Source organism: Streptomyces sp. NPDC006332 (assembly GCF_040612855.1).
In the GTDB taxonomy this organism is placed as follows: Bacteria; Actinomycetota; Actinomycetes; order Streptomycetales; family Streptomycetaceae; genus Streptomyces.
Map to the genome: position 1 here is coordinate 1 of NZ_JBEXRA010000013.1, position 57,324 is coordinate 57,324.

Here is a 57,324-nt window from a genome sequence, read left to right on the forward strand (position 1 = left end):
AGTACCCGGGCCCCGGCGTCGGCCAGCATCCCCGACACCCGCGCACCGGGCAGGACCGGATCCAGCGGCACGTAGCCGGCTCCGGCCTTCCACACCGCCAACAGTGCCACCATCAGGTCGACGTCCCGCTCCAGCAGTACACCGACCAGCGACTGGGCACCCACACCCAGGTCCCGCAGATGATGCGCCAGACGATTCGCCCGGCCCTCCAGCTCCGCATACGACAGCGACAGCCCGCCACAGGCCACCGCCACCGCATCCGGCACCCGCGCAGCCTGCTCCTCGAACACCTCCACCACCGGCCGCTCCACCACCGGCCCCGCACCCACCGACCACAGCGTCAGCAGTTCGGCCTCGCGCTCAGGCATGACGGGCAGGTCGGAGAGCCGGGTGTCCGGGGCGTCCGCGGCCGCCCGCAGCAGGTGCTGGAACCGGTCGGCCAGGCGCTCCATCGTGGTGGGCTCGAAAAGCGCGGTGGCGTACTCGAAGGCGCCCTCCATGCCGCCGTCGCCGGTCCGGCGCATCAGCAGGGTGAGGTCGGTGTGGGCCAGGCGCCAGGAGTCCACGACGGTGCCGGTGTCCTCCAGGGTCGTGGCGCGGCCGGTGAACTCCTGGTCATGCAGGTCGAAGGCGACCTGGTACAGCGGCGTCCGGGACAGGTCCCGCTCGGGGGCCAGGGCCTCCACCAGGAGGTCGAACGGCAGATCCTGGTGGGCGAAGGCGTCCCGGCAGGCGTCCCGGACGCGGTCCAGGGCCTCGACGAAGGTGAGGTCCGCGTCCAGCCCGCAGCGCAGCACAACGTTGTTGAGGAAGAAGCCGACGACGTCCTCGAGTTCGGGCCGGTCGCGCCCGGCGACGGGCGTGCCGACCGGCAGGTCCCATTGCGCGGTGTGGCGGGCCACCAGCGTGGCGTAGGCGGTCAGCAGCGTCATGAACGGCGTGGCGCCCCGGCTGCGTCCGAGGTCGGTGAGCGCCGTCACGACGGGTGCCGCAACGGTGAAGGCCGCCACCGAGCCACGGCCGTCGCGGGTGGCGGGACGAGGCCGGTCGGTGGGCAGAGCCACCGCGGTGGAGCCGTCCAGAGCGGCGCGCCAGTGGGTGAGTTCCCGCTCGATCACCTCGTCGGTCAGCCGGGCGCGCTGCCAGTCGGCGTAGTCGGCGTACTGCACACCGAGGGGCGGCAGGAGCGGGTCGCGGCCGGCGACGGCGGCGGTGATCAGTTCGTGGAAGTCCCGCTGGAGGACCTGCGTCGACCAGCCGTCGCTGCAGATGTGGTGCACGGCCAGCACCAGGACCCGCTGCCCGTCGTCGAGGGTGCGCACCAGCGTGGCCCGCACCAGTGGTCCGCGTTCCAGGTCGAAGCCGTGCCCGAGCGCGGTGCCGAGCAGGTCGGCGAGCTCCTCGCGGGTGACGTCCGTCTCGCGCAGCGCGACGGGGGCGGGGCTGTCGATGTGCTGACGGGGCTCGCCGTCCACGGTGACGTACCGGGTGCGCAGCGACTCATGGCGGGCGACCAGGGCGTCCAGTGCGGTGCGTATCGCGTCGACGTCCGCTTCCGGCACGACCGGCAGGAAGACACCGGCCACCCACTCGGCGCTGCCCGGGTTCATCCGGTCCAGGGCCCACAGCCGTCGCTGTCCCGAGGAGACCGGCAGGGTTGTGCCGCGGGGGACGGGCGGGATGCCGTCGGGGTCCGTCGGCTGCGCGGTGGGGGCTGCCGTCTCGGCGGGCTCGGGTGCGATCAACAGGGCCTGGGCCTCAACGGTGGTGGCCGTCAGCAGGCCGCGCAGCGGGATGTCCCGCTTGGCCGCGGCGCGCAACTGGTTGGCGAGCCGGGTGAGCTGAAGTGAGGAGCCGCCGAGCTGGAAGAAGTCGTCGTGGACGCTGATGTCCTCGCGCTTGAGCAGCTGCTCCCACATCTCCGCGACGAGCTTCTCGGCGTCGGTGCGGGGCTCCGTGCGTGCCGCGCCGACGTCCAGGCCCCGGGCGGCGAGCGCGGAGCGGTCGACCTTGCCGTGTGCGGTGAGGGGGAACTCGCCCGCGTCCATGAAGGCGGCGGGGATGTGGCTCTCGGGCAGCCGGTCGCGCAGGAAGTCCCGCAGTTCACCGAGGACTTCGTGGGTGTGCGTCAGCACATGGGCGGCGAGCCGGGTGGCACCGTCGTCGGTCTTGACGGGGACGACGACGGCGCCCTTGACGCCGGGGTGGGCGACCAGCGCGGCCTCGATCTCGGCGGGTTCGAGACGGACGCCGTTCACCTTGGTCTGGTCGTCGAACCGGCCGAGGTACTCCAGATAGCCGTTCCGGTTCCAGCGGACCTTGTCGCCGGTGCGGTAGAGGCGGGCGCCGCCGGTCTTCCCGTACGGGTCGGGCACGAAGCGGTCCGCGGTGAGGTCCGGCCGGCCGAGATAGCCACGGGCCACGCCGACGCCACCGACGTGCAGTTCGCCGGGTGCGCCGACGGCGGCGGGGGCGCCGGCCGCGTCGAGGACCAGCACGCGCATGCCGGGGATGGGCCGGCCGATGGGCACCGGTCCGGTCTTGACGGCCGGGTCGAAGCGGTGTGCGGTGACGTCGATGGCGCACTCGGTGGGGCCGTAGGTGTTCCAGATGGTCAGGCCGGGCCGCCGGGCCAGGACACGCTGGGCCAGTTCGGCGTGCAGGGGTTCACCGGCCGAGAACAGCAGCCGCAGCGCGGTGCACTGCTCCCAGCCGGACTCCTCGGCGAGCGCCTGGAGGACCGAGGGGACGATCTGGAGGACGGTCACGTCGTGCTCGGCCACCGCCCGCAGCAGGGCGGCGGGGTCGCGTTCGGCTCCGGCCGGGGCGAGTACCAGCGTGCCGCCGCTGACGAGCGGGGCGAAGATCTCCCAGCAGGAGGCGTCGAAGGTGACGGCCGTCTTCTGCAGAACCCGGTCCCGGGCCCCGAGCGCATGCGTGTCGACCGCCCAGCGAACCCGGTTGGCGATGCCCTCGTGAGTGATGACCACACCCTTGGGCAGGCCGGTGGATCCGGAGGTGTAAATGGCGTATGCCGCCTGGGCCGGGTCCACCTCGGCGGCCGGGCCGTCGGCCGGGCGCTGGGCGAGGTCCCGGCAGGCGTCGACGGATGAGAGGTCCAGTGCGCGTACGCCCGCGCGCTCGACGGTGGGCGCCATCGCCCCGTCGGTCAGGACGAGACCGGCTCCCAGATCCTGAAGCAGCCATTCCAGCCGGGCGCTCGGCTGGGCCGGGTCCAGCGGCGCGTACGCCGCACCCGCCTTCCACACTCCCAGTACCGCGGTCACCAGGTCCAGACCGCGGCCCAGGCAGATGCCGACCCTGGAGTCCGCGACAACTCCGTGGTCGCGCAGGAGGTGAGCCAGCCGGCTCGACCGCTCAGCCAGTTCCGCGTAGGTGAGGCTCTGTGACCCGTCGGTGACGGCGATCGCGTCCGGCGTCCGAGCCGCCTGCTTCGCGACGAGTTCATGGACGGTGATGGCCTCGTCGAGCGAGCCGTTCCGTGCCGACTCGGACTTCATGGGTACTCCTGGGTGGTCAGCGGTGGATGGGGTGCGGCGCGGTGGCGCCCGACTCGCCAGCGGCAGGCCGACGGCGGTGGGGGTGAGGGTCAGGCGCTCGCCTGCTCCATGCGTCGGCGCAGGCTCAGCGGGCGCATGTCCGTCCAGACCTCGCCGATGCGGGTGAGGCACTCCTCGCGGCTTCCCGTGGTACCCGCCGCTCGCCAGCCGGCCGGGATGTCACGGTCCGCCGGCCAGATCGAGTACTGCTCCTCGTCGTTGAGGACTACGTGGTAGATGCGGTCGTCGGCACGCTCGTCGGCCATGACAGGTCTCCTCGTCGGATGATGAGTGGTGCTGACGGCCAGTCGGCCGCAGCGGGCTCCGCGGCCCGGGATCACGTCCGTCAGGCTGCGGGCATCGTGCTGTTCATCCTGTCGAGCGCTCCCATACTCCGGCTCTACCGGAGCTATCTGGCCATGGTGGCGACAGAGCACGGCCCGGCTGCCCCGTGGTGGGGGCGGCCGGGCCGTGTGGTTTCCGAGGGCCGAGGCTCAGACCCGTTCGATGTCCTTCGTCCGGTCCTCCGTACCGCTGTCCGGCGCCGCCTCCTCGTGGTCGGCGGGCGGCTGAGGGGTCTTCTCGGCGGCCACGGCGGGAATCCAGGCGAGCGCCCGTGGCAGCCTCCAGCTGCGATCCCCGAGCAGGGTCAGCGCCGCCGGCAGCAGCACTCCGCGCACCAGCGTGGCGTCCACCAGGATGGCCACCGCCATGCCGAGGCCGAGCATCTTGTAGTCGAGCATGGACAGCGTGGCGAAGATCGAGAACACGGCGATCATGACCACGGCGGCGCTGGTGACGACGCCGGCGCTGCCGCCGATGCCCCGCGTCACCGCGGTCCTCGTGTCGGCGCCGTCCATGCGCAGTTCCCTGATCCGGCTGAGGATGAAGACGTGGTAGTCCATCGACAGACCGAAGAGGATCACGAACATGAAGAGCGGGAGCCAGCTGATGATCCCGCCGTACGACTCGAAGCCCAGCAGGCCGCTGAGGTGGCCGTCCTGGAAGATCAGCGTGACGACTCCGTACGCGGCTCCGATGGACAGGACGTTCAGCGCGATGGACACCAGCGGGATCGCCAGTGACCGGAATGCGGAGACGAGCAGCAGGAACGCGAAGACCAGCACGAAGGCGAAGACGACCGGCGTACGGCTGTCCAGGGCGGCCGCCATGTCGGCCGGGCCGGCCGTCTGGCCGGTGACCGCGTAGCGCAGTCCGTCCACCTCGCCGAGGCTGCGCGGCAGTGCCTTCTCGCGCAGCAGATCCAGCGCCTTCAGCGACTTGGCGTCGTTCCCGGTACCCGCCAGCGGGACGGTGACGACGACGGTCCCGCCGTCGCCGATCTCCGCGGTCCGGACCGGTTCGGCGAGTGCTCCGCCGCTCTTGGCGACTTGCTCGCGCAGGGCGGTGACCGCCTTGTCGAAGGCGCCGGTGCCGACGGCGTCGCCGGTGACCACGACCTGGGCAGGTGCCGGCTTGCCGGGGAACGCCTCCTGGATGGCGACCAGGTGGGAGATCTCCGGCACGCTGTCCGGGAACCGCTCCTGGAGCCCGGGGTCGGCCAGCCGCATCCCGGCGGCCGGCAGCGCGGCCAGTACGAGCGCGGCGACCGCCGCACCGCCCCACACCAGCGGCCGACGCACGACCTGGGTCACGACGGCCGTCCAGACCCGGGATTCGCGGGCCTCGGCGCGGCGTCGGCCGATCCAGGGCAGGCGCAGGCCGTCCACCTTCGGACCGAGCATGGACAGCACGGCGGGCAGCGCGGTCAGTGAGCCCACGACGGCGAGCAGCACCACGGCGATGGTGCCGACGGCCATGCCGGTGAAGGTGTCGATGCCGGTGAGGAAGAGGCCCGCCATGGAGACGGCGACGGTGAGCCCGGAGATCACGATGGCCCGCCCGGAGGTGGCCGCGGTGACCCGCAGGGCCTGTTCCGTGTCGCGGCCGGCCAGCCGTTCCTCCCGCTCCCTACGCAGATAGAACAGGGTGTAGTCGACGCCTACGGCCATGCCGACGAGGAGCACCACGGAGGAGGCCGTGTCGTTCACCGGGAGCCAGTTGGCCGCGAGGGTCAGCAGCCCCATGGAGGCGAGGACGGCCGTCACGGCGAGCAGCAGCGGGATGCCCGCCGCGATCAGCGCGCCGAACACCACGAGGAGGATGGCCAACGTAAGGGGGATGGAGGTCATTTCGGCGGTGCCGAAGTCCTCGCTGGTGGCCTGCTCGACGGCGAAGTCGACGCTGGCGTCACCGGCCTGGACGATCTTCAGTCCCTTGTGGTCCTCGGCGACCTGCGCGATGCGCCGCTGGGTCTCCTCGACGACGCCCGCCGCGTTGTCCCAGCCGTGACCGGGTCCGGCGAGCGAGAACGTGACGAGCACGGAGCGGCCGTCGGAGGAGACCAGGCCGCCGGGTTCGGCGGGTGTCGGGACCACCACGTCCGACACCTTGCCGGTCAGGCCACGCAGCGCCGTACCGACGTCCTGGACGGCCTGCTGAAGCGCGGTGTCGCTGCGGAAGCCCGGGGAGCCGTCGCGAGCCTGGATGAGGACATTCTCACCGGGCGGCCGGGTGTCGTCGCCCGCCTCTTCGACCATGGCCTGGGCCCGGCCCGACTCTCCCGGGTCGTGGTTCTGCGGGCCCTTGCCGCCCACAGCCGCGCCCACCACGAAGGTGAGCACGACGAAGAGCAGCCAGCCGAACAATGCGGTCTTGCGGCGGCGGGCCGACCACGCGGCCACTCTCTCGACCAGGGGTTCCGGCTGACCTCTTCCCGGCTGGGATGGGGTCGTGGGGGTAGCCGGCGGACCGTTGGAGGGCACGAGCGGCTCTCCCTTCTCGTTCGATTCATTCAAGTACCGCGCGGGCGTGCGCGACACGCCTGAGGGCCCGCCGGGGCGCTGTGCGGGAGCCGGCTGACCAGGACGGGCGGATGGCAGGGGTCAGCCGTCGCTGTCCTTCTGCTGCTTCCACAGATGGGAGATCTCCCCGAAGGACGAGCTGACCCACTGGTCCGAGTAGATGGTGTCCAGGTATCTGTCGCCCCCGTCCGGGAAGATCAGAACGCAGTTGGAGTCGGGATCGATGCGGTCGGCGAACTTCTCCAGTGCCGCCACGGTCGCGCCGGAGGAGCCCCCGGCGAGGACCGCCTCGGAGAGCACCAGCCGACGGCAGGCCACGACACAGTCGATGTCGGACACATGCACCACGTGGTCGGCCGCGTCAGGATCCAGGAGCGCCGGCGGAACCGAGGCTCCGTGCCCGGGGATGAGCCGGGGTGCTCCCTGCTGTCCGAAGATCCTGCTGCCCACCGCGTCGACCGCCACGACGGTGGTGTCCATCCCCTGTTCGCGCAGGTACTCGGAGCATCCGCGCAGGGTGCCGAAGGTGCTGACGGCGGCGAACAGGTAGTCCACCTTCCCGTCCAGCGATTCGACGATCTCCCTCATCGTGTTGCGATGTGCCTGCGGATTGTGCAGGTTGGAGTACTGGTTGGGCCAGTAGGCGCCCGGCACGGTGGCCACCAGTTCGCGCACCCGTGCCAGCCGCGCAGCCAGGTACTCGCCCGACTCGGGGTCCGGTGTCAGGACCACCTCGGGCCTGGCGCCATAGGCGTGCAGCAGCGCCAGGTTCTGCTGTGTGGTCTTGGCATCGACGACACAGATGAAGTCGATTCCGTAGTAGCGGCAGATCTGCGCGATCCCGACGGCCAAGTTTCCGGAGCTCGACTCGACGACGACCGAGCGCCCCGGGACGAGTTCGCCGTCCTGGATTCTGCGCAGCAGCATCCCGAGGGCGGACCGGTCCTTGACGCTTCCTCCCGGGTTGAACCTCTCCATCTTGGCGAAGACCCTGGAACCAAGCCCAGGGAAGAACTTTCCCAGCTCCACCAAGGGTGTTTCCCCAATGGCCGCCAGAATTCCGTTGAGCACGGGACGGCCCATAGTGGCTGCCCTCCGCTGCTTGATCGTTTTGTTCCGGGGCCCGTGGGTTGATGCCGCGGGCCGCCGGCTGACGGCGATCAGCCTGGAGGGCGCACCTATCGCGCACCTATCGCCCATCCATGGCAACGACTTCCCACCGGGCGGCACGGGTGCCTGACCACCACGAACGTCCATGTCCCAGGCCCCCCGTCGGTCCGCGCACACCATGGCCGCCGAGGCCGGGGGTGTGGGTTATCTCGCGTTCGGACGGCGAACGCGGCGGCCCCGGGCGGTCGGCCGAGGCACGCATCACCATGGCACACCGGAACCGGCCGGAGGGGGGTGCCCGGTGCGCCCGCGGCGGCAACAACCTGCCACCGCAGGCTCCTGCCAACGCAGTCGCCTGACAGCACTTCCACGGGTTGAGCAGACTTGTCGACTGGGGCCTTGGGGCCTCTGTGCGCCGTGTCACTCAAGGCAAAGGAAACACTCCGTGAAGACCAAGGCTTCCGCCGCAGCAGCACTGACGCTCATGGCGTTCGTAGCCGGCTGCACGTCGGGCGACGAGACGTCCGAGAGCAGCTCGTACACGGTGAAGGAAGCCGTCTCGGCGCTGAGCGTGAAGAGCAACGGCGGCCTCATCGAACTGGTTGCTAGCGACCGCACGACCGTACAGGTCACCGAGAAGTTCCTCTACTCGGGCTCCAAGCCCAAGACCCGGCACGCGGTGAGCGGCTCCACGCTCTCCCTCGAAACCCCCGGCTGTTCGGGGGACTCCTCGCCCTGTGAGGTCTCGTACCGGATCGAGGTGCCGCGGAAGCTGACCGTCAGCCTCAACTCCGAGGGCGGTGACGCCGAGGTCAAGGGCCTGGCCGGAAAGCTCACCGTCGCCACCGAGGGCGGCAGTGCGACCGCGGAGCAACTTGCCTCCACCACCGTCAGGATCGCCAGCGGTGGCGGTGACGCCGACGCCGTGTTCACGTCCGCGCCGGACAGCGCCGATGTGAGCACCGACGGCGGTGACCTGAGCGTACGGCTGCCCGCCGGGTCGTACGCCGTCGACGCGGACGCCGAGGGCGGGGATGAGAAGGTGACCGTCAAGACGGACGCCGCCTCGTCGCACAAGGTGATCGCCAGGTCCGGCGGCGGCTCGGTCTCCATCGCCTCCTGAGGCGCTGAGCCTTGAAGCTCAGGTACGGGACCACCCGCCCGGCAGGGCCTCCGCGGATCTCGCGGTCCGTGCGCACCCGCTGTCCCTTCTCCTCGGCGGAAGAAGGGACAGCGGTTCAGGCCACTTCGACGCGCTCGCTGACCAGTCGCCGATGTGGCCGGCCGGCCCGGTCGAGCGCCGTGTGCTGTTCCCGGCCCGGCTCGCCCCATGTCGCCCGCTCCAGACCGAAGGCCCGGACCAGCCGGTGCATGCGGTAGCCGCGGTTCTCGCCCTCGACGGGCTCCAGCAGGTGGTCGTCGACGAGGAGGTCCAGCACGTCCTGCGCCGCGTCCAGCGGCAGTTCGAGCAGCAGCGACGCGGTGCGGGCGCTGAAGGCGGGGACGTCGTGCCGTGCCAGCATGCGCAGCGCGCGCTGGGCGGGCTCGGCCAGCAGGCGGTAGCCGGCCTCCAGGGTGTCGCGCACCCGCAGATCGGCGAGGCACAGCTCGTCCAGGCTGCGCCGCGGATCGGTCAACCGGTCGGCCAGGCTGCGCGGCGTCCAGTGCGGCCTGGCGGCCAGTCGTGATCCGGCTATCCGCACCGCCAACGGAAGCCCCCCGCACGCCGCCGCGAGTTCCTCGGCCGACTCCGGTTCGGCGGCGAACCGCTCCTCGCCGACCGTGCTGCACAACAGAGCGGTCGCCTCGGCCCGGGTGAAGGTACCGAGGACGAGGGGACGTACGCCTTCCAGGGCGCTCAGCCGGGACCGGCCGGTGACCAGCACGCCGCAGCCGGGCGCGGCGGGCACCAGGGGCCGGACCTGCCAGGGGCCCGCGGCGTCGTCCAGCATGATCAGACAGCGCCGGTCGGCCAGCGTGCTGCGGTAGAGCCGGGTGAGCTCGGCCAGGCCGGGCGGGATGTCCCGGCTGTCGACGCCCAGCGCCCTCAGCAGGCCGGCGAGCGCGTCGGCGGGGTCCAGCGGGGACGACGAGCTACCGCGCAGGTCCACCCAGAGCTGGCCGTCGGCGTAGTCGTCGACGAGTTGGTGCGCGACATGCAGCACGAGCGAGGTCTTGCCCACGCCGGGCATGCCGGTGACCACGCCGACGGCCGGTGTCCCGGCGCGGGGCGGGGTGGCCAGCTGGGTCCGCAGCCGGATGGCCTCCTGCTCACGGCCGGTGAAATCCCAGAGTGCGGGCGGTAGTTCGGCGGGCGCCTGTCTGTGCTCCTCGGCCCGGGGGGCTATCTCACGCGGGGTGGCCAGTACGGGTGCGGCGACCAGAATGGACTGGTACAGCCCCTGGAGCGACGGGGTGGGGTCGATGCCCAGTTCGTCGGCCAGGGTCCGGCGACAGTCCTGGTACACGGTGAGTGCGTCGGCCTGCCTGCCGCACCGGTACAGGGCGGTCATGAGCTGGCCGCACAGCTGCTCGCGGAGCGGGTGGGCGGCGGCCAGGCCGATCAGTTCGGAGACGAGTTCGGCGTGGCGCCCGAGGGCGAAGTCGGCGTCGATGCGTCGCTCCAGGACGGTCAGCCGCATCTCCTCCAGCCGGCCGCGCTCGGCCTCGGCCAGGAACTCGGTCACGCCGCCGAGCACGGGCCCGCGCCAGACCGCCAGCGCCCGGCGCAGCAGGTCGGCGGCGCGGTCCGCCTCGCCCGCGGCCAGCGCGTCACGGCCGAGCGCGGCGAAGTGCTCGAACTCGGCCACGTCGGTGTCCCACGTGCCCTCCTGCCCGGTACCGTCCGGCAGTCGCAGGAGGTAACCGGGGCGCTGCCGGACCACCTCGGCGTGATCGCCGAGCAGTTGGCGCAGCCGCGACATGTAGGTCTGGATCTGGGCGGCCGACGTCGTTGGGGGCTCCTCGCCCCACAGAAGGGCGGAGAGCCGGGAGTCCGGTACTACTCTGCCTCGCGCGAGGACCAACGCGGCGAAGGCGGTTCTCAGCTTGGACCCGCTGAGGGCGATCTTGTGGTGGGGCGTCGTCCACGCTTCGACCGAGCCCAGAACCAGGAATCTCATGTTCTCCCTCTGAATGCATGCGCAAGAGGGGTGCGTCCCCACTGAGGACGCCCGCATGCTGTGGCTGTGGTGCGTACTGGCGAGTGAGCGGGAACCGTGCTTGTGGGGGAGGCTGTCGTTCCGCACGCTCTTGGGCCGGCGCGGCAGGTGGTGGGGGCACCTGCGGCGCGACCGGGGGCATGGCTTGTGGCCGTGCGTCACCGGTGGGAAGGGTCGATCGGGTGGGCCGGATCAGCCGCGCCCGTATCGGTCCAGTTCGTGGAAAAAGTTGTCGACGACGGCCAGTTCGCCACGTCGCTGCATCTCCTCGTAGACGAAGCCGCCGACCGCGAGGTCGAGGACACCGAGGCCGAACGGGGAGAACACCAGGGGCCGGCCGGTGGGCAGGCCGGCCTTGCCGGCCAACACCTCGGGGAGGGTGGCGTGCAGGAACTCCCGGTGCCCGACGCGCTGTTCGGCCAGGTGCGGTGAGGTGTCCGCCTTCAGACAGTGTTCGACGTCGTCGACGACGTTCGTGGCAGAGAGGATGATCTCCGGCGACAGGTCGCGCAGCGACACGTTCAGCACCAGCGGGTTGTGGGCGAACCACGACGGGTCCGTGATGTGCGGTGCCGCCGCGACGGTGGCGCATACCACCAGGTCGCAGGAACGGATCAGGTCCTCGGCGCTGTCGTGCACAGTGACCCGGCTGTCGTCGCCGGTGTTCTCGAGGTAGGAGCGGAAGCCCTCGGCGGACTCCGCGGACAGGTCGTACAGCCCGGTCTCCTCGAAGGACCAGTCAGTGCCCGTGAGGTAGGTGTGGATGTACCGCGCGATCAGTCCGGTGCCGATGAAGCCGACCCGCGTGGGGCGCCGGCTGTCACGGGTGAGGACGTCGGCCGCCAGGGCCGCGGAGGCGGCGGTGCGGGTGGCGCTGACGATGGAGCTTTCCAGACAGGCGAAGGGGTAGCCGGTGTCGTGGTCGTTGAGGACGAGCACTGCGGAGGCCCGGGGAAGCCCGCCCGCGACGTTCTCGGGAAAGCTGGAGATCCACTTCAGGCCGTCCAGCCGCTGCCGGCCGCCGAGGGAGGCGGGCAGAGCGATGATCCGGGCCGTGGGGCGGTCCTGAAAGCGCAGGAAGTAGGACGGAGGATTGACGGTCTGTCCGGCTCCGTGCAGCCGGTAGGTCTCCTCGACCAGTTCGACGATCCTCTTCTCCTGGCCGTGCAGTGCGTCCCGCACCTGCGCGCCGGAGATGACGGCGAACGATGGTGTTGTCACGCCTTTGGACATCCAGGACTCCCCCCACCACCTCGCCGGAGGCGAGGTACAAACAGGTCATGTCGGGGGGACGATCCCGATACAAGTCAGGTTCGTCAGTGCTCGTTCAGAAATGATCAGGCTCGCTCGCGAACCATCAGGATTCCCCCGTCGGTCTGAATCCTGCCGCTCTGACGCGGAACTGTCAGCTCGTCAGACTGTCAACCTCCTGCAATGACAGGACGATGCCAAAGTGATCTCAGGACAGTCTCAGAGCATGTGAGGCGTTGCGGGTACCGGCCACAGGGCGCTGTGCAGCCGGTTCTGTGCGGTCGTGACGGTGACCCCGCGATAGTCCCCCACAGTCTCGGCGAGCCAGAAGTCGGGGCCCAGCCGCGTGGCCAGAATCGTGCGTGGGGCGCCCCCCTGCGTCTCGCCGACGAACTCCGCGCAGACGCTGAACTCCCCGGCGGGCAGCCGGCCCCAGGCCAGTGACCATGGCCGCTCACCGCGCCGGCCGTGCAGCGCCCCGGCCAGCACTCGGCCGGAACCGGCCAGGGCCGGGGTCAGCGCCACCGGTGCGTCATCGGACAGCAGCGCGAGTCCGGGGCGGCCGTCGAACGCCGGGTTCGGAACCAGCCGGACCACGATGCCGCTGTTCGCCAGCACCAGGTCACCACCGGCGCCCGGCGGTCGGACTCCGCCCTGGCGCGGTGCCTGCTCGGCCGCCGGTTCGGGGGCCACCGCCAGGGCGGCCGTCGGCGTCTCGGTCATTACGGCGTTCCTGAACACGGAGTTGTCCTTCCAGCCGGGGCTGCGGGTGGGGGCTCTGCGGATGAGTTCCTAGAGACGTATGACCGGGTGGCGTCGAGTCACTCGACGTCCTTGAGGACTCGCTCGACGCCCTTGACCCGGTCGCTCATGTCGTTGAGCTGGAGGCGCACCTCGACCAGTTCCCGCTCCATGTCCTGCTGGGCCATCACCGCCTTCTCCGCGATGCTCTTGTAGTCGCTCTCCCTGGACATCACGGTCTTGGCACGCCACACCGCGATCGTCGGCCAGATCACGAGCACCGCGCACACGAGGATGAATCCCATGGACCCGAAGGACCAGATCATGCCGTCGTCGTAAGCGGCCAGCTGCACAGAGCTCATTTACGGTCTCCTTGACTTTGGTCAGCGGTGAGTGAGAGCGCGGCCACTGCGAGGGCCTCGGGCGTGAGGTGCAGCGAGAACGGCTCGATGTCGTAGTACTTCATGGCCTTGCCGTCCTCGGAGAGCACGAGTCTCGAGGTGACCAGCCCTGCCGCTTCCAGCTTGCGCAGGTGGACCTGAAGCAGCGCACGGCTGATCCCCATTTCGCGCGCCAGCCGGCTCACGTAGTCCTCGCCGCCCGCCAAGGCGGCCAGGATGCGCATCCGGTGCGGGTTGGCGAGCGTGGCCAGGATCTGCACCAGCCGGTCACCCGTCACTTCGGAAAGCTCCATGCTCCTCCTCCATCTGCAAACAAATACTTGCAGGTGCTAGAGCAAGGTGTCAACTGCCTCGTGGAGTGAGCACATGCAATGACTGCGTCCAGGGAACGGCGAAGGGCGCCCCGCCGACCGGCGAGACGCCCTTCTGGTGGTGGTGCGGATCAGCTGCAGCGCCAAACGGCAGGGAACCGCGGGAAGGTGCTGCCTGCGCGGGCCTTCGCCCCTGCCAGCGTCCCGTCGTCGGCGAGCGCGTAGAGCGAGCCGTCGCTCGGGGCGGCCCCCACGCTGGTGGTCAGCTGCCATAGGCTGGCGACCAGCCTCTGGTCGGTGCCGAGGATCAGGCCCTGGCTGTTGATGGCGGAGGCGCTCTGACCCTTCGGCAGGGCCGTCGCCTTGCCATCCTTGTTCCACAGGACGGCGGACGGGTCGAAGTCGGAGGTCAAGGCCTTGCCGATCACGTAGCCGTTCGAGATCCCCGTGACCTGGGCGTGCGCCGCGCCGGCCGGGATCGGCAGCCGCTTGGCGACGCCGTCCTTCCACAGGTAGGGCAGCCAGGTGCCCTTGGGGTTGTCGACGACTGTGATCGCCACCGTGCCGTCGCTGTCGACGCCCTCGACCTGGCTGCCGCGGGGGAGGCCGGGCAGCTTGACCACGGTGCCCGGCTGGTCGGCCGGCCACTTGTAGACCTCGGTGTAGTTCGGGTCGGCGCCGTAGCCGTGGCCGTAGATGTCCCCGTTCTCCGCGATCGCGCTGGTGTGCACGTCGTGGGTGTTGGGGAGCACCGGAAGCTTCTCCAGCTTGCCGTTGCGGGAGACGACCGGGAACCAGGACCAGGTCGGGAAGCCCTCCGTCGAACCGGTGATCTGGGCGCCCTGCCCCACGACGGTGCCCTTGGTGTTCACGTCGCTGACCATGAGGTCGAAATCGGCGCCGGCTGCGGGCCCCAGGTCGGTGACCTTACCGCCCGACCAGAGGACGGCATGCTGCAGCGAGTCCTCCTCGGGGAACTCGACCTCCCCCGCGTATACCCCGGGTCCGGCCGTCGCCGTCACGGACCCGGCCTTGATGCCCTCCGGTACCGGCAGGTGGGTCGCCTTGTACGCGCAGGCCTGGGCGGCGGCCTGAGGTGCGGCCTGGGCGGACGGTGCGATGCCAGTCACTGCGGAGGCGACAAGGAACGTCGCGGCCATTAACGTGACGTTGCGTCTTTTCGGGTTCATGTCATCCCATCGAAGCAGTGAATGCCGGCCCGCCCAGTATTCGGGCCGCCTCTATGTTCCTCCTATGTCACACACAGTGAGGACATGGCATGCTCCCTCCCCGCACGAGGCAACCGGCGTGCCGACCAGGTTCGACGGCTCGATGCCTTCGGCTGGGTGGCGGGGGCGCCTTGGCAGCCGCCTGGGCCGCTTGCGGTTCCCGATCAGCGACGGGTCCGACGGCCCGCAGCCGCCACGTACGGAAGCGCGGTCTACCTCTTGCTGTCACCCTGACACTGGTCTTCGGATTACTGGCGGGCGCCGCGTTGGTTGCCGCCGTGGTCGCCGGTGTGGGCATCGACCTTCTCGGCCAGCTCCTGGCCGTGGGTGCAGCGGCGGCAGTGGGCCTCGTCATCGTCCGTCCGGTCGCGCTGCGGCATATGGCACAGCAGTCGGTCACACGTGAGGGCAGCGATGCGCTGATCGGCAAGCGGGGCCGAGGTCGTGCAGGGGAGATCAAGCGGCGCACCTCGCACGCCTCCTACGAGGCGCTGACCGACGGGGCCGCCTGATCGCCGGTAACCATCGGGCCGAGGTCGAGAACAGGACCGCGATCACTGGGTTCGCGGGCGGCGCCTCACCGCTTGGAGGCGCAGTCGTAGAGGGTGAAGCTGCCGTCGGTCCGCAGGCCGTAGGCGGTGGGCGGGATGCGGGTGCAGTGGGATTTCACCCAGGTGGTGGCGGGAGTGGTGGGACGCTCGGTGGTGAGCAGCGCATAGCGCAGCTGGTGGGTGGTGACGAGGCTGCCGAGCTGCTGTGCGGTCGGGAAGGGGGTGCTGCCGGTGAAGCCGCCCATGACGAGGATGGGCTCGGACTTCGCGCGCAGCAGGGGTTCGGCGCTGTAGGCGGCCTGGGCGGCGAGCAGGTACTTCTCGCCGCGGCGGTGTGTGGTGAGGTAGTCGAGCAGGGCGGCGTCGCGGGCGCTGGGCCGGTCGAGCCCTCTCCTGCGCGGAGCGCGATGGGGATGCTCGCTGTACGACTTGCCGACCGGACCGGCCATCGGTGAGGCGGTGGCGCCCGCGTAGAGCGGGTCGAGGCCGGAGACCGCCCAGCCGGCCGGCACGACCAGGGTGGCCGCGATCCCGGCGGCGAGGGCGGCGTTGACCATCCGCGGGGAAGTGCGCGGCCCGCGGCTCCACAGGCCCACCACGCCGCACAGCGCGAGCATCACGGCGACCGGCAGCAGCCAGGAGACGAAGAGGGTCGGCCAGTCGAGCACCAGCGCCCACGCCACCGTCAACGCGATCGCCGCCGGCAGCACCATGTGCCGCCGGCCGACCGCCGCTGCCGCCGGCTCGGCCTCCTGCTCCGGCTCGTCCCTCGTATCCGGTTCCGGGTCGTATCTCGGGTCCCACCCGAGCTGGTACCAGGTCTCCTGCTCGTACCCCGGTTCCGGCTCCCGCTCCGGCTCGTCCCCGGGCGCCGGCTTCGCCCGGTACTTCGCCTCGTACTCCGAGTGGAAGAGCGCGAGGCCGCCGCCGGCCAGCGCGGCGAGCGCCGGGGCGATGACGGCCGTGTAGTAGGCGTGGTTGCCGTTGGAGACGCTGAACACCAGGGTGTGCACGGCCAGCCAGCCACCCCAGATCAGGAATCCCGCGCGCGTCAGGTCGGTTCGCTCTCGCCCGGCGCGCCGGGCGACGCCCAGGATCGTGGCCAGCACGGCGAGCGGCAGGAACCAGGCGACCTGCGGGCCGATCGTGTCGTTGATCAGCATGTCCCAGCCGGTGTTGCCGGTGGTGCGGCTGGCGGCGGTGCCCGCGACGGCGCCGAACGCGGTGGAATCACTGCTGAAGCGGCTGAGACCGTTGTAGCCGAAGACCAGGGCGAACGGATTGTTCTCGGACGTTCCGTCGAGGTACGGCCGGTTGGCGGCCGGTGTCGCCCAGGCGATCAGTATCCAGAAGCAGGAGACCGCCAGCGCGACCGCCCCGCCCAGCAGGAGGCGCAGGGCCCGCTTCAACGGCGCGCCGGGTGCGACGAGTTGGTACACGGCGGCGAAGACCGGCAGTACCAGCCACGCCTGCAGCATCTTCGCCTGGAAGGCGAGCCCGACCCAGACCCCGCAGGTGATCAGCGGCAGCAGCCGCTCGGTGCGTACCGCCTTCTGCAGCGCCCCGGCGGCCGCCACCAGGAGCAGAGTGAGCGTGGTGTCCGGGATGGTGGCCCGGTTGAGCGCCACGGTGACCGGGGTGAGGGTGAGTGCCAGCGCGGCGATCAGCGCGGCGAACGGACCGGCCCAGGCCCGTACGATCCGGTGCAACAGCCATACGGTGAGCACACCTTCGACGACCTGCGGAAGCGCGGCCGCCCAGGTGTGCGGGCCGAACAGCCAGACGGAGACCGCGTCGGGCCAGAAGGCGCCGGGCAGCTTGTCGATGCTGATCGAACCGGCGGTGTCGAGCCCGCCGAAGAAGAACGCCCGCCAGCTGCCCGCCATCGACCGTATCGCCGCACCGTAGAAGGGGTGGAGCGCGGCGTGCCCGATGCCCCAGGAGTACAGCGCCGCGGCGACGGCCAGCACCGCGGCGAGCGCCGGGCGCTCCCAGCGTGGGGCGTCTTCCGGCAGGCTGAAGCGGCGGTTCGCCGCCTTGCGGCCTCGGCGCGCGCCGGTGGGCTGGACGGCGGGGATGGCGGTCATGGCGGTGGTCCTCGGCTCAGCAGGTCAGGTCAGGCGGCGATGCGTCGGCGGTGGAGTCACATCGTGGAGTCACGTCACAGTCGGCGGGCCGCCCGGAAGCCGCGGGCGTAGAAGTCGGTGCCGTCCAGCAGCGCGTGGCCCGACAGGTCACCCAGGGTCGGGCCGTTGGCGGCGGAGCGGCTGGAGTAGAAGCGGTGCCGGCCCTTGTCGTCGAGGCCCATGTATATGCCGACGTGGTCGATGAAGTCCGGCCGGTCCTTGATGATGGCGAAGAAGACCAGATCGCCGGGTTGCAGGACGTCCAGGTCGGTGGCCTGCCGCGTGCCGGTGTGCGGGATCACCGTGCGGCCGGGGCCGTGGGCGGCGATGGCGTAGGCGCGGCGCGGCAGACCGGTGCCCTTGGTGTTGGTGTTGTGCAGGGGGATGCCCAGGCGGTAGCCCCACACCAGACGCTGGAAGCCGGAGCAGTCGACACAGCCGTAGCGGTCGTTCTCCGGCTGCACGCGCGTGCCGTCCGGGAAGTCCCAGTCGACGCCCAGATAGTCGTAGAAGTCGGACTTCTCGTCGTAGTAGGCGAAGTCCAACGGGTTCTTGACCGCGGCGTTGCGCGGGCCGAAGTGCGCGGTGCCCGCGTAGCGCACGCCGTCGGCGTTCTTCTTGTCGGGCGCCCCGGCGCTGCTGTACTGGAACGCCACCGCGAAGACGTCCGGGCTTTTGTCGCCGAGTGTCTTGGGGAACCAGCTCTTGAACCACGCGGACTTCTCCATGCCCCGCTGCCACGCGTGCGGCAGCACGCGCACCCAGGCGTCCGTGGTCACCTTGGACTCGGTGGTCCGCGGCTCGCTGAAGGTGCGGGCGGGCCCGGTCAGCACGGCCGTACGGGCGCCGTCGGTGAACGTGGCGAGCGTGCCGCCGTCGGCGGCACGGACCACGGTGCGGCCGGGGGCGGACAGCCGCTCGTACGTGTGGGGACCGGCGGACCGGGAGCCCGGGCCGGAGGCCGTACCGTCGGCGGTCGTCCCGGCATCGTCGTCGCTGCCCCGCCCGAAGCGGTCCCAGGCGAACCCGCCCGCCGCCCCGGCGGCCGCCACGCCCGCGATCGTACGGAACACGGCGCGGCGGGTCGGGCTGTTGCCTCTGCCGACTGGTGTGGAGTGCATGGCCGATCCTCCTGGAAATGTCAGGTGAGAGGGTGCTGGACAGGTCAGCCGGTGGGCAGGGCGCCCATCAACAGGCCGGAGACCAGCACGACGTACGTGGCCAGCGTCACCGCCGTGGTCGAGATGACCGTGGCCGCCATGGGCTGGCGGACCATCTGGTAGGAGACCAGGCCGGGGACGATGAAGCCGAGGGTCTGTGACGTGTACAGCAGCGGGAACTCGTGACTCAGGGCGAGCATCACTGTGGTCTGCACAAGCACCGCGCACAGCACCACGGCGGCGAACAGCCGCTTGCCGTAGAGAATCACCGTGCGCTGCAACAGCTTCGTCATGAAGTACGTGAGCGCCGCCACACAGACCATCAGCCCGGCCAGCCACACGTCGGTGACGAGTGTGAGGGCGATCCACCCCGGGGTGATCATTCCCCCCGGCGAGAGGTTGGTGGTCAGGTAGCAGACGAGCGAGAAGACCAGCCCGAGGGCGATCCCGAGTGCGGCGGTCTGGGCGTTGAGGTCGGGGGGGATCACGGGTTCCTCATGGACTGGGGCGGATCGTAGGCGTGGTACTGGTCGTGGGGGTGGTACGAGTCGCCTGCGGCGCTCGGTTCGTCGGGCCGCTCCTGGCGGGCGGCGAACCGGCGGGCGAGGTCGCGTTGTCCCGGGATGCGGAGGGCGTACGTCGGTGTCTCCAGCGGTGCCACCCAGCTGTACGGCTCCGGCTCGGGCGGGCGGGCCACCGAGACCCGCGGTCGGGGTATGGCTATCTGGATCGTCTCCTGGTCCAGCCCGTCGCCGGTAAGGGCGTCGAGCAGGTCCTCGGAGTCGTCCAGCGGCAGCTCGGCGAGGCATTCCAGGAACAGCTCGCCCTGGCCGTGGATGTTGCCGATCGCCACCAGCGAGGAATCCGGGCCGAGTTCGGCGAGGATCGCCGCGGTCAGTTCCCCGGGGTCCCGGCGGTCGCCGCCGAGATCCACCACCCGCCCGGTGAAGCCGGCCGGAATCGCGTCGCGGGCGCTCTTGGTCGGGTGGCCGATCAGGAACACCGTCTCTGCGGCGAGGTCGGGGACGATCGTGCCCATCTGGCCGTTGCGCTCCACCCGGTCCGGGCGGCAGTTGATGACGACGCCGATCGGCCCTCTGATGGCGCCCAGATCCTCCAGTTGCTTGACGTTCATCAGCGTCGACTCGGGATCGTTGGCCGCGAAGACGTTGGCGAACCGCAGCCGCTTGCCCTCGGGGGTGACATAGCGCTCCACGGACAGCACGCCCGGGTCGGGCGGCGCGTCCCACATGCCCTGCATCGCGGTGTGCCGTTCCACGCCGAGCAGTTCGGCGACGGCGAGCGCGATCGCCACGTTCTCCTTGAAGGTGAACCAACTGAAGCCGCGCAGTTCGGCGTCGGTCACCGACTCCGGATCGACCGCGATCAGCCGGCAGTTCCGCTTGTCGGCCTCCTCCTGGAGGATGTGCAGCCGGTCCTTCTCCGCCGTCACGCACACCCCGCCCACCGGCATCGAGCGGGAGAGCGAGCGGGCGACGTCGTCCAGCGTCGGCCCCATCTCCTCCAGATGGTCCTCGCGGACATTGCACAGCACGCCGATCGTGGAGCGGATCAGCTTCTCCTGATTGATCTCCTGCAGCGCGGGCATCACCGCCATGCACTCGATCACCAGCGCGTCCGGCCGGTAGGTCGCCGCCCGCCGTACGATGCCGATCTGCTCGACGATGTTGGCGATGTTGAGCTTGCGGTACACCGGCTCCTCGGTGGCATCCGGATGGATGAACCGGGCCGCGGTGCCGGTGGTCTTGGCCACCGTGACCAGGCCGCCGCCGCGCAGCGCGCCCGCGCACAGCCGGGTGATCGAACTCTTGCCGCGGATGCCGTTGACCAGCACCCGCGTAGGTATCTGCTCCAGCGAGGCGAAGTGCCGCCGCTGCTCCAGGATTCCGGCGATCCACAGCGCGGCGCAGCACAACAGGACGATGACATAGAGGAAGAGCACGCCGATTCCGTCCTTCTACCGCTGGTGGGTGTTCTCACGCGGGGGCCGAAAGGGCCCGGCGGCGCGGCCGGATCTGGCCGCCCGGTCGCGTTCCGCCAGGACCTGGCGCACCAGCTCCAGGCTGCGGGTGACCGAGCCGATCTCGTCGTGGTTGACCGGATGCAGCACGGTGCGGCGGTCCCCGCCGGCGAGCCGCTCGACGAGCACGGCGACCGCACGCAGCGGCCGGATCACCACGACGTACAGCCAGCCGAGGCAGAGCGCGCTCACGGCGAGGCCCAGGATGCCGGCGAGCATGGTGCGCTGCTGGGCCTGCACCGCGGGGATCTGGAGCGCCGCCGCGGGCTCCGCGGTCACCACGTGCCAGCCGAGCCGGGCGGTCGGGCCGCTCTGCGCGAGCGGCGCGGCGGCGTCGACCGATGGACCGGAGGACGTGTTGTGCACCGCGGAGGTCGCGGTGCCCGTGGTCCCCGGGGCGCCCTGGGTGGCGCGGGCGAGACGGGTCAGGCCGGGGTCGGGCAGCGACTGGAAGGCGCGGTAGCCCACGCTCGCCGCCAGCACCTTCTCGTCGGCGTCCGTCACCCAGACGTTGCCCAGCTTCGGCCTGGGCAGAAGGGAGTTGAGCGCCTTCACGTCGATCTCGCCGAACAGGACCACCCCGGCCGCCGGGGCCTGGCCCTTGCCGGGCCGGACCTGTGCGTACGCGGCGATCGCCGGTATCCGGCCCGAGGTGTTGACGGTGGTGATCCCACCGCCGCCGGGCACGTGGACGAGGGTGCGCAGTGGTGTGTCGCCCACCCGCAGCGTGGTGCCGCCCGAGCGGTTCAGGAGATATAACGAGCGGTACTGCTTGTGGTCGGCGAGGGACTGCCGCAGGACCTCGGTCTGGGCGGCCCGGCTCCTGCCCGGCAGACTCGCGGCCGCTTCGCTCAGGTCGGTGTACGACTGGTCGAGGGACTGCCGGATCCGCTGCGTCGCGATCTCGGTGCGCGCCTGCTGGTCGGCGAGGACCGGAGCCGGAACCGCGGTCGCGGCGTCCGCCCGGTTCAGCAGGAAGATCATCGGCAGCGCCCAGCAGGCCACCGCCACCACGCCGACCACGGCCAGAGCCCGGTAGCCCGGCGCGCGCCGGGCCGGGAACTGCTGCGGGCCGCTCTCACCGAGCAGTTGCCCGCGCAGTGACTCCAGTGCCCGCCCGATCCGGGCCAGTTCACCGAAGCCATGCACCGGAACCGGCCGGGACAGCTCCGCCCGCTCGGTCGGCCCAGCCCCGGTCACGCCCCGGGCCAGGCGGCCGGCGGACAGATACAGCCGCAGCAGTGGCTGCTGCACCAAGAAGTAGAGCGCCAGCCCGAGCCACAGCGCGACCATGGCCAGCGTCCCGGCTGTCTTGAGTGCGAAGCGCGAGTAGTCGGCGGCGGTGGTCGTGGCGGGCGCCGCGCGGGAGGTGAGCACCACCAGGCCGAGGTCGTCGGTCGCGCCCGAACCTGTCGCCGAGGCGACCTGGGCCCAGCCGGCCACGGTGCGCCGGCTGCCCGTGGTGGTGCCCAGCAGGGTTCCCGAGGCACCGGTCCCAGCCCTCGACCCGTTCGCCGCGCGGGCCGCCGCCGCGGACAGACCGCTGTGGGCGGCGGTCTCGGACGCCGTGCCACGCACTGCGGTGGCGAGCGCCTTGCCGCTCGCGTCCAGCACCTGGGCGGTGCGTCCCTCGCCGTACGCCGTGAGGGCGGGGAGCGCCTCGGAGACCACCAGCAGCAACTGCCGGTCGGCCCGGCTCGGGGCCTGGTCCTGGTCGGGATCGTCCTGCGCGGGCAGGGTGACCTTGGCGAAGTACAGCAGTTGCCGGGTGCCGCCCGAGGTCACCAGCCGGGGCGGGATCGTATCGGGCCCGGACGCCGTCCTGGCGATGTCCACCCCGGTCAGCGGCACCGTCCGGCCGCCGGCCGCCAGCAGTTTGCCGGTGCGCCGGTCGAGCAGCGCACCGCCGAGGGCCGCCTTCCTGGCAGCGGTCAGCGCTTTGAGCGTGGTCGTGGGGGTCGATGTGCTCGTCGCCGGGTACGCGTCGGCCGTACGGCGTACCGCGCTCGCCTCGGCGTCGATCGAGGAGCGGATCGACAGCGCGGTGTCCGCGGCGATCTGCTGCTCCCCGTTCAGCACGGCCTGGGGGACACCCGAGGTGGGGATGCCGTCGAGACCGATCACGGTCAGGGCGGCGACCATCAGCAGGAGTACGACGAGTGACGCTATCGGCGGGCGAACCCCGCCGAGCATCGGCATATCGGCGCGGCGGCGGATGCGGTGGCGGCGCGGCGCCCGTGGTGCGGAGGACAGGAGAGCTGATCCTTCCTCAACTGGCGCCGAGCGCCCATATGTTCGACAAGGCAAACATTCTAGCGCCTCCCCTCACATGATCATCACATGTTCCCCCCTCATGTGCGGAACGCGACACCGGGACTCTGCCCGGCGGCGACACATACGGGCCACCACACGCCAAAGGGCCGGATCCACGAACGGGTCCGGCCCTTCGGATGTCCGGTCAGCGGACGAAAGAGATCTCCGGATACTTGGTGCTGGGCCCGTCGAGCAGGGTGGTCTGCTTGTTACGCAGCTTCTTGTCGAAGAAGGCGGCGAGGTAGACGCGTTGGATCTGCGCCGCCCGGTTCGGGGCGATCGTGCCGTACTGCTGCTGGATCGTGGCCTGGGAGGTCCCGGTCAGGCGCGCCCACTGGGGCACCAGGTACTCGTAGTCGCTGAACGACAGGTGCGCCGCGCCCTTGAGCTTGATGTCGACCCGGTATCCCTTCAGATGCGACCACATGGTCCGCCACGAACTGTCGTTGTTGCGGTTGTGGTTCTCGGAGCTGAAGAGCATGAAGGGCCGGTCCAGGTCCTTGCTCGGAGCCGTCCCGAAGAACTGGCCGTCCAGGTTGGCACCGGCGTCGATCCGCTTGTCGAGCTGCATCGAGTTGGCGACCGCCGCGCCGCCCAGCGACCAGCCGAACATCCCGATACGGGAGGTGTCCACCGACTTCGACAGCCCGGAGGGCAGCTTCGCCTTGCCGGCGTCCGGGTTGCCACCGCTGCTGATCTTGCCGAGCGCGTCGATGACGAACTTCATGTCGGCCGCGCGCACCTTGAGGGTGTCCGAGGAGTGGGTGCCCGCCGGCATTCTGTTGACCTCCAGCCGGCTGCCGGGGAACTGCACCTCGCTGGCGTCGTGGGTGTGGTCGACGGTGACGACGAGATAGCCGCGGCTGGCGAGATCCTGGGCGAGCGCGGTCCCCACCGCGCGGTCCGAGTGCAGCCCGCTCGAGTACAGCAGGACGGGCAGCTTGCCGAGCGAGGTCTTCACCGGGGCGAGGACATGCCCCGCGGTCTTCGGCAGGGTCACCTGCTGCGTCGACATCCCGTGCCCGGTGATGAAGTGGGCGCCGGAGACCGACGGCAGCCACGGCGCCTGATAGTGCCCGGACGTGGCGGTGGCCGGATAGAAGAGCGACACCATCAACTCGCGCTTGGTGCCGGGCACGTAAGGATCCGTACGGGACTTGTCGACGAGGTGCAGGCCGACCATGCCCACACTGTGCTGCCCGGTCGGCTCGGGGATGGTGAGCTGCAGGGCTGACGCGGCCGTGCGGGCGGACGCGAGCCCCTGAGGTTGTGCGGGCTTGACCTGCTGCGGCAGCTGGTCGTTCTCGGGCGCCCAGGGCGTCTTCGGGTCGGGCTTGCCGACCGCGGCCTTGGTGGCCGCAGGCCCGTCGGGCGACTTCCCGGCGGCCATCGCCGGGGTCATCCCCACACCCAGCGCGAGGGCCAGCACACCCGCCGAGCCGACCGCTCTGGCGATCCCTCTTCGACGGTGGTGCGGGCGGCGGTACTTCATGAAACCCCCAAAGTTGGTCAGCGATCGTAGAACGCGCGATCGACTGCGGCATACCGTACCGCCGTAGGGGCGGGGGGACTCGCGAGTCCCGGATGTCGCACTGGTGATCTCACGTAACGGATGTCGAGCAATGCCACGGCCCGATGACGCGCCGGCGCGCGCCTCACGGCACAGATCACACCAGCTGGATCGGCTGGGCCGTCCAGGTGCCCGCTGACAGCAAAAGGGCCCGGGTCTGTGACCCGGGCCCTTTTCATGGAGCGGCGACGAGAACGGGGCTGGCCGGTTATACCGCATACCTCAAATTGGTACATGGACTACCATTGGTACATGTCCATGAAGCGCACGAACGTCTACGCCGACCCCGAGGACCTGGCGATCATCAAGGAGGCCGCCAAGCGTCGAGGTATAAGCGAGGCCGAGATCATCCGCCAGGGCATCCACCTCGCAGCCATGGCGAACCGGGTCTGGGACGAGCCGCTGTTCTCACGCACCTTCGAGGGGCCGGGGCGCACGCTGCCCAAGTCGGAGGTCCGCGACACGGTCGCCGATGCCGTCCGGCGTGAGACCGGCTCGGGCTCCGGATCCTCCGCGTGATCATTGTCATCGCCGATACGTCCGGCCTTCTGGCAGCCCTGGACTCGGCTCATCCGGAACACCGGGCGGCGAACGAGGCGATCATGGCGGCGGGCCTGCTGGTCATGTCCCCGCTCCTGCTGGCCGAACTGGATCACGTGGCAACGCGTGAGCTCGGCAGGGAGGCTGCCCTCAGCGCGGTCGACGACCTGCGGCGCTGGATGAGCAAGGGGCGTGTCGTCCTGCCGGAGATCACGGAGGACCACCTGGGCGCCGCCCAGTCAGTCCGTGTCCGCTACCGCGCGCTGGACCTCGACCTCGCCGACGCGGTGAACGTGGCACTTGCCGCCGACTACGACACGGACGCGATTCTCACCCTGGACCGACGAGACTTCCGGGCCGTACGCCCGCTGGGCCGTTACAAGGCGTTCCGGGTACTCCCTGACGACCTCCCTCTCTGACACAGGACCCGAAGCGGTCAAGTTCCCGCTTCCCCAAGGGGTGAGGGATCCGTTTCCAGTGCCCGACCCTACTTATCCGAGTTCATGTCTGACCTCTTTGAAACGGCCTGGAACTGGGCCTTGCCCTGAGCCGGGTCACATCACGGCGTCGGTCTGCAGTGGGCCGGCGGTGACACGGAGCGTCCGGACGCGCACCGGCTCTTCCTGGTCGAGGTAGAAGATGTGCATGAAGGGAGCGCGCACCACCCGCTCCGGTTCGCTCTTCTTGGCCATGACCGCCTCACCGCGCAGCAGACGGACGCCGTCGCCCGCGGTCCAGAACTCCATGACCTCGTGGCTGATGACCAGCGGCGCGTCGATCTTGACGAAGAACTCCTTGATGGCCTCGACGCCGTGGATGTGCGCGGCGCCGAAGTACATGTCGGTGTTGTCGGTCAGTGGCGCGAAGCCCTGGCCGAACTCCAGGGTGTCGATGGCGTCCATGAACTTCAGGACCCAGCCGGGGACGGCTGTCGCCTGTGCGGTGTGAGCCATGGTGTGAACTTCCTGATCGGACTGCGGCGCACGACCCTTGCCAACGGCGCCTTCCCCACCCCTGCCGATCTAACGCCGCCGTCCGGCGGGGACCTCAAAGGCCATCGCTGCGACGAGGCAAGACAACAAGACGGCCACCACTACAAGTAGCCGGACGCCGCGGATCCCCCCGCCCCAGCCACAGAGGGTTTTCCTACCTCCGCCCGCATGCACGCAGGAAGAGGACCGCGCGGGCACCCGCCCACGTCCGGAAGGCCGACCACGCGCACCACTACGAGAAGCGCACCGGCGCGGCAGTGAACGACGTCCACTGTGCCGCGGCGGACCGGTCTCGCGTCGCCGCGGTGTCCCGCAGCAAGCTTCTTGCCCCGGTTCAGTCGGCCGTGGCCGGGCCGAACCAGGTGGTGAGGGCGGCCCGGAGTGCGGCGGGGGCGGGGGTGGTGCCGGCGTGTGCGGTCCAGGCGACGTGGCCGTCGGGGCGGATGAGGAGCGCGGCGGGGGCGGGAGTCTCATCGGCCGGCCAGACGGGCCAGTGGTCGGCCGTGGACCGGGCCTCGACGAGGTCGACGCGATCGGCCCAGCTCCCGGCCGTGGCCGCCAGCGCGGTGTCACCGCGGAGGTCGAGCAGTACGGGGCGCGCGGTGCGCAGCAGTTCGAAGACGCGACGCGGGCCGTCACCGGTCTTCAGATCGACGTCGGGGACCCGGCGGCCGGTCAGGGGGTGGTCGTCGCTCATGGGGTAGCGGAGGTCCAACGCGGTGATCATGCCACCCAGGTGCCGGTTGACGTCGTCGTTCTCGATGAGCGAACTCAGTACGTCGCGCAGCGCGTCGGTCTGCGGGCCCGGACGCGTCAGCGCCGTCTGTGCCCGGGTGTTGTGCAGCACCCGTTCCGCGACGGGATACCGCTCGCAGTGGTAGCTGTCCAGCAGGATCTCCGGCGCCCGGCCGTGCACCACCGAGGCGAGTTTCCAGCCGAGGTTGACCGCGTCCTGGACCCCCAGATTCAGTCCCTGGCCACCTGCCGGGAAGTGGATGTGAGCCGCGTCGCCCGCCAGCAGCACCCGGCCTTCCCGGTACCGCTCGGCCTGCCGGGCCGCGTCGCCGAACCGGGAGACCCAACGGGGACTGTGCATACCGAAGTCGGTGCCCGCGATCCTCAGCAGTGACTCCCGCAGCTCCTCGAACGTCACCGGTTCCCGCCGGCCGGCGACACGGTCGTGCTCCGTGGTGATGACCCGGTACCTGCCCGGCTCAAAGGCGAACACCGAGAAGTCACCGCCTGCTCGCCGCTGCATGAAGAGCGATTCGGCGGGCGGATCGGCGAGTTCGACGTCGCCGAGCAGCGCGGTCACGGTCGCCGGGGTGCCCGGGAAGCCGATGCCGGCGAGCTTGCGCACCGCGCTGCGCCCGCCGTCGCAGCCCACGAGGTAGCGGGCGCGCAGTGTCGAACGTGAGCCCTCCGGTCCGCCTACGTCGACCTCGACATCGGAGTCGTGCTGTCGGATCCCGGTCACCTCGGACGACCAGCGCACCCGTACACCGAGCTCGGTGGCCCACTCCTCCAGCAGCCGCTCGATGTGGGACTGCAGGAGCACCAGCGACCGGGGATGCCTGGTCTCGAACTGGTCGAAGTCCAGCCGCAGCCCCGAGAAGTGCCCTATCGGGCGCGGTGTGCCGGCCGCCAGGAAGCGGTCCAGTACGCCCCGCTGGTCCAGCACTTCCATGGTCCGGGCGTGCATCCCGCCGGCCCGCGACTCACCGGTCCGCGCGGCGAGCCGGTCGGCCACCACCACGTCGATCCCCGCCAGCCGTAATTCGCAGGCGAGCATCAGGCCCGTCGGCCCGGCGCCCGCGATCACCACATCCGTGTCCGTCCGTGTGTCGGTCATCTGCATTTCCCCCTGCTCCGGTTCGGCTTCCAGCCCGCCGCATCTAACGGCGTTAGAGACTCTAACACCGTTAGAGAGTGCCTCTAACGGTGTTAGGGTGTCAAGGGCTCAGGAGGAGGGAGCGGGATGAAGATCAACTCCGAGGTGATCGCCAGGACGGCGTTGCGACTACTCGACGACGTCGGCCTCGACGGGCTCACCATGCGCCTCATCGCCCAGGACCTCGGCGTACGAGCCCCCACCCTCTACTGGCACATCAAGAACAAGCAGGAGCTGCTCGACGCCATGGCCACCCTGGTGTACGTCGAGGCGGCCGAGAGGCTGGAGCCACCCCCCGACGGCTCCTCCTGGGAGGACTGGCTCGCCGACTGGGCCCGCCACCTGCGTCAGGCGATGCTGAGCCACCGGGACGGAGCACGCGTCCTCGCCGGCACCTACGTGAACCACGAGACCGTGCACCGGGCGGTGGAGCTGAACCTGCGAACCCTGCGGGACGCCGGCTTCACCCTCAGCGAGGCGGCACGCGGTTTCCCGGCGGTCCTGCACTACACCATCGGCCACACCATCGAGGAGCAGGCCCACACCAGCGCGGCGTACGGCGACGACAACCCCTACGCCCCCGAGCGGCTCGCCGCGATGATCGATGCCGAACGCTTCCCCCTCACCGCCCAGGCGTCGAGCGACCTGCTCGGCATGGACAGCGACGCCGGCTTCGAATACGGGCTTCGCGTCGTCGTTCTCGGTCTGCGCGCCGCCAGGGAGGAGCGGGAGCGCGGCTGACCCGGGAGCGCGCCCGCCGGGCCCGGCGTCTCAGGGCCAGTCACGGCGTCTGAAGACGATGTACAGGCCGACGGGGGCCAGGGCCTCTCGGCCGAAAGCAACTCCCACCATCACCGGCGGACTCCGCCCCCGCCGACGGAACTCTCCCTGCCGGCCTCCCTCGGCGCGTACTGCCGGCCTCCCTCGGCGCGTACGGTCCGATACGGCCGGAAGAGCCGGCCGACGTTCGCCGCAGGGACGTCGACCTCGACAACCTGCGCGTCTGCGGCGGCCGAGCCTTGGAAGCGAGCGTTCGCCGGGAGGCCGCCGTAGCGGGAGCACATGGAGGAGGGATCAGCGGCGGCCGAACCACTCGGGGCGGAGGTGGCTCGGAACGGCTCCGGCGATGCATCCGACACCTGGCCCGCGGGGGTAGCCGGAGCCCGGCAGCTCCACATCGATCAGTGGTTGTCCCCTGATCCCGGCAGGTCCGCGAGGCCGGCCGTTGGGGCGTGATCGAGGCCATGTGCCGGGTGTGCTGTCCAGGGCAGCCCGGTCAGGAATGGCCGCGACAGGGTGTGCCCGAAGGACACGTTCCAGGCTCGCCGCGGCCCGGGAGCAGCCGGGCCGCGGCGAGTAAGTGACCCGCGGGAGGGGGCTCAGCTCCCGGTGAGGGAGATGGCCAGGTCCGTGATGTTCAGAGGGAACTTGGCCTTGGCGGCATCGGCCACGAGCGTGGCCTCGCCGGTGAAGAGGTTGATGCTGTAGAGGGAGGGCCTGTTGGCGCCCGAGGCGGTGAGAGTGGCGAAGGCGGCGTTGCTGACCGTCTTGCCGCCCGACAGGGTGCTGAAGATGTCCATGCCGGCGTTGATCTGCGCGTCGATGCCGAGGCTGCCGGTCGGTGCCAGCGTGCCGTTGTTGGCCGGGGACTGGATGACGACCTGGTCGCTGGTCGTGTTGATGTCGAACAGCGTGGTCGCGGTGGCCCCGTTGAGGTCGTTGTTCGTGTAGGCGGCGGCGGAGACGCCCTTGGTCGTGCCCTCGATCGGCGGGGTGGTGAGGTTCAGGTCCTGGATGGTGGTGTGGTCGTTGAGGTTGTGCCGCAGGTTCTGGCCGTTGTCGCTGATCACGCGCAGCCGGTCGGCGGCCGGGTTGAAGTCGACGCCGAAGTTCGCGCCGTTCAGCGTGTACTGGAGCTGGGACACCTTGGTGATCTCGACATCCGTGGTGGCCGGCGGGGTCTTGATCGTGTAGATGCCGCCCTTGTCGCCGACGCCGTACATCAGGCCGTTCTGCACCCGGAAGTCGATGCCGATCAGAGCCGAGTCGCCGTTGAGCCCGATGATGTCCCTGACCCAGTCGAGCACGTTCGGCCGGTCGGTGGTGAACGTGGCCATCTGGGTGCCGTCACCCGTGATCCCGAACGCGCGCAGGCTGGGAGTGGCGGCGGGAGCGGCCGAGCTGCTGCCCGGCGCGCTCAGCATGAGCGCTGTCGACGTGGCCATGACCGCTACCGCCGCCGCGATTCTCTTTCTCGTTCCTGCTTTCATCGGTGTTTCCCTCCCGTTTGGACAAGCATCATTGAATGGCGCGCAGATGAGAGATTCCCGTACCGATTCCCGCGCTGATCCGGAGCGGTGGCCGGAATGATTGCTGTGGTGTTCCCCCACGGGCTGGTACGCGGTTCCCATTAAGGTCAGTTCACGCTGTCTCCACAAGTGGAACAGGCGATGGGAATGTCCTGATCCAGCGATTTTGCGCACTGTGACAAAGTGCCCCAGACGCGGTCGTCCCCGATGTGCGCAGAGTGATAAATGCCGTCCGGATCTCCCCTGTCGGCTGCTTCGACCGGAATGGCATGCTCGCGCCCATGGGGAGCTTCTTCGCCGAGTTGGCCCGGCAGGCGTCGGCCAACGCGCGCCGGGAGGTCGAGGCGTACGCGCGCGAGATTCCGGAGTTCGGGTTCCTGGACACGAACTCGCGGGCGCGGGCCGAGACGATGGAGTACGCGTTGTGGCTGCGGCGCCGTACGGTCGAACTGTCCCCGGAAAACGGCGAATTGAGCGACGACGACCTCGGCTACATCGCGGCGATCGGCGAGTTGCGGGCCGCAGCGGGGATGCCGCTCGATGCGCGGCAGCGGGTCCTGCGACTGCACACCTCACTCATGCTGCGCGAGATCAACGAAGCGACCGAAGCTCAGCGCGGCGTCGGTGTCGACGAACTCATGCGGATGATGAGCTGGTTCGCCCCGCAGGGAGAACGCGGTATCCGTGCCTACAGTCAGGGATTCGTGACGGCGCTGCGCCACCGTCTGCCGTACGTCGAGCAGGCCGCCCTGCTGGCCAGGTCATTGCTGAACGGAGACCCCATATCGGCGGAACTCGCTTCGGCACTGGGCATGGAACTGCCCGAGCGCTGCGCAGTGACGGTGATCCGGGTGCCGGACCGTCCCGCCGGCGATCGCGACCTGGAAAGCGAGATCGAGACGCTGGTGAAAACCCACCACGCGCCGATCACGTGGTGGCCGGGTAGTGGAAGCAGGGACGGTGAGCTGATTGCCCTGATCCCCTTGCATCCCGCCACACCCCCGGCGCCTCCGGGGACCAGTACAGCCGAGACCGTACAGTCGCACTCCGTACCCGACCTTGCCCCCGACGTCTTGACCGACCTCGTATCCGATCTCGTACGGGACTTCGCCCAGGCTCTCGGTCGCCCCTGCTCCGCCGGCACCGCCACCTCACCGCTGTCCGAGGTTGCCGACGCCCTCGACCTGGCCCGGCGGATCAGCAGGGTGGCGCCGCTGCGACGGGCGTCCGCTCGGCTGCGGCCGCACACCGTGTCGGACGTGTTCGTCGAACTCGCCGTTGCAGACGCGCCGTTCGTCGACGAATGGCTCCACGCCGTGAGCCGGAGCCTGCGTCCCGGTCCGGACCTCCTTGTCACGCTTGACGCGTACTATCGCCACGACATGCACCGCGGCGGCACGGCGGCAGCCCTCAACGTCCACCCTCGCACCCTGGACTATCGCCTCCGCCGGGTGCGGGAGCTCACCGGCATCGATCCCGGCTCGACGCGCGGCGTGCGCATCTTCAGCTCGGTCGTCACGCGGTGCCTGTCGGAAGCGTGGCACTGAACCGGGCGATCATCCGGAGGACGCGCCTGATGGAGGCGGGCTGCTGCGACGGACACGCGCGGCCGCCGAGAAGCGTTCTGACACGAATCTGGCACGCGGCGACTGACCACAACGGAGAACAAAACGGCCCAGGTCTCTGACCTGGGCCTAAGCACTGGAGCGGGTGACGAGAATCGAACTCGCACTCTCAGCTTGGGAAGCTGATGTTCTACCACTAAACTACACCCGCGAAAGACGCCGGTCAGGACCGGTGTCAGCACGCGCTGTCACTTTACCTCATGTCCGGCCCCCGGTGCTGAAGCAGTGGGGGCCGACTGCGTTTCCGGGTGTGGGACGGGGCTGCGGGGTGCGGAAGTTGGGGCGTACGGTGGAGGTGTGGGAGGGGGTCCGGGCGAGGCCGTGGTGCCGCCTGTAGAGTCGCCCCCTTGATCCCGTAACGTCGCATTTGTTGTCAGGCGAGCAGTAGCCCGACGACGCTCTTGGGGAAGGGACTCTAGGACTTGATGGAGCGCACCGTCGTCCGATGTGCCGATGGGCACGTCTTCAGTACCGCTCAGTTCCCGATGCAGCAGGCCGAGCGGCTCGGCCCCGGTCGGCTCCTCCGGTGTCCACGGTGTGCCCGGCTCCGCAGTGTGGTGCCGGTGGCCTTGGAGAACCAGCGGCAGCGGTCGGAGGCGGCATCCGGAAGCAGTGGCCGCAGGCGCTGAACACAAGCGTCGGCAAGAAACAGTAGAGACACGTACAGGCAGTAGCGCAGGCGCGCGGCGTCCGATTGTGGTCGGTCCGCGCGCCTTGCGTATCCTCGGGGCGTGCTTCTCTCAGACAAGGACATCCGGGCCGAGATCGACGCCGGACGGGTACGGATCGATCCCTACGACGAATCCATGGTGCAGCCGTCCAGCATCGACGTACGGCTTGATCGGTATTTCCGGGTGTTCGAGAACCACCGGTACCCCCACATCGATCCCTCCGTCGAGCAGGTGGACCTGACCCGGCTCGTGGAGCCGGAGGGGGACGAACCGTTCATCCTCCACCCCGGTGAGTTCGTTCTCGCCTCGACGTACGAGGTCGTCTCACTCCCCGACGATCTCGCCTCGCGGCTCGAGGGGAAGAGTTCCCTCGGGCGGCTCGGGCTGGTCACCCACTCCACCGCCGGGTTCATCGACCCCGGTTTCTCCGGGCACGTCACCCTCGAGCTGTCCAACCTCGCCACGCTCCCCATCAAGCTCTGGCCCGGGATGAAGATCGGCCAGCTGTGCATGTTCCGGCTCACCTCGCCCGCCGAGTCCCCCTACGGGAGTGAGCGGTACGGATCGCGGTACCAGGGACAGCGGGGGCCCACCGCCTCCCGGTCCTTCCTCAACTTCCATCGGACCCAGGTGTGACGAGCGGGGGCGGCATGAGCGACGTACGGGAGAACCTCACCTACGAGCGTTTCGGTGTCGCCGTGCGCGAGCTCGCGCAGACCATCGCGGACGACGGGTACGAGCCCGACGTCGTGCTCAGCATCGCCCGCGGGGGCGTCTTCGTCGCCGGCGGGCTCGCCTACGCGCTCGACTGCAAGAACATCTCCCTCGTGAACGTCGAGTTCTACACCGGCGTGGGCACGACCCTCGAGATGCCCGTCATGCTTGCTCCGGTGCCCGACGTCATCGACTTCTCCGACAAGAAGGTCCTGATCACGGACGACGTCGCCGACACCGGCCGGACGCTCAAGCTGGTGCGCGACTTCTGCCTCGAGACCGTCGCCGAGGTCCGCAGCGCGGTGATCTACGAGAAGTCGCAGTCGCTCGTGAAGTGCGAGTACGTGTGGAGGCGGACCGAGAAGTGGATCAACTTCCCGTGGTCCGTCCAGCCACCGGTCGCCCGTCGCAAGGGCCAGGTTCTCGACGCCTGAGGCGCCTGAGGCGCCTGAGGTACGAGAGCCTGAGGTACGACAGCCTGAGGGACGAGAGAAGGGCTCCCGGTGTACGCACCGGGAGCCCTTTCCGTACTGCCGAGACCGACTAGAACGTCCCCAGCTTCACGATCGACAGCAGGGCGATCAGCTGGATCGCCGACGCGCCCAGGGCCTTCGGCCACGGCAGGTCGTGGGATCGGCGGACCATCAGGGTCAGCAGGGCGCCGGCCGCGATCCAGGTGGCCCAGCCCAGGATCTGCACGAAGGACGCGTCGCCGCCGAGGAACATCGCGAAGACCAGGCGGGGGGCGTCCGTCAGGGACATGATCAGCATCGACAGGCCGACCGTCGGCTGCCAGGCGCCGTCGCCGCCGAGCTGGCGGGCCAGGGTGTGGGTGACCACGCCCAGGATGAAGGCCGCGAGGACCATCGCCACGGCGGTGACCAGGACGATGGGAACGGCGTTCGAGAGTGTGGCGTTTATCGCGTCCTCGCGGGCGCCGTCGAAGCCGAAGACCGCGAGCAGGCCGTAGAGGAAGGTCACGATGAGGGCGGGGCCCCACATCGTGTAGTCGCGCATCTGGAGGAAGGTCTGGTCGGGGGCCAGGAAGATGCCCCTCAGCAGGTCCTTCCAGTGCAGACGCGGCCCGATCGGTCCGGCCGGAGCCGAACCCGCGCGGTAGGTGTCGCCCTGGTTGTAGGGGTCGTCGCCGACCGAGAACGCCTGGGTGCTCCCAGGGTTGTTCGCGGCGTACGGGTCCGGGCCGGGCTGCGGCGGGTAGGTGCCGCCGTCGCCGAAGTACTCCGGTTCGTCATAGCCACCGGCCTGGGTGCCGCCACCCCCGTACGGCGGCTGCCCGGGGTGGGGCTGCGGCGCCGGTGGGTAGCCGTACGACGGACGCCCCTGGGGCGAGCCGTACGTCTGACCCCGGGGCGCCTGCTGCCCCTGCCCGCGGGGCGATTGCTGTTGCCCGTACGGAGGTTGTTGCGGTCGCGCTTGAGGAGCGCCGTTGTCCCGGCCGCGTCCGATCCTGAATCCAGCCACGTCTTCGAACGTACCTGGTCCCGGAGAGTCACGTGCCGGGCCCGGCGTTCCGGGCCCGGCTTTGCGGCCGAGCTGTGACATCCGTTGCTTTGATCATCAAGCGATCTCAGCAATCCCGGCGTTTCCACCGAAATGGTCCGTAACGGGTCACCGGAGCGCGGGTTGCGCGCCGGTGTTCTGTTGGCGGTCTCCCGTTTCCTTCCCGGCCCGGGGGCTGGGGATCGCGCCACCTGCCCGCCCCGTCCCGGCCTTGCGGCGCGGGCGGGTGGCGCGGGTCTTCCGGTCGGCTCCACGGGGCTTCGACTTCGCCTTGGCGAGGTCCAGGTCTCCGGCCACTCCGGTACCTGTGGTGCGGGCCGCGAGGGCGGCCAGGTTGTGTCCGGCGTTGGCGTCCCGGTCAAGGACCAGGCCGCAGTTGTCGCACTCGAAGACGCGCACGCTGAGGGGCAGCTTGGCTTTCACCACACCGCAGCGGGAGCAGGTCTTCGAGGAGGGGTACCAGCGGTCAGCGACGATGAGTCGTGTGCCGCGCCGGCGGGTCTTGTAGGTGAGCTGGCGTCGGATCTCGCCGAACGCAGCATCCGCGACACGGCGGGACAGGCGCCGGTTGCGGCCCATTGCGGCGACGTTGAGGTCTTCGACGACGATCGTGCCGTATTCAGAGACGAGACGGGTCGTCAACTTGTGGAGGGTGTCCTCGCGGAGGTTTGCGACCCGGTGGTGGATCTTGTTCCGCGCCTGGTTCGCCTTCTCCCAGCGCTTCGACGCCTGCTGCCCGATACGCCGGTCGGGGCCGCGGCGGCGGGAGACGGCACGGCTGGCGCGGCGCAGTTGCTTCTGCCCGCGGTCAAGGTGGCGCGGGTTCGGCTCCTCGCCGAGGACACCGTCGCTGTCCGCGAGGACCGCCAGGGTCTTGATGCCAAGGTCGATGCCGACCGCCGTGCCCGGACGGGCAACCTTCACCAGCTCGTGCCTCGCCTCGACCTGCAGCGACACGAACCACCGCCCCCGGTCCCAACGCGCGGTCGCGGACAGGATCCGCATGTTTCCCGCGACGATGAGGGCCCGCAGGTCACAGCGGTGCTCGTGAAGGCGGACCGTGCCGATCCTCGGCAGGGTGACGTGGTGTCCGTCAGGCTCGACCCGGATCGTCCCGGTGGTGAACCGGCAGGTCAGGCGCGCTTTCCGCTTCGGCTTGAAGCGTGGGATGCCTATCTTGCGCCCCTTGCGCTTGCCGCTCTTCGACTTCGCATAGTTGTCGAACGCGGCCGACGCGTTGGCCAGGCCGGTGTTGTATGCCTCCTTGGAGTTCTCGTCCCACCATCCGGCGAAGCGCGGGTTAGTGCGCTTGTCCTCGTTGAACGCCTTCCGCAGCGAGGGCAGCGACCACGGCCGCCACTCGGTGAGCTGGTCCTCGGGGATGCCGTACGACTGCTCGGCCTTCCGCTGCCACCACGCGGCGGTGATGTACGCGACCGCCCAGTTGTACGCTGCCCGCGCGGCACCTGCATGCGAGTGCAGGTGCCGGTAGGTCGTGGCGTTCGGGTCCAGCGCGATCTTGTGCGCGAGGACGGTGAAGCCCGGCTGCGGCTTGAACTTCTTCATCCGGCCACCTCCGGGCCGGTGGCGACGGCGACGGCCCGGGCGGCGCGGTTCCTCGCGGAGCGGCCACCGTACAGCCGTGCGCACATCGAGGTCAGGACCTCGGTGATATCCCGTACCAGGTCGTCAGCGGTCTCCGCCGGGTCAAGGATGACCAGGCGCCGCCCCGAGGCAGAGAGGGCGGCTCCCAGATGCTCGACACCGAACCGGGCAAGGCGGTCGCGGTGCTCGACCACGATCATCCCCACATCCGGATCGGCGAGCAGCCGGTGAAGCTTGCGGCGACGCCCGTTCAAGCCGGAGCCGACCTCCGTCACCACGTCAGCAACCGCGAGACCCTGGGACGTTGCGCCCTGAACGGTCCGGGCGACCTGGCGCTCCAGGTCCGCTTTCTGGTCACCGGAGGAGACACGACAGTACGCCACGACCCGCCCCGCAGTATGCGGGGCGGGCTCGGTCACGAGCCATGTACCCGACGGCGTCTGGACGACCGGGACCGGCATACGGCCCTCTTTCGCCCAGGTCCACGCGGTCTGGTAATGCACGCCGTTGCGCGCTGCCCACTCGGAAAGCTTCACGCGATCAAGATATTCACCGAGTATGGCTGATATCCACTGAAAGAAATGGGAACTGTTATTCCCCCTAAGGGGAGACCTACAGGTTGCTCGGGGATCGCTCAGGGTTTACTGGCCGATCACCCAGCCGAAGTCCGCGCCGCCCTTGAGGGACACGCCACGGGCGGTGAAGGATGTGGCGCCGGTGGTGGTGAGGCCGGAGGCGGAGGCGCGCAGGACGGTGAGCGCGCCGTAGCCGTTCTCGTAGCCGGAGCCGGTGACCAGGTCGGCCTTGCCGTTCTTGTCGAGGTCGACCAGGCGGACCGACATGCCGAAGGCGTCGTCGTTCTCGTTGGCGCCGGGGACGCCCGCGGTGTTCTGCGTGTACGACTTCGCGCCGGAGCCCTTCAGCCCGGTGGCCGAGCCGAACAGGATGGTCACCGAACCCGAGTCCCTGGCCGTGCCGTTGTCCTCGCCCCAGGCGCCGACCGCGACATCGGCGAACTTGTCGCCGTTGACGTCGCCGACGCTCACCGCCGAGCCGAACCGGTCCTCCGATTCGCCCGCGCCGGGCACACCTGCCGTGTCCTGGTGGATGACGGTCGGCTTCTGCGCCGGGTCGGGGCCGTTCGGGCCGCCGTACCAGACGGTGATCTGGCCGCCCTTGTGGCCGCCCGGCTTGTCGGCGCGCGGGTCCTCGTAGTCGCCGAGGACGAGGTCGCCGTAGCCGTCGCCGTTGATGTCGCCGACCGAGCCGAGCAAGCCGTCGGCCTTCGGCAGGGGGGTCTCGCGGTAGTCCGACTCGGGGTGGGACTCCCAGCCCGCGGGGTCGTAACCGAGGTAGCCGATGACGCCGCCGTGGTCGCTGCTGACGGTGTACGGGTACACGCGCTCGGCCGCCTTGTCCCCGTTGATGTCGCCGGCGATCACGTCGTACGTCGAGCCGACCTCGTAGACGGAGGTCTGGCTCACGGGCGCGCCCGTACGGGCGAAGGGGCCCTTGTACAGGCCGGTGTAGCTCTGGCCGGTGACGGTGACGTCCGTCTTGCCGTCGCCGTCGAAGTCACCGGTCGCGATGCCGGAGCCGTAGCCGCCCCACTCGTTGAGCTGGGACGTCGGCGCGGGCAGCGAGGAGCCGCCGGTGAGGCCGGACTTGCCGCCCCAGATGACGGTGACCGAGCCGACGCCGTCGCGGTCGCCGATGCTCTCGTACTGGGAGCCGACGACCAGGTCGGCGTAGCCGTCGGCGTTCAGGTCGCCGGCGGCGAGGCTGCTGCCGAAGCGGTCGCCGGACTCGGCGGTGCCGGGGACGCCGGTGGAGTTCTGCGTGATCACCGTTTTCTTGGTGGCGGAGACGCCGGACGACGAGCCGTACAGCACGACGACGGCGCCCGCGCCCTGCACCGAACCGACGTCGGCGCTCATGGCGCCGATGGCGACGTCCCGGTAGCCGTCGCCGTTGAAGTCCCCGGCGAGACCGGAGGGCGCGGCGGCGGCCGGGGTGGCGGGCAGGCCGGTGAGCAGGCCGGTGGCGAGGGTGGCGGCGAGGACGAGTGTGCGCTTGCGCAAGGCGGGGTCTCCGGGAGAGGGGGAGGCCGGGCCCGTGACTGCGGGCCCGGCCTGTGCTGAACGGGTGCGGATCAGGCCGGTGAGGTCAGTCGGCGAAGTTCGCGGCGAAGTACGGCGTGCCCGTCGTCGAGACGCCCGAGGCGCTCGGGGAGACCGTGCGGGAGCCGGTGGTGGTGATCTTCGTGCCGTTGGACGGCAGGTAGGTCAGCGCACCGTTGCCCGCGTTCTCGGTGGAGCCCACGAGCAGGTCGGCCTTGCCGTCGCCGTTGACGTCGTCGAGCTTGACGTCCATGCCGAACATGTCGTCCTTCTCGTCGCCGCCGGGCACGCCCGCGGTGCTCTGGGCGAAGGACTGGGCGCCGGAGCTGGTGTTCAGGCCGCTCGCCGTGCCGTAGAGGACCGTGACCGCGCCGGTGTTCGCGTAGCTGCCGATGTTCTCGCCGGCCACGCCGACGACGAGGTCGAGGTACCTGTCGCCGTTGACGTCGCCCAGGTCGAGCTCGTAGCCGAAGTAGTCGTTGGTCTCCGAGGCGCCGGGGACGTTGCCGGTGTCCTGGGTGATGCCGGTGACTTTGTCGGGGCCGCTTGCCGAGCCGTACGTCACCCACACCTTGCCGCCCTTGGCGGCGTCCGGGGCCGTCGTGCCGTCGTTCATGACGGCGTTCCAGTAGGCGCCGCTGACGATGTCGCCGTAACCGTCGGCGTCGATGTCGCCGATCGCGGTGATGGTGCCGGGCTTGAGGGTCTTGGCCGATGCCATGCTCAGGCCGCTCGCGGTGCCGGGGACGAAGTAGTTGCGGTTCCAGCCGTGCTCGCTTGCCGTCTCGTAGCCGTCGACCACCAGGTCGGTGCGGCCGTCGCCGTTGACGTCCCCGGCGGTGAGGTTGAGCGGTCCCTGGCCGTCGGTGCCCATGATGGGGGGCTTGATCGTGTAACGGCCGCGGGCGGCGCCGGAGGAGCTGAAGCCGCCCTTGAAGACGTGGATGACGGCCCCGGTGCTGCCGACGGCCAGGTCGGCCTTGCCGTCCCCGTCGAAGTCGCCGGCGGCGAGGGTGCGGCCCCAGAAGTCGTGTGAGCCGGGGGCCGGGTCGGCGACCGTGACGCCCTTGCCGGTGATGCCGGACGCCGAGCCCCACAGGATGGCGACGGCGCCGCCGTCGACGTCGCTGCCGACGTCCTCGCCCGCGGAGCCGACCGCGAGGTCGTCGTAGCCGTCGCCGTTGAAGTCGGCGTACGCCGTGTCGTTGGCGAAGTGGTCGCCGGTCTCGGCGGTGCCCGGGGTGCCGGAGGTGTTCTGGCTGATGGTGCTGCGCTTGGCGGAGGACACGCCGGTGCTGGTGCCGTAAAGGGCGACGAGCTGACCGGCTTCCTTCTTGCCGTTGACGTAGGAGAGGGAGGCCGAGAAGGCGACGTCGCCCCTGCCGTCGCCGTTGAAGTCGGCCTGCGGGACGGTCGTGGAGTCCGCGGCCGTCGCCGTCGCGGCCGAGAAGGTGAGCAGACCGCCCGTCAACGCGGCGGCGGTGGCCGTCGCGAAGGTCAGTCTGAAGCGCTTGTGCATGCGGGGTCTCCTGCGGCATGCGGGGGATGCCTGGCGGGGCATCCGCAGTCAATGATGAGCGTCCGCCGTCCGTGTTCGGTTCCAGAGGTCCGGGCCGGGTGCACGGGGCGGTCGGCGATCAGGAGACCTTCGCTGGTACGTAAGGGTTGTACGTGAGTTCGGTAACTCTTTTGAAAGGTCGCTCGGGGGTCGCGCTGGTCGGGCAGGGGCTGCCTGTGAAGCCGGACGGGAACCGAGACGGGGGGAAGTCATGCGCTGGGTGCTGGTGTGGGCCGTGCGGCTGTGCGGGCTGGTGGGGTGGGTGGCGACGGCGGTCGCCTGTACGTGGCTGCTCGGCGCGGCGCCCATGCCCAAGCCGTGGGAGGGGCCCTTGGTGTGGGGGGCCGTCGCGGCGGGGTGTGCGGTGGCGCGGGCGCTGTTGCTGTGGGCGGGGCGGGTGCTGGCCGCGGTGGCGCGTCGGCGTCGGAGCCGGGGCGGCGACTCACCGGGTGTCTCCCTGAGCAAGGAGGGGCGCGGGGGCGGCGGGGGCCGCTGGGACGACTGGGACCTCGACTGGGAGGACGCGCACGAACTCTCCTTCCCGGGCTACGAGACCTGGGCCAAGCTCCGCACGGGTGCCGTCTGGCTGCTGGTCGCGTTCGCCTCGGGCGCGTTCTTCACCGCCCTCCTGACCTCACCGGACTGGGACGACCGGGTCGAGGACCTGCGGGACGCCGGCGCCGAGGTCAGTGTCGCGACGGTCGTACGGGCGCCGGGGGCGGTACGGGCGGACGTGGACGACGAGGACGCCGTGCAGGGGTACTCGTCGCGGCTGGTCGTGTCCGTGCCCGGGGGGCCCGCGCGCCTCGCCGTGAAGGGCGCGTACACGCAGGAGAAGCCTCGTGAGGGGGCCGAGGTCGACGTCCTGTGGGCCCGGTCCGCGCAGCGGCTCGGCGGATACGTCAACGAGACCCAGGACCTGCCGGCGATCGCCGAGCGCCGCTGGAAGGCGTTCCCGGACGGTGATCTGGGCGGCGCGGCGCTGGTCGCGTTCATCGTCCTGATGCTCTTCGGCGCGGTCCTGGCGCCCGTCTTCAGCCTGGTGCCGGACGCCGACGACCTCCAGGAGCTGGCCTGGTCCCCGTGGGTGCAGACGGTACGAGCCGCGGTGACCGCCGCCGTGTTCCTGGGCTGGCGCCCGCTACTGCTGGGGGTGGAGCCCCACCTCGTGGAAGTGCTCTTCGCCGGGGGCGGCTTCCTCCTCGTCTTCCTGGCGTACTGCCTCGGGTCCGTCCGCAGCCTGGGATGACGGTCCCCGGACACGACGGCACCCCCGTGCCCAGGACGGGACACAACGGCGCCCCCATGCCCAGAACGGGACATGGGGGCGCCGAACTGCCGTAGATCTACGTCTACTTCACCGGCTGCGGCTCCGGCTCGTTCTCCGACTCCGACGTGCCCGCCGGGGGCTCGTCCGAGTCGGCGACCGGGGTCTTGACGGACTGCAGCAGGAGCTGGGCCACGTCGACGACCTGGACGGACTCCTTGGCCTTGCCCTCGTTCTTCTTGCCGTTCACCGAGTCCGTGAGCATGACGAGGCAGAACGGGCAGGCGGTGGAGACGATGTCGGGGTTCAACGACAGGGCCTCATCGACACGCTCGTTGTTGATGCGCTTGCCGATCCGCTCCTCCATCCACATCCGCGCGCCACCGGCGCCACAGCAGAAGCCGCGCTCCTTGTGGCGGTGCATCTCCTCGTTGCGCAGGCCCGGGACGCCCGCGATGATCTCGCGCGGCGGCGTGTAGATCTTGTTGTGGCGGCCCAGGTAGCAGGGGTCGTGGTACGTGATGATGCCCTCGACCGGGGTGACCGGGACCAGCTTGCCCTCGTCCACCAGGTGCTGGAGCAGCTGGGTGTGGTGGATGACCTCGTAGTCGCCGCCGAGCTGCGGGTACTCGTTGCCGAGGGTGTTGAGGCAGTGCGGGCAGGTCGCGACGATCTTCTTCGCGGACTTGGGCTTCGCCGACTCGGGCAGGACCTTGCCCTCGTCGTCCGTCTCCTCGCCGAACGCCATGTTCAGCGCGGCGACGTTCTCCATGCCGAGCTCCTGGAAGAGGGGCTCGTTGCCCAGCCGCCGCGCCGAGTCACCCGTGCACTTCTCGTCGCCGCCCATGATCGCGAACTTGACGCCCGCCATGTGGAGCAGCTCGGCGAAGGCCTTGGTGGTCTTCTTGGCGCGGTCCTCCAGGGCGCCGGCGCAGCCGACCCAGTACAGGTACTCGACCTCGGACAGGTCCTCGATGTCCTTGCCGACGACCGGCACCTCGAAGTCGACTTCCTTGAGCCACTCCAGGCGCTGCTTCTTGGCCAGGCCCCAGGGGTTGCCCTTCTTCTCCAGGTTCTTGAGCATGGTGCCCGCCTCGGACGGGAACGCGCTCTCGATCATCACCTGGTAGCGGCGCATGTCGACGATGTGGTCGACGTGCTCGATGTCGACGGGGCACTGCTCGACGCAGGCGCCGCAGGTGGTGCAGGACCACAGGACGTCCGGGTCGATGACGCCGTTCTCCTCGACGGTGCCGATCAGCGGGCGCTCGGCCTCGGCCAGCGCTGCCGCGGGCACCGAGGCAAGCTGCTCCTCGGAGGCCTTCTCCTCGCCCTCCATGGTCTTGCCGCCACCCGCGAGCAGGTAGGGCGCCTTGGCGTGCGCGTGGTCCCGCAGGGACATGATCAGCAGCTTGGGGGAGAGCGGCTTGCCGGTGTTCCAGGCGGGGCACTGCGACTGGCAACGCCCGCACTCGGTGCAGGTGGAGAAGTCGAGAAGGCCCTTCCAGGAGAACTGCTCGACCTGGGAGACGCCGAAGACGTCGTCGTCGCCCGGGTCGGTGAAGTCGATCGGCTCGCCGCCGGAGGTCATCGGCTGGAGCCCGCCGAGCGCGGTCCCGCCCTTCGCCTCACGCTTGAACCAGATGTTCGGGAAGGCCAGGAAGCGGTGCCAGGCCACACCCATGTTGGTGTTCAGGCTGACCGTGATCATCCAGATCATGGTGGTGCCGAGCTTGATCATGGCGGTGAGGTAGACGAGGTTCTGCAGCGTCGCGACGCTCAGTCCCTTGAAGGCCAGGATCAGCGGGTACGAGGCGAAGTACGCGGCCTCGAAGTGGTCCACGTGGTGCAGCGCGCCCTCGAGACCGCGCAGCACGTAGATGGCCAGACCGATGGTGAGGATGACGTACTCGACGAAGTACGCCTGGCCCATCTTGGAGCCCGCGAAGCGCGACTTGCGGCCGGGGCGCGAGGGCAGGTTCAGCAGCCGGATGACCATCAGCGTGAGGATGCCGATGGTCGTCATCGCGGCGATGAACTCGATGTAGAGCTCGTACGGCAGGAAGCCGCCGATCACCGGCAGCGTCCAGTCGGCCTGGAAGAGCTGGCCGTAGGCGGTGATGATGGTCGGCGGCAGCGTCAGGAAGCCGATGGCCACGAACCAGTGGGCGAAGCCCACGATGCCCCAGCGGTTCATCCGCGTGTGGCCGAGGAACTCCCGCACCAGCGTCACACTGCGCGAGTAGGGGTCGTCGGTGCGGCTGCCGGCGGGCACCGGCTGGCCCAGTTTGAAGTACCGGACGAACTGGCCGATGGCGCGTGCGAGCAGCGCAACGCCGACCACGGTCAGCACCAGCGACACGATGATCGCGGCGAGTTGCATTTCGGGGCTCCTCGGGCCTGCGAGGGGATCTTGCGAGGGATTCTTCGAGGGGATCCTTGAGGGGGTCCTCGAGGGGGGCCCTCGTCATTACTAAGCGGTAACTTACCCAGTCGGTTTGAGACTACCCCCATCTTCCGTCGCACTGTAGTCAGCCATGCGGTGATCTGCGTCGCTGAGGGTCGCCTTAAAGATCCCTCCCGATCCGATCGTGTTATTCATGCCAAATTGGTATATTCACCCCTAACTTAGTTCCGTGCTCTACGGGATCGCCGCCACCACCACCGCCCTGCTCCTCGCCGTCGTGCTCACCGCTCTGCTCCGGGCCCCGGCCCGGCGGCTCGGGATCGTCGACCGGCGGCGCCAGCGGGCCGTTCCGCTCTGCGGCGGGTTCGCCGTCGCGCTCGCCACCTGTCTGGTCGCGGCCGCCGGTGAGTGGACCGGCGTCGCGCCGCTCGACGGCCAGGTCCGCGAACTGCTCGTGGCCGGGGCCGCCGTCGCCCTGCTCGGGCTGGTCGCCGACGTGCGGCGGATCAAGGCCCGGCTCCTGGTGGGCGGTACGGCGGTGGCGGCGGCCTGGGTGGTGCCGTACGGCGAACTCGGGCTCGTCGGCGGGGCGTTGGCGGCCGGCTGGATCGTGTTCGTGGCCGTCGGCTTCAAGGCGCTCGATCACGCGGACGCGCTGGCCGGGACGGTGGCCGTGGTGACCGCCTTCGGAGTGGGGGCGCTGGCGGCCGCCGAGATGATGGACGGGCCGGCCACCCTGCTGAGCGTGCTGGCCGCCGCGCTGACCGGGTTCCTCATGCACAACCGACCTCCCGCGCGCGCCGGACTCGGATCCTGCGGGGCGCTGTTCGCGGGGTTCGTGCTCGCGTCGGCCGCCGTGGTCACCCGCGCCGGGTACGAACCGGCGTCCAGCGCGGGGGTGTTGTTCGCGCTGACGGCGGTCGCGGCCGCCGATGTGACCCTCGTGCTGCTCTCCCGCCGACTGGCCGGGCGGCCCCTGCTGCGCAGCGGCCCGGACCATCTCGCGCACCGGCTCCGGCGGCTCGGGCTCACCTCCGGCGGGGCGACGGTGGTGCTCGGTGTGGGGGCGACCTGCGGGGTACTCGTCGCGGTCTTCGCGCATCTGGGGTGGATTGCCGGGACGGGGGTGTGCTGGGTGGCCGTGGGGGCTTTGGCGGTCGTGCTGGGACTCCTTCGAGTGCGTACGTACGGACCGCGCCGTCCGGTGAATACGCAGGTCAGAGCCCAGTTGCGTGTAAGGAACGGATAAGAGTTGAGCCCGTCCGACTCAGGTCTGTTGACCGTGGGCCGGGCGTCGTGCACACTTGAGCCCGTTCCACTCAAGTCAGCTGGAGGAAGATCACCATGGCACGTGCGGTCGGCATCGACCTGGGCACGACTAACTCCGTCGTCAGCGTTCTGGAGGGCGGCGAGCCCACCGTCATCACCAACGCCGAGGGTGCCAGGACCACGCCGTCCGTCGTCGCCTTCGCCAAGAACGGTGAGGTGCTCGTCGGCGAGGTCGCCAAGCGCCAGGCGGTCACGAACGTGGACCGGACCATCCGCTCCGTGAAGCGCCACATGGGCACGGACTGGAACATCGAGCTCGACGGGAAGCCCTTCAACCCGCAGCAGATCTCCGCGTTCATCCTGCAGAAGCTCAAGCGCGACGCCGAGTCGTACCTGGGCGAGAAGGTCACGGACGCGGTCATCACCGTCCCGGCGTACTTCAACGACTCCGAGCGTCAGGCGACGAAGGAAGCCGGCGAGATCGCCGGTCTCAACGTCCTGCGCATCGTCAACGAGCCCACCGCGGCCGCGCTGGCGTACGGCCTGGACAAGGAAGAGCAGACGATCCTCGTCTTCGACCTCGGCGGTGGCACCTTCGACGTGTCGCTGCTCGACATCGACGAGGGCCTGGTCGAGGTGAAGGCCACCAACGGTGACAACCACCTCGGCGGCGACGACTGGGACCAGCGGGTCGTCGACTACCTGGTCCAGCAGTTCAAGTCCGGCCACGGCGTGGACCTGGCCAAGGACAAGATGGCCCTCCAGCGTCTGCGTGAGGCGGCGGAGAAGGCCAAGATCGAGCTGTCCTCGTCCACCGAGACCTCGATCAACCTGCCCTACATCACGGCGTCCGCCGAGGGCCCGCTGCACCTGGACGAGAAGCTCACCCGGGCCCAGTTCCAGCAGCTGACGGCCGACCTGCTGGAGCGCTGCAAGACGCCGTTCCACAACGTCATCAAGGACGCCGGCATCTCCATCAACGAGATCGACCACGTCGTCCTCGTCGGTGGCTCCACCCGGATGCCCGCCGTCGCCGAGCTCGTCAAGGAGCTGACCGGCGGCAAGGAGGCCAACAAGGGCGTCAACCCGGACGAGGTCGTCGCCATCGGCGCCGCCCTCCAGGCCGGTGTCCTCAAGGGTGAGGTCAAGGACGTCCTGCTCCTCGACGTGACCCCGCTGTCCCTGGGTATCGAGACCAAGGGCGGCATCATGACCAAGCTCATCGACCGGAACACCACGATTCCGACCGAGCGCTCCGAGATCTTCACCACGGCCGAGGACAACCAGCCGTCCGTGCAGATCCAGGTGTACCAGGGCGAGCGTGAGATCGCGGCGTACAACAAGAAGCTCGGGATGTTCGAGCTGACCGGTCTGCCGCCGGCCCCGCGTGGCGTCCCGCAGATCCAGGTGGCGTTCGACATCGACGCCAACGGCATCATGCACGTGACCGCGAAGGACCTCGGCACGGGCAAGGAGCAGAAGATGACCGTCACCGGCGGCTCCTCGCTGCCGAAGGACGAGGTCGACCGGATGCGCCAGGAGGCCGAGCAGTACGCGGAGGAGGACCACCGCCGCCGCGAGGCCGCCGAGACCCGCAACCAGGGCGAGCAGCTCGTCTACCAGACCGAGAAGTTCCTCAAGGACAACGAGGAGAAGGTCCCGGGCGAGATCAAGGACGAGGTCGAGGCCGCGGTCGGCGAGCTGAAGGACGCGCTCAAGAACGAGTCCGCCGAAGGCGACAACACCGCCGAGATCCGTACCGCCACCGAGAAGGTCGCGGCCGTCTCGCAGAAGCTCGGCCAGGCCATGTACGCCGACGCCCAGGCCGGTCAGGCCGCGGGTGGCGCCTCCGAGGGTGCCGCCGACGGTGACGCGAAGGCCGACGACGACGTCGTGGACGCCGAGATCGTGGACGACGAGCGCAAGGACGGTGCCGCGTGACGGAGGAGACCCCGGGCTTCGACGAGAAGCCTGACGTCCCTTCCGGCGCCACCCCCGACGACGCCGAGCCGCAGGCCGCCGCCCCCTCCGAGGGGGAGGCGGCGGCCCCGGCCGGGGACGCATCAGCACAGATCGCAGGTCTGACGGCTCAGCTGGACCAGGTACGCACGGCGCTCGACGAGCGCACCGGCGACCTCCAGCGGCTGCAGGCCGAGTTCCAGAACTACCGCCGCCGGGTCGAGCGGGACCGGATCACGGTCAAGGAGATCGCCATCGCGAACCTCCTGACCGAGCTCCTGCCCGTCCTCGACGACATCGGCCGCGCGCGGGACCACGGCGAACTCCTCGGCGGGTTCAAGTCCGTCGCCGAGTCGCTGGAGTCGGTCGCGGCGAAGATGGGCCTGCAGCAGTTCGGCAAGGAGGGCGAGCCCTTCGACCCGACGATCCACGAGGCCCTGATGCACAGCTACGCGCCGGACGTCACCGAGACGACGTGCGTGGCGATTCTCCAGCCCGGGTACCGATTCGGCGAACGCACCATCCGCCCCGCGCGGGTGGCCGTGGCCGAACCCCAGCCCGGGGCGCAGACCGTCAAGTCGGACGAGTCCGCGGAGACGGCCGACGACAAGGAGACCGGTGGCCCGGACGAGGGCTGAGCTGGAACCGAGTAGGACAAGAAGGAAGGAGGGACGTCGAGGATGAGCACCAAGGACTTCATCGAGAAGGACTACTACAAGGTTCTCGGCGTCCCCAAGGACGCCACCGAAGCCGAGATCAAGAAGGCGTACCGGAAGCTCGCCCGCGAGTTCCACCCGGACGCCAACAAGGGAAACGTCAAGGCGGAGGAGCGCTTCAAGGAGGTCTCCGAGGCTAACGACATCCTCGGCGACCCGAAGAAGCGCAAGGAGTACGACGAGGCTCGCGCCCTGTTCGGAAGCGGTGGCTTCCGTCCCGGGCCGGCCGGTGGCGGCTCCTTCAACTTCGACCTGGGTGACCTCTTCGGAGGCGGAGCCCAGGGCGGGGGGAACGCCGGCGGTTTCGGCGGCGGGATCGGTGACGTCTTCGGGGGCCTGTTCAACCGGGGCGGCGCGGGCACGGGGACGCGTACGCAGCCCCGGCGCGGCCAGGACATCGACACCGAGGTCAGCCTCAGCTTCACCGAGGCGATCGAGGGCGCGACGGTCCCGCTGCGGATGTCCTCGCAGCAGCCCTGCAAGGCGTGTTCCGGCACCGGCGACAAGAACGGCAACCCACGGGTGTGCCCGACCTGCGTCGGGACCGGGCAGGTCGCCAGGGGTTCGGGCGGCGGTTTCTCGCTGACGGACCCCTGCCCGGACTGCAAGGGCCGCGGCCTGATCTCCGAGGACCCCTGCGAGATCTGCCACGGCAGCGGACGGGCCAAGTCCTCGCGGACCATGCAGGTCCGCATCCCCGCAGGGGTCTCCGACGGCCAGCGCATCCGCCTGCGCGCCAAGGGAGCACCCGGCGAACGGGGCGGCCCGAACGGCGACCTGTACGTCACGGTGCATGTCGACGCCCACCCGGTCTTCGGCCGCAAGGGCGACAACCTCACGGTGACCGTCCCGGTCACGTTCGCGGAGGCGGCCCTCGGCGGCGAGGTCAGGGTGCCCACCCTGGGCGGCCCGCCGGTGACGCTGAAGCTGCCGCCGGGCACGCCCAACGGCCGCACCATGCGCGCCCGCGGCAAGGGCGCGGTCCGTAAGGACGGCACCCGCGGCGATCTGCTGGTCACCGTCGAGGTGAGTGTTCCGAAGGACGTGACGGGGAAGGCTCGTGACGCGCTGGAGGCGTATCGCGAGGCGACCGCGGGTGAGGACCCGCGGGCGGAGCTGTTCCAGGCCGCGAAGGGAGCATGATTGGGATGGACGGTCGTCGACGCAATCCGTATGAACTGACCGAGGAAACTCCGGTCTACGTCATCTCGGTGGCGGCCCAGCTCTCCGGCCTGCACCCGCAGACCCTGCGCCAGTACGACCGTCTCGGCCTGGTCTCCCCGGACCGCACCCCCGGCCGGGGCCGGCGCTACTCGGCCCGCGACATCGAACTGCTGCGTACCGTCCAGCAGTTGTCGCAGGACGAGGGCATCAACCTGGCCGGCATCAAGCGGATCATCGAACTGGAGAACCAGGTCGTCGCCCTCCAGTCCCGCGTCGCGGAACTGCAGGCGGCCCTGGAGGGCGCGGCGGCCGCGATGCAGCAGCGCGAGGCGGCGGTACACGCGTCGTACCGCCGCGACCTGGTCCCGTACCAGGAGGTACAGCAGACCAGCGCGCTGGTGGTGTGGCGACCGAAGCGCCAGGGAGCGTCGGACTGACGCCCCGCCAACTGACCTGAGGGGCCCGGAGGTTCATCTGAACCTCCGGGCCCCTCAGGCGTCGGTCTTGAGGGTTCGGATGAGGGCGGCGAGGCCTTCGGGGGCGGCGGCGAGGGTGACGTGGGGGCGTCGCTCTCGCGGAGGCGGATGGTTCCGTCGGGAGCGGGGGCGACGTAGAGGCACTCGCCCTCGGGTCCGCCGCTGTACGACGACTTCTGCCAGGGGAGTTCGTTCATCGGGGCCTCCTGGATGGTGCGGGACATGACGTTGGCGACGTAGGCCGATTCCAGTGAAACCGAGGTGTCTCGACGGGCGTTGGTCGGGTAGCGTGCGGGCCATGTCGAGTCCTGAGTCGGACAAGGTGGGGGCTTTCGGTCACGCCGTCAGCCCCTGAACCCCTGAGCTCGTAGCCTGTCGTCGCGCCGCATTCTGTGGTGGGACGAGTGTTCCCTTGGGGCTGGCCGCGGTGACGAGAAGACCTTCTCGTGTTTCTCCTCACCTCGGAGCCTTCGATGCCACTCCCGCTGTACCTGCTTGCCATGGCCGTCTTCGCCATGGGCACCTCCGAGTTCATGCTCGCCGGCCTGTTGCCGCACATCGCCTCTGATGTCGACGTCACAGTCGGGACAGCAGGCATGCTCACCTCGGGCTTCGCGATCGGCATGATCGTCGGTGCCCCTCTGGTGGCCGCGCTTGCCCGCAACTGGCCCAGGCGCTCCAGCCTCCTCGGGTTCATCCTTGCTTTCGCAGCCGCTCACGCCGTGGGCGCCATCACCACGAGCTTCCCCGTCCTGTTCGCCACCCGGGTTGTCGCCGCGCTCGCGAACGCGGGGTTCCTCGCCGTCGCCCTGACGGCCGCCGCAACGCTGGTTCCGTCCGACAAGAAGGGACGCGCGCTGGCCGTACTGCTGTCAGGGACGACGGTGGCCACGATCGCCGGTGTCCCTGGTGGCTCGGTACTCGGCACGTTGCTCGGCTGGCGGGCCACATTCTGGGCTGTCGCCGCTCTCTGCCTGCCTGCGGCTCTCGGCATCCTGAACGGCATCCCGGCGGGACGCGTGACGGAAGAGGCGGCCGGCGGGCCGACGTTGCGAGCGGAGCTCGCCCAGCTCACGAAGGCGCGGTTGGTCCTGGTGATGCTGCTCGGTGCGCTGGTGAACGCGGCGACATTCGCAAGCTTCACCTTCCTCGCCCCCGTCGTCACCGACACAGCCGGGCTGGACGATCTGTGGATCTCTGTCGTCCTGGTGCTCTTCGGTGCCGGTTCCTTCGTCGGCGTCACCGTCGCCGGTCGGCTGTCCGACCAGCGTCCCGGTCTGGTCATCGCAGTCGGTGGTCCGCTGCTGTTCATCGGCTGGCCGGCACTGGCGGTACTGGCCGACAAGCCGGTCGCCCTGTGCACCCTCGTGTTCGTGCAGGGTGCGCTGTCGTTCGCACTGGGCAGCACGCTGATCACACGGGTCCTCTACGAGGCGGCGAAAGCCCCCACCATGGCCGGTTCGTATGCGACGGCGGCCCTCAACATCGGCGCCGCCGTGGGCCCCCTTGTCGCCGCGACAACCCTGAATACCGAGGCCGGGGACCTCGGACCGCTGTGGGCGAGCGGGCTCCTGGTCGCTGCCGCGCTGCTCATCGCGTTCCCTCTCCGCACGATGGTCGCGGCCGACCGAAGCACCGAGCCGCTGCGAGCCGGCGAGTCCTAGTGCAGGCCGGTCCTGAGGGTTTGGATGAGAGCGGCGAGGCCTTCGGGGGCGGCGGTGAGGATGACGTGGGGGGTGTCGCTCTCGCGGAGGCGGATGGTTCCGTCGGGGGCGGGCGCGAGGTAGAGGCAGTTTTGTTCGGGTCCTCCGCTGAACGAGGACTTTAGCCAATCCAGTTCGGGCATCCGAGCCTCCTAGAGCGTGTAGAGCAAGTGCTTGATGAGGGCCAACGAGTCTTTCACCGAGTGTGCTCCATAGGCCATCGATACGTCGACTGGGTTGAGGGCGTTCTCGGCGAGCCGCTCAAACAACCTGCTGTATTCATTGAGGTGTTCGGGTTCGCGCAGGTAGTCGGTGCCCGTCGCGTGGTCGAGGACGACGGTGCCGAGCCGTGGCGTACTGGGAATGACATGGACGAAGTTGCCGCTGAGGGCCGCGTACGCCTGCGCGCTGAACGGATAGATCTGGATGGTCACGTGGGGGAGGCGGGCCAACTCGATGAGCCGCACCAGCTGCTCGCGTACGACGTGAACGCTGCCGAACCTCATGTGCAGCGCCGCTTCGTGGATAACGGCGTGGACGGAGGGAGGGTTCTTGTCGGTGAGGATGTGCTGCCGTTCCATGCGGAACTTCACGGCCTCCCCGATGTTCTCGAAGCCCAGCTTGGGGCTGCTGAAGATGGCCTGGGCGTAGTCGGCGGTTTGGAAGAGCCCCGGGATGAACAGCGACTCGTGCATCCGCAGTGAGGCGGCCTGGGCCTCCAGTTCGGCCAGATTGAGCGCGCCGGACCCCAGGTGCTTTTTGTGCGCGCTCCACCATCCCTTGCCCGTTGCCTCAGACATGGACACCAGTGCGTCAACGTAGGGCTCGTCTGCGCAACCGTATGTATGGCACAGCTCCAAGAGCCGCTCGGTCAGGACCGATGTGCGGCCCAACTCGATGTGACTGAGCTGCGCCCGGCTCATGTTGATGCGCTGGGCAGCTTCAGCGGCGTTCAATCCCGCTTGTTCGCGCAGTTGTTTGAGTTCGAACCCCAGGCGGCGCTGGCGTTCACTGATGGTGGTGCGTAGTCCCACGGTCACTCCTTGGCGGCTCCCCCGAAGTCTGCCCTGTGCGGGGTGTGTGGTCCATCGGATCAGACGAACAGGTTGAGATGTATATCCCTGTCCCTCTACTGTGTGTGTGGAAGCAATCACGCAGCGAAACCATTCAACCTCCCCTGCCCGTAAGCCGACAGAGCACCCGCACAAGGGCGATGCCATCGCCGGGCAACGGGAACCCCCCACTCACCAGGAGCCCACCCTCATGGACCCGTCCCGCCGCGCAGCGCACCGCCCCGCCCAACTGACCCACGAATACAGCCTCTTCGCCCCCGGCGACGCCACCGCTCCCCGTGTCTGCCGGGACTTCGTACGCGCCGTCCTCTTCACTCACGACCGGGAGCACCTCGTCATGCCCGCTGCCCTGTGCACCTCGGAGCTCGTCACCAACGTGCACCTGCACACCAAGGGCGCGGCGATGCTCCGCCTCCGGATCACTCCGGTCGGCCTCCGGGTCAGCGTCTTCGACGAGAGTCCCGACCCGCCCGTCGTCACGTATCCCGCGGCCGGGGCCGTCGCCTGCTGGGGCAGGGGGCTCGCGCTGGTCGAGGAGATGGCGGACGGGTGGGGCGTCGCCGACGAGAGGGCGGGGCGGTATGCGAAGGGCGTGTGGTTCGAGTTGGGCGGGAGGGGCGGAGCGTGCCGGCTTCCCTCGAACGGGTGAACCAGAGGTATCTCACCTGGTCAGCCGTAATGCCGTACCTACCGTGATCGCGTTGCTTGTGCCCTGCGTACACCCAGCCCACACTTGAGGAGGTGATGCCGCCATGACCGCTCTTGCGCACGAGAGGCCCGAGACCATGCCTGAAACCAGGACCGAGCCTGTGTTCGAGGAAGGGCCTGACCTGGACGAGGTCGTATGGCAGGCATGGAAGGCCATGGAACTCCCCGAGGGCTACCGAGCCGAGATCATCGAGGGAGTCATCGAGGTGTCGCCCACCGGCCGCTACTCACACAGTCAGATCATCTTCCTGTTGAGGGAGGCACTGGGGGACTTCCTGAGGGGCGGGGACTTCGCTGCCCGTCACGATACGAACATCATCCACGACGGCTCCGCGTTGATCCCTGATCTGTTCGTCGTCGTGAGGGACCCGGAGCGTTACGTAACCGATGATGGTCTCGGTCTCACCGCCGCCGCAGTTCGGGTCATCTTCGAAGTCGTTTCCCCCGGAAAGCGCAACCAGGACCGCGACCGTGTCCGCAAGCGCCGCGAATACGCCCGCGCCGGTATCCCCATCTATGTCCTCATCGATGACTACGACGGCCAGGGTGCCGTCACCGTATTCACCGGTCCCCGTCCCGACAAGGCCGACTGGGAGGACATCCACCGTGTCCCCTACGGCACTGACGTCACCATCCCCGAAGGCCCCGCCAAGGGCTTCGTGATCGACGAGGCGATCACGGGTCCGAAGCGGGGCTGAGGGGAAAGTCAGGCCGTCGGCGCGGTGACCGCCCAGTCACCCGCGGGCGCGGACTCGGTGCCGTCGGCGGCGATCGCGGTCACCCAGTAGTACGACGTCGTGCCGTGGCGGGCGCCCGTGTCGACGTACTCGGAGGCACCGGCACCAAGGTCGGCGATCCTCGCGTACGAGGAGGTCGCGGGGTTCCACCGGTAGACGCGGTATCCGCCCGCTGCCTGCGGAGCGTCGGACCCGAGCCCGGACCACGTGAGGTGGTTGCCCTCGTCGCCCTCGGCGCCGGTCGCCGTCAGGTGGAGCGGCGAGCCCTCGGGCGTCGGCACGCTCGGCGTCGTGTCGAGCTCGGTGGCGGTCACGGCCTCGGTCGGGCCGTTCCACTTGATGGCGGAGTTGCCCTCGTCGTCCACGGCGTCGACGAAGAAGCAGACCTCGTCGCCGTCCGGGAGCGTGGTGTACGCGTAGGACGTGTCGTCGGGCGAGACGTAGTCCACCAGGCTGCCGTAGCAGACCTGTTCGTCCTCGTCGCCCGCCAACTCGCCCCAGTGGATGGTGTAGTGCTTGAGGTCCGTGGCCGGGTTCTTGTCCCAGTTCAGCTGGAAGCCGTACTCGGTCGGGGTGACTTTCAGCCCGGTGACCAGCGACGGAGGATCGTTGTCCCAGATCTTGCCCCGCTGCGGCTCGGACCGGGCGGACTCGTTGCCCGCCGCGTCGACGGCCGTGACGCGGTAGTAGTACACGGTCCCCTCGACGGCCGAGGTGTCCAGGTACGAGAGTTTGCCCGTGCTGCCGAGCGCGCTGTACGTGCCACCCGCGCTCGCCGACCGGTAGACGCGGTACGACACGGCGTCCGCGACCTTGTCCCAGCCGACCTCCAGCCCGCCCGTCCCGCCGCTCGGGGTCACCTCACCGGTCGCGCGGACGATGGTCGGCGCGGCGGGCGCGACCAGGTCGGCGGTGGTCACACCCTGGTCGGCCGTGCCCGACGACTCGTTGCCGGCCTTGTCGTAGGCGCGGACCTCGTAGTAGTAACTCGCACCCGACTTGGGGAGCGTGGTGTCGGTGTACGACGTGGAGGTCGTCGTCGCGAGCGCCGCGGCACCGAACGAGGTGCCCTTCAGGCGCCGGTAGAGCCGGTACCCGGCGAGGTCCATCTCCTTGTTCTTGGCCCAGGTGACCTTCGCCTTGCCGGTGGCCTTGTCGTACGTGACCGTGGCCGCCGTTGGGGCGAGTGGCTTGACCTTGTCGACGGTTGCCGAAGTGCGGGGTGTGTAGCCGAACTTGACGCGGGCTGACCCGGTCCAGTTGGCGAAGTCGACGCGCAGGGTGTGGCTGCCGGAGGGGATCGTGACGTTCACGGTCTTCTTCACCGTCGTCGACACGTTCTTCCACAGGTCGACCTTGCGGACCCCGTCGAGGTAGACCCGTATCCCGTCCTGGGCCTCGGCGGTGAAGGCGAAGGGCCCTCCGGAGCCGAAGTCGCGGGTCACGCTCCAGCGGACGCCGAAGTTGTCGCGCGGCACGCCGGAGGCGGGGGCGCCGGACCAGTTCTGGTCGATCGCGCTGTCGCAGTCGGTCTTCTTCGGGGTCCCGGAGAGGCTGGTGTTCGCGAAGAACTGGCGCTTGAACACGGGGGACGCGCAGGTCGTGGCGGCGGTGGCGGGCGTGGCGACGGCGGTGAGCAGGCCGCCCGCGGTGGCGAGCACGACGGCGGCCGAGGCCGCAGCGGTGGTGCGACGGGTCTGGATCACTCGGTGCTCTCGGGTTCGGTGACGGTGACGTAGGAGAAGTCCTCGCCACTGTCGAAGCGGGAGTTGTCGTAGGAGTCCACGGCCACGACGGCCCAGCGGACCGTCTCGCCCTGCCCGCTGTAGATGTCGTGGGCGAACAACAACCTCGGCTGGTCCTGCCAGGATTGGTATGCCTCGCCCCACTGCTCGTACTGCCAGGCGCCGTTCAGCAGCTCGCCGCGGTAGATGTCGTAGTGGTCGACGTCCTCCTCCGCGAGGCGGTCCCACCGCAGCTCGATCTCGGTGCCGTTCATGACTCCGCTCAGCCCGGTGACGGCAGCCGGCGCGATTCCGGTGGCGGGCGCCGTGCCGTTGACCGGTGTCGACGGGGCGGACTCGTGCTGGTGCAGGTCCACGGCGGTCACGGTGTAGGCGTACGTGGTGCTCTGCCGCACGTAGGTGTCGGTGAAGGAGGTCTGCGTGCCGCGGACCTCGTCGATCTTCCTGCCGTTGCGGTAGATCCAGTAGCTCCACAAGTCGTTTGTGCCGGGCGAGGTGGGCGTCTTCCAGGTCAGCGTGACACCGGCGCCCGCCTTTGTCGTGGCGGTCAGGCCCGTGGGTGCAGAGGGCGCGAAGTCGTCCCGATGGATCAGGACGGCGGTCGACTTGGCGGACTTGTTGCCGACGCCGTCGACCGCAGTGACCCAGTAGCTGTAGTCGACGTTCTCCTTGGCAGTGGTGTCCAGCCAGGACGTGCTCGCCACTTTCGCCATCTGCACGACCGGGTTGTCACCTCCGTCGTCGTCCCACCGCCGGTGCACCAGGTACTGCTTCGCCCCCGGCACCGCCTTCCAGGTCACCGTGATGCCCGGCTGACCGTCGGACGCAGTGACCCCGGAGGGCGCGGCTGGTGGGGTCCGGTCGACGGTGGTGACCGGGCGGTCGGCTCCGCCGGCTGACTCGTGGCCCGCCCTGTCGTGAGCGCGGACCTCGTAGTAGTAGGTGTCGCCGCTTGCCGGCGGGGTGTCGGTGTACGTGGCCGCCGAGGTGGCGGCGACCTGCTTCCAGGCACTGCTGCCCTTCAGGCGCCGGTAGACCCGGTACCCGGCGAGGTCCATCTCTTTGTTCTTCGCCCAGGTGACCTTCGCCTTGCCGGTGGCCTTGTCGTAAGTCGCCGAAGTGCCGGCCGGGACGAGCGGGGCGACCTTGTCGACGGTTGCTGAAGTGCGCGGCGTGTAGCCGAACTTGACGCGGGCCGACCCGGTCCAGTTGACGTGGTCGACGCGGAGGGTGTGCTTGCCGGCGGGGATGGTGACGTTCACGGTCTTCTTCACCGTCGTCGACACGTTCTTCCACAGGTCGACCTTGCGGACGCCGTCGAGGTAGACCCGTATCCCGTCCTGGGCCTCGGCGGCGAAGGCGAACGGTCCGCCGGAGCCGAAGTCGCGGGTCACGCTCCAGCGGACGCCGAAGTTGTCGCGCGGCAGGCCGGAGGCGGGGGCGCCGGACCAGTTCTGGTCGATCGCGCTGTCGCAGTCGGTCTTCTTCCGGGTCCCGGAGAGGCTGGTGTTCGCGAAGAACTGGCGCTTGAACACGGGGGACGCGCAGGTCGTGGCGGCGGAGGCGGGCGTGGCGACGGCGGTGAGCAGGCCGCCCGCGGTGGCGAGCGCGACGGCGGCGGAGGCCGCGGTGGTCGTGCGTCTGACTGGGGTCATTCGGTCCTTCAGTCCTGATCATCAACGGCAGGCGGAGCGTTGATCACCAGGACTGACGATGGTGGAGATTGGTTGTACGTGACTTTTTTGACCCCGCCCGCACCTCAAGATCACCCAGGGTCCCCCACGCCTTCACAGGAACCCCACGTTTAACGTTGCCATCTCGATAAGTGATTGATCCTTGACGACTCTGTGAAGGCCGCGTTGGCTTTCTTCACCTGGGTCGCGACAGCACCCTCGTTCGGAAGGCAAGCGCGTTGAACACCCGTATGCGTCGTAGCGGCATAGCAGTGGCCGCAGGTTCCCTCACGCTCTCCCTGTCCGCCTGCGGGGCGCTGGGAGTGGCCGGGAGCAGTACCGAGGCCAGCCCCACCAAGGGGAACGACATCACGGTGGGCCTGTTGCTGCCGGAGAAGGCGAACACCAGGTACGAGAAGTTCGACCACCCGATGTTCGAGGCCAAGGTCGCCGAGCTCACCAGGAAGCAGGGCAAGGTCGAGTACGCCAACG

At 69.6% G+C, this 57,324-nt stretch carries 46 protein-coding genes, 1 tRNA gene and 2 pseudogenes (1 of these 49 only partly in view); 18 read left to right on the plus strand and 31 right to left on the minus strand.

The annotated features are described in order from the left end of the window. The 4 genes from ABZ027_RS14280 to sbnA form a co-directional block, all read right to left on the minus strand. Positions 1–3,521, minus strand: a 3,521-nt coding sequence (locus tag ABZ027_RS14280; protein WP_356767895.1) for an amino acid adenylation domain-containing protein, incomplete at its 3' end; no start/stop codon positions are given. Between the two features lie 89 nt (positions 3,522–3,610). Continuing rightward, positions 3,611–3,826 (minus strand): MbtH family NRPS accessory protein, encoded by a 216-nt coding sequence (locus ABZ027_RS14285; protein ID WP_356767897.1) that lies wholly within the window; start codon positions 3,824–3,826, stop codon positions 3,611–3,613. A 228-nt stretch (positions 3,827–4,054) separates the two neighbouring features. Then, positions 4,055–6,304: an MMPL family transporter gene (locus tag ABZ027_RS14290; protein ID WP_356767899.1), complete on the minus strand. Its 2,250-nt coding sequence runs from the start codon at positions 6,302–6,304 to the stop codon at positions 4,055–4,057. Between the two features lie 201 nt (positions 6,305–6,505). Then, on the minus strand, positions 6,506–7,507 hold the full coding sequence (sbnA, locus tag ABZ027_RS14295) for a 2,3-diaminopropionate biosynthesis protein SbnA (protein WP_356767901.1): 1,002 nt from the start codon (positions 7,505–7,507) through the stop codon (positions 6,506–6,508). A gap of 472 nt (positions 7,508–7,979) precedes the next feature. Here sbnA and ABZ027_RS14300 point away from each other — a divergent pair, with 472 nt between their 5' ends. Then, positions 7,980–8,657 carry a DUF4097 family beta strand repeat-containing protein gene (locus ABZ027_RS14300; protein WP_356767903.1) on the plus strand — a complete coding sequence of 226 codons (678 nt, stop codon included), beginning with the start codon at positions 7,980–7,982 and terminating at the stop codon, positions 8,655–8,657. Between the two features lie 115 nt (positions 8,658–8,772). Here ABZ027_RS14300 and ABZ027_RS14305 read toward each other — a convergent pair whose 3' ends face one another. The 6 genes from ABZ027_RS14305 to ABZ027_RS14330 form a co-directional block, all read right to left on the minus strand. Beyond that, complete coding sequence (locus ABZ027_RS14305) at positions 8,773–10,656, minus strand: BTAD domain-containing putative transcriptional regulator (RefSeq protein ID WP_356767905.1); 1,884 nt, start codon at positions 10,654–10,656, stop codon at positions 8,773–8,775. A 231-nt stretch (positions 10,657–10,887) separates the two neighbouring features. After that, positions 10,888–11,916, minus strand: a complete 1,029-nt coding sequence (gene sbnB / locus ABZ027_RS14310; RefSeq protein WP_356767907.1) for a 2,3-diaminopropionate biosynthesis protein SbnB — start codon at positions 11,914–11,916, stop codon at positions 10,888–10,890. Positions 11,917–12,165: 249 nt separating this feature from the next. Then, positions 12,166–12,669 carry a hypothetical protein gene (locus tag ABZ027_RS14315; protein WP_356767909.1) on the minus strand — a complete coding sequence of 168 codons (504 nt, stop codon included), beginning with the start codon at positions 12,667–12,669 and terminating at the stop codon, positions 12,166–12,168. Between the two features lie 98 nt (positions 12,670–12,767). Next, entirely contained in the window at positions 12,768–13,049 is a 282-nt protein-coding gene (locus tag ABZ027_RS14320; protein WP_356767911.1) for a hypothetical protein, read from the minus strand. After that, positions 13,046–13,381: a helix-turn-helix domain-containing protein gene (locus tag ABZ027_RS14325; RefSeq protein WP_356767913.1), complete on the minus strand. Its 336-nt coding sequence runs from the start codon at positions 13,379–13,381 to the stop codon at positions 13,046–13,048. The genes ABZ027_RS14320 and ABZ027_RS14325 overlap by 4 nt, the downstream gene beginning before the upstream one ends. Positions 13,382–13,530: 149 nt before the next feature. After that, positions 13,531–14,559 carry a hypothetical protein gene (locus tag ABZ027_RS14330; RefSeq protein WP_356767915.1) on the minus strand — a complete coding sequence of 343 codons (1,029 nt, stop codon included), beginning with the start codon at positions 14,557–14,559 and terminating at the stop codon, positions 13,531–13,533. A 299-nt stretch (positions 14,560–14,858) separates the two neighbouring features. Here ABZ027_RS14330 and ABZ027_RS14335 point away from each other — a divergent pair. After that, a pseudogene (locus ABZ027_RS14335) lies at positions 14,859–15,062 on the plus strand (NfeD family protein); the annotation flags it as partial. A gap of 143 nt (positions 15,063–15,205) precedes the next feature. Here the strand turns inward: ABZ027_RS14335 and ABZ027_RS14340 are convergent. From ABZ027_RS14340 to ABZ027_RS14365, 6 genes are all read right to left on the minus strand, one after another. Beyond that, complete coding sequence (locus tag ABZ027_RS14340) at positions 15,206–17,266, minus strand: glycosyltransferase family 39 protein (RefSeq protein ID WP_356767917.1); 2,061 nt, start codon at positions 17,264–17,266, stop codon at positions 15,206–15,208. Between the two features lie 74 nt (positions 17,267–17,340). Next, positions 17,341–18,426 (minus strand): NlpC/P60 family protein, encoded by a 1,086-nt coding sequence (locus ABZ027_RS14345; RefSeq protein WP_356767919.1) that lies wholly within the window; start codon positions 18,424–18,426, stop codon positions 17,341–17,343. 44 nt (positions 18,427–18,470) lie between these two features. Then, positions 18,471–18,953 (minus strand): poly-gamma-glutamate biosynthesis protein PgsC/CapC, encoded by a 483-nt coding sequence (locus tag ABZ027_RS14350; RefSeq protein ID WP_356767921.1) that lies wholly within the window; start codon positions 18,951–18,953, stop codon positions 18,471–18,473. Then, complete coding sequence (gene pgsB / locus ABZ027_RS14355) at positions 18,950–20,428, minus strand: poly-gamma-glutamate synthase PgsB (protein WP_356767923.1); 1,479 nt, start codon at positions 20,426–20,428, stop codon at positions 18,950–18,952. The genes ABZ027_RS14350 and pgsB overlap by 4 nt, the downstream gene beginning before the upstream one ends. A gap of 15 nt (positions 20,429–20,443) precedes the next feature. After that, a complete protein-coding gene (locus ABZ027_RS14360) occupies positions 20,444–22,699 on the minus strand; it encodes a HAMP domain-containing protein (RefSeq protein WP_356767925.1) in 2,256 nt (751 codons plus the stop codon). A gap of 265 nt (positions 22,700–22,964) precedes the next feature. Next, positions 22,965–24,311: a hydrolase gene (locus ABZ027_RS14365; protein ID WP_356767927.1), complete on the minus strand. Its 1,347-nt coding sequence runs from the start codon at positions 24,309–24,311 to the stop codon at positions 22,965–22,967. Between the two features lie 330 nt (positions 24,312–24,641). Between ABZ027_RS14365 and ABZ027_RS14370 the strand changes: the two genes are divergently transcribed. Together ABZ027_RS14370 and ABZ027_RS14375 are read left to right on the plus strand one after the other, a co-directional pair. Continuing rightward, entirely contained in the window at positions 24,642–24,908 is a 267-nt protein-coding gene (locus ABZ027_RS14370) for a CopG family transcriptional regulator (protein ID WP_356767929.1), read from the plus strand. Then, entirely contained in the window at positions 24,905–25,348 is a 444-nt protein-coding gene (locus ABZ027_RS14375; RefSeq protein ID WP_356767931.1) for a PIN domain-containing protein, read from the plus strand. Before ABZ027_RS14370 ends, ABZ027_RS14375 begins: the two co-directional genes overlap by 4 nt. Positions 25,349–25,483: 135 nt before the next feature. Here ABZ027_RS14375 and ABZ027_RS14380 read toward each other — a convergent pair whose 3' ends face one another. Beyond that, positions 25,484–25,882, minus strand: a complete 399-nt coding sequence (locus ABZ027_RS14380) for a nuclear transport factor 2 family protein (RefSeq protein WP_356767933.1) — start codon at positions 25,880–25,882, stop codon at positions 25,484–25,486. Between the two features lie 373 nt (positions 25,883–26,255). Beyond that, the gene (locus tag ABZ027_RS14385) at positions 26,256–27,773 is read right to left on the minus strand and encodes an FAD-dependent monooxygenase (RefSeq protein WP_356767935.1); all 1,518 of its coding nucleotides are present in this window, start codon (positions 27,771–27,773) and stop codon (positions 26,256–26,258) included. Positions 27,774–27,899: 126 nt separating this feature from the next. Between ABZ027_RS14385 and ABZ027_RS14390 the strand changes: the two genes are divergently transcribed. Next, the gene (locus ABZ027_RS14390; protein WP_356767937.1) at positions 27,900–28,553 is read left to right on the plus strand and encodes a TetR/AcrR family transcriptional regulator C-terminal domain-containing protein; all 654 of its coding nucleotides are present in this window, start codon (positions 27,900–27,902) and stop codon (positions 28,551–28,553) included. Between the two features lie 638 nt (positions 28,554–29,191). On the opposite strand, the gene ABZ027_RS14395 is transcribed toward ABZ027_RS14390, so the two are convergent. Next, positions 29,192–30,037, minus strand: a complete 846-nt coding sequence (locus ABZ027_RS14395; RefSeq protein ID WP_356767939.1) for a DUF4394 domain-containing protein — start codon at positions 30,035–30,037, stop codon at positions 29,192–29,194. A gap of 365 nt (positions 30,038–30,402) precedes the next feature. On the opposite strand from ABZ027_RS14395, the gene ABZ027_RS14400 reads away from it, so the two are divergent. Continuing rightward, on the plus strand, positions 30,403–31,668 hold the full coding sequence (locus ABZ027_RS14400; protein ID WP_356767941.1) for a helix-turn-helix domain-containing protein: 1,266 nt from the start codon (positions 30,403–30,405) through the stop codon (positions 31,666–31,668). Positions 31,669–31,823: 155 nt separating this feature from the next. On the opposite strand, the gene ABZ027_RS14405 is transcribed toward ABZ027_RS14400, so the two are convergent. Continuing rightward, a tRNA-Gly gene (locus tag ABZ027_RS14405) sits at positions 31,824–31,897 on the minus strand. A 580-nt stretch (positions 31,898–32,477) separates the two neighbouring features. Here ABZ027_RS14405 and dcd point away from each other — a divergent pair. Further along, positions 32,478–33,053 (plus strand): dCTP deaminase, encoded by a 576-nt coding sequence (gene dcd / locus ABZ027_RS14410; RefSeq protein ID WP_356767943.1) that lies wholly within the window; start codon positions 32,478–32,480, stop codon positions 33,051–33,053. A 14-nt stretch (positions 33,054–33,067) separates the two neighbouring features. Further along, positions 33,068–33,565, plus strand: a complete 498-nt coding sequence (locus tag ABZ027_RS14415) for a phosphoribosyltransferase (RefSeq protein WP_356767945.1) — start codon at positions 33,068–33,070, stop codon at positions 33,563–33,565. Between the two features lie 109 nt (positions 33,566–33,674). Here ABZ027_RS14415 and ABZ027_RS14420 read toward each other — a convergent pair whose 3' ends face one another. The 5 genes from ABZ027_RS14420 to ABZ027_RS14440 all read right to left on the minus strand — a co-directional run bounded on the left by ABZ027_RS14420 (position 33,675) and on the right by ABZ027_RS14440 (position 39,896). Beyond that, the gene (locus ABZ027_RS14420; protein ID WP_356767947.1) at positions 33,675–34,694 is read right to left on the minus strand and encodes a Yip1 family protein; all 1,020 of its coding nucleotides are present in this window, start codon (positions 34,692–34,694) and stop codon (positions 33,675–33,677) included. 66 nt (positions 34,695–34,760) lie between these two features. Beyond that, a complete protein-coding gene (gene tnpB, locus ABZ027_RS14425; protein WP_356767949.1) occupies positions 34,761–36,218 on the minus strand; it encodes an IS607 family element RNA-guided endonuclease TnpB in 1,458 nt (485 codons plus the stop codon). Beyond that, entirely contained in the window at positions 36,215–36,793 is a 579-nt protein-coding gene (locus tag ABZ027_RS14430) for an IS607 family transposase (protein WP_356767951.1), read from the minus strand. The genes tnpB and ABZ027_RS14430 overlap by 4 nt, the downstream gene beginning before the upstream one ends. Before the next feature lie 105 nt (positions 36,794–36,898). After that, positions 36,899–38,338 (minus strand): FG-GAP-like repeat-containing protein, encoded by a 1,440-nt coding sequence (locus ABZ027_RS14435; protein WP_356767953.1) that lies wholly within the window; start codon positions 38,336–38,338, stop codon positions 36,899–36,901. An 85-nt stretch (positions 38,339–38,423) separates the two neighbouring features. Beyond that, a complete protein-coding gene (locus ABZ027_RS14440; RefSeq protein WP_356767955.1) occupies positions 38,424–39,896 on the minus strand; it encodes a VCBS repeat-containing protein in 1,473 nt (490 codons plus the stop codon). Between the two features lie 250 nt (positions 39,897–40,146). Here ABZ027_RS14440 and ABZ027_RS14445 point away from each other — a divergent pair, with 250 nt between their 5' ends. Next, on the plus strand, positions 40,147–41,184 hold the full coding sequence (locus tag ABZ027_RS14445; RefSeq protein WP_356767957.1) for a hypothetical protein: 1,038 nt from the start codon (positions 40,147–40,149) through the stop codon (positions 41,182–41,184). 103 nt (positions 41,185–41,287) lie between these two features. Here ABZ027_RS14445 and ABZ027_RS14450 read toward each other — a convergent pair whose 3' ends face one another. After that, entirely contained in the window at positions 41,288–43,585 is a 2,298-nt protein-coding gene (locus ABZ027_RS14450) for a (Fe-S)-binding protein (RefSeq protein ID WP_356767959.1), read from the minus strand. Between the two features lie 253 nt (positions 43,586–43,838). On the opposite strand from ABZ027_RS14450, the gene ABZ027_RS14455 reads away from it, so the two are divergent. The 5 genes from ABZ027_RS14455 to ABZ027_RS14475 all read left to right on the plus strand — a co-directional run bounded on the left by ABZ027_RS14455 (position 43,839) and on the right by ABZ027_RS14475 (position 49,154). Then, positions 43,839–44,858: an MraY family glycosyltransferase gene (locus ABZ027_RS14455; RefSeq protein WP_356767961.1), complete on the plus strand. Its 1,020-nt coding sequence runs from the start codon at positions 43,839–43,841 to the stop codon at positions 44,856–44,858. Between the two features lie 95 nt (positions 44,859–44,953). After that, a complete protein-coding gene (dnaK, locus tag ABZ027_RS14460; RefSeq protein WP_356767963.1) occupies positions 44,954–46,819 on the plus strand; it encodes a molecular chaperone DnaK in 1,866 nt (621 codons plus the stop codon). After that, positions 46,816–47,475, plus strand: a complete 660-nt coding sequence (gene grpE / locus ABZ027_RS14465; protein ID WP_356767965.1) for a nucleotide exchange factor GrpE — start codon at positions 46,816–46,818, stop codon at positions 47,473–47,475. The genes dnaK and grpE overlap by 4 nt, the downstream gene beginning before the upstream one ends. A gap of 42 nt (positions 47,476–47,517) precedes the next feature. Then, on the plus strand, positions 47,518–48,696 hold the full coding sequence (gene dnaJ, locus ABZ027_RS14470) for a molecular chaperone DnaJ (protein WP_356767967.1): 1,179 nt from the start codon (positions 47,518–47,520) through the stop codon (positions 48,694–48,696). 5 nt (positions 48,697–48,701) lie between these two features. After that, on the plus strand, positions 48,702–49,154 hold the full coding sequence (locus ABZ027_RS14475; protein ID WP_356767969.1) for a helix-turn-helix domain-containing protein: 453 nt from the start codon (positions 48,702–48,704) through the stop codon (positions 49,152–49,154). Positions 49,155–49,318: 164 nt separating this feature from the next. On the opposite strand, the pseudogene ABZ027_RS14480 reads toward ABZ027_RS14475, so the two are convergent. Next, positions 49,319–49,417, minus strand: a pseudogene (locus ABZ027_RS14480) (DUF397 domain-containing protein); the annotation flags it as partial. Between the two features lie 249 nt (positions 49,418–49,666). Here ABZ027_RS14480 and ABZ027_RS14485 point away from each other — a divergent pair. Continuing rightward, positions 49,667–50,857: a Cmx/CmrA family chloramphenicol efflux MFS transporter gene (locus tag ABZ027_RS14485; protein ID WP_356767972.1), complete on the plus strand. Its 1,191-nt coding sequence runs from the start codon at positions 49,667–49,669 to the stop codon at positions 50,855–50,857. On the opposite strand, the gene ABZ027_RS14490 is transcribed toward ABZ027_RS14485, so the two are convergent. Then, positions 50,854–51,039: a DUF397 domain-containing protein gene (locus tag ABZ027_RS14490; RefSeq protein WP_356767974.1), complete on the minus strand. Its 186-nt coding sequence runs from the start codon at positions 51,037–51,039 to the stop codon at positions 50,854–50,856. The two genes, ABZ027_RS14485 and ABZ027_RS14490, sit on opposite strands and share 4 nt — an antisense overlap. 9 nt (positions 51,040–51,048) lie before the next feature. Then, on the minus strand, positions 51,049–51,930 hold the full coding sequence (locus ABZ027_RS14495; RefSeq protein ID WP_356767976.1) for a helix-turn-helix transcriptional regulator: 882 nt from the start codon (positions 51,928–51,930) through the stop codon (positions 51,049–51,051). 229 nt (positions 51,931–52,159) lie between these two features. Between ABZ027_RS14495 and ABZ027_RS14500 the strand changes: the two genes are divergently transcribed. Both ABZ027_RS14500 and ABZ027_RS14505 read left to right on the plus strand, forming a co-directional pair. Continuing rightward, positions 52,160–52,618 carry an ATP-binding protein gene (locus ABZ027_RS14500; RefSeq protein ID WP_356767978.1) on the plus strand — a complete coding sequence of 153 codons (459 nt, stop codon included), beginning with the start codon at positions 52,160–52,162 and terminating at the stop codon, positions 52,616–52,618. A gap of 103 nt (positions 52,619–52,721) precedes the next feature. Then, positions 52,722–53,375, plus strand: coding sequence for a Uma2 family endonuclease (locus tag ABZ027_RS14505; RefSeq protein ID WP_356767980.1), 654 nt, complete (start codon positions 52,722–52,724; stop codon positions 53,373–53,375). 8 nt (positions 53,376–53,383) lie between these two features. Here the strand turns inward: ABZ027_RS14505 and ABZ027_RS14510 are convergent, their stop codons facing one another. Further along, positions 53,384–55,120, minus strand: coding sequence for a PA14 domain-containing protein (locus ABZ027_RS14510; protein WP_356767982.1), 1,737 nt, complete (start codon positions 55,118–55,120; stop codon positions 53,384–53,386). Then, positions 55,117–56,814, minus strand: a complete 1,698-nt coding sequence (locus ABZ027_RS14515; RefSeq protein ID WP_356767984.1) for a PA14 domain-containing protein — start codon at positions 56,812–56,814, stop codon at positions 55,117–55,119. The genes ABZ027_RS14510 and ABZ027_RS14515 overlap by 4 nt, the downstream gene beginning before the upstream one ends. 269 nt (positions 56,815–57,083) lie before the next feature. On the opposite strand from ABZ027_RS14515, the gene ABZ027_RS14520 reads away from it, so the two are divergent. Next, a protein-coding gene (locus tag ABZ027_RS14520) for a substrate-binding domain-containing protein (protein WP_356768186.1) crosses the window boundary here: on the plus strand, positions 57,084–57,324 show its start. The gene runs 866 nt beyond the window's last position; only the first 241 of its 1,107 coding nucleotides appear in the window; it begins with the start codon at positions 57,084–57,086; its stop codon lies beyond the right edge, outside the window.

Coding starts and splice junctions, on each gene's coding strand:
- ABZ027_RS14380 (WP_356767933.1), bottom strand. CDS start 25,882: ATGGCTCACACCGCACAGGCGACAGCCGTCCCCGGCTGGGTCCTGAAG.
- ABZ027_RS14485 (WP_356767972.1), top strand. CDS start 49,667: ATGCCACTCCCGCTGTACCTGCTTGCCATGGCCGTCTTCGCCATGGGC.
- ABZ027_RS14325 (WP_356767913.1), bottom strand. CDS start 13,381: ATGGAGCTTTCCGAAGTGACGGGTGACCGGCTGGTGCAGATCCTGGCC.
- ABZ027_RS14340 (WP_356767917.1), bottom strand. CDS start 17,266: ATGACCGCCATCCCCGCCGTCCAGCCCACCGGCGCGCGCCGAGGCCGC.
- ABZ027_RS14365 (WP_356767927.1), bottom strand. CDS start 24,311: ATGAAGTACCGCCGCCCGCACCACCGTCGAAGAGGGATCGCCAGAGCG.
- ABZ027_RS14400 (WP_356767941.1), top strand. CDS start 30,403: ATGGGGAGCTTCTTCGCCGAGTTGGCCCGGCAGGCGTCGGCCAACGCG.
- ABZ027_RS14395 (WP_356767939.1), bottom strand. CDS start 30,037: ATGGCCACGTCGACAGCGCTCATGCTGAGCGCGCCGGGCAGCAGCTCG.
- dnaK (WP_356767963.1), top strand. CDS start 44,954: ATGGCACGTGCGGTCGGCATCGACCTGGGCACGACTAACTCCGTCGTC.
- ABZ027_RS14345 (WP_356767919.1), bottom strand. CDS start 18,426: ATGCACTCCACACCAGTCGGCAGAGGCAACAGCCCGACCCGCCGCGCC.
- ABZ027_RS14390 (WP_356767937.1), top strand. CDS start 27,900: ATGAAGATCAACTCCGAGGTGATCGCCAGGACGGCGTTGCGACTACTC.
- ABZ027_RS14330 (WP_356767915.1), bottom strand. CDS start 14,559: ATGGCCGCGACGTTCCTTGTCGCCTCCGCAGTGACTGGCATCGCACCG.
- ABZ027_RS14415 (WP_356767945.1), top strand. CDS start 33,068: ATGAGCGACGTACGGGAGAACCTCACCTACGAGCGTTTCGGTGTCGCC.
- ABZ027_RS14370 (WP_356767929.1), top strand. CDS start 24,642: ATGTCCATGAAGCGCACGAACGTCTACGCCGACCCCGAGGACCTGGCG.
- ABZ027_RS14490 (WP_356767974.1), bottom strand. CDS start 51,039: ATGCCCGAACTGGATTGGCTAAAGTCCTCGTTCAGCGGAGGACCCGAA.
- ABZ027_RS14305 (WP_356767905.1), bottom strand. CDS start 10,656: ATGAGATTCCTGGTTCTGGGCTCGGTCGAAGCGTGGACGACGCCCCAC.
- ABZ027_RS14515 (WP_356767984.1), bottom strand. CDS start 56,814: ATGACCCCAGTCAGACGCACGACCACCGCGGCCTCCGCCGCCGTCGCG.
- ABZ027_RS14505 (WP_356767980.1), top strand. CDS start 52,722: ATGACCGCTCTTGCGCACGAGAGGCCCGAGACCATGCCTGAAACCAGG.
- tnpB (WP_356767949.1), bottom strand. CDS start 36,218: ATGAAGAAGTTCAAGCCGCAGCCGGGCTTCACCGTCCTCGCGCACAAG.
- dnaJ (WP_356767967.1), top strand. CDS start 47,518: ATGAGCACCAAGGACTTCATCGAGAAGGACTACTACAAGGTTCTCGGC.
- ABZ027_RS14315 (WP_356767909.1), bottom strand. CDS start 12,669: ATGACCGAGACGCCGACGGCCGCCCTGGCGGTGGCCCCCGAACCGGCG.
- ABZ027_RS14440 (WP_356767955.1), bottom strand. CDS start 39,896: ATGCACAAGCGCTTCAGACTGACCTTCGCGACGGCCACCGCCGCCGCG.
- ABZ027_RS14475 (WP_356767969.1), top strand. CDS start 48,702: ATGGACGGTCGTCGACGCAATCCGTATGAACTGACCGAGGAAACTCCG.
- ABZ027_RS14285 (WP_356767897.1), bottom strand. CDS start 3,826: ATGGCCGACGAGCGTGCCGACGACCGCATCTACCACGTAGTCCTCAAC.
- ABZ027_RS14385 (WP_356767935.1), bottom strand. CDS start 27,773: ATGACCGACACACGGACGGACACGGATGTGGTGATCGCGGGCGCCGGG.
- ABZ027_RS14445 (WP_356767957.1), top strand. CDS start 40,147: ATGCGCTGGGTGCTGGTGTGGGCCGTGCGGCTGTGCGGGCTGGTGGGG.
- ABZ027_RS14420 (WP_356767947.1), bottom strand. CDS start 34,694: ATGTCACAGCTCGGCCGCAAAGCCGGGCCCGGAACGCCGGGCCCGGCA.
- ABZ027_RS14320 (WP_356767911.1), bottom strand. CDS start 13,049: ATGAGCTCTGTGCAGCTGGCCGCTTACGACGACGGCATGATCTGGTCC.
- ABZ027_RS14360 (WP_356767925.1), bottom strand. CDS start 22,699: ATGCTCGGCGGGGTTCGCCCGCCGATAGCGTCACTCGTCGTACTCCTG.
- sbnA (WP_356767901.1), bottom strand. CDS start 7,507: ATGGGCCGTCCCGTGCTCAACGGAATTCTGGCGGCCATTGGGGAAACA.
- ABZ027_RS14450 (WP_356767959.1), bottom strand. CDS start 43,585: ATGCAACTCGCCGCGATCATCGTGTCGCTGGTGCTGACCGTGGTCGGC.
- ABZ027_RS14500 (WP_356767978.1), top strand. CDS start 52,160: ATGGACCCGTCCCGCCGCGCAGCGCACCGCCCCGCCCAACTGACCCAC.